The following is a 57,671-nucleotide window of genomic DNA, read 5'->3' as shown; positions in this document are numbered from 1 at the left end:
TCAGGAGCCTAAGGCTCTGGGTGGAGATGCAGGCGATTCGTTACTTCGAAGGGGACCGTTACCGTAAGCTGGAAATGGAGTCCCACTATTACCACCCTTATCGCGATCCCCATGTATTCGCCCGGGATTGCGAGGGCGTGTTCCGGCTGGAACAGACCCTTATGGAATGCGGCTACAGCGTACATTTCAACAACCCGGCAGAGACGAGTTACGTGGGGCCCAACCTGTCGCTGATGGAAGACGCCTTGCTGATGGCCATGTACCGCAAGCTGGATGCGGTGGTGCTTTTGACGACCCAGGGGGAGTATGCGCCGCTTCCGGACAGGCTGAGGCTCATGGGGGTGCCTACGCTGGTGCTGGGCTGGGATTTTGTCTACCCCAAGGCGAAGTACAAGGTCCGCTGGAAAACGGATTCGTGCCTGAGGCGCAGCTGCGCCCATTACGTGGCCATGGAAAAGATCGTGGACACGGACCCGAACGGGAGCGCTCCCCGTGGATTTTTCTTTCAGTGTGAACACCCTTTTGACAAAGGACGTAATCCTCGACCAAAGGTGGCGGTGGGGCGCGATCCTCAAGCGCCTCGCCGCCTTAATTAGATACAAAAAAGCCCCGCTTTGTGCGGGGCGTTTCACATTCTTGTTGATGCGATAGAGCCGAGCGGTCATTAAAGTTTATCGGCTTGTTTCTTTTCCCACTGAGACAGGAAGTACCAAGTCAAACGGAGACCCAGGAAGTAAGTATCGCCGACGTTGTCGGTTCCGTGGGGACCGTAATCCTTGCCGAAGTCTTCGATGGAGAGGTCGTTGTAGCGGATGAAGCGGTAGCCACCGTAGGCGCCGACGGCGAGACGACCCAGTTCGATGCGGAGTTCAAGTTCGGAGTTGACCGTGGTAGCGAGAGTGCTGTAGAAACGGTCGCGCATGATGTCGTTGTTCTCGATGTTGCCCTTTTCTGCAACGGAGAAGTTCGAGGCGAAGTGGAAGTTGATTAGGTTGAAACCGAAGCCCACGGCCGGAATCAGGTTGATGGGCGCGTTTTCGCCAAAGAGCTTCCAGCCGAACATCCAGTCTGCACCGTAAGCGAACCATTCCACGTCATAAAGGGCGTAGCTCTTGGGGCAGCGGTTGCCGTCGATGTCGGTGGGGGTGTAGTAGTCACGCGGGCGCTTGGATACCTGGGGCCACATGAAGTTAAAGTCGAACCAGGTCAGGAACTGCTTGTACTGGGCACCCACGTTGACATGCATGCCGAGGTAGTAGTCGTTGAATTTCTTGTAGCTGGGAGTGCCGTAGTATTCCACCAGCAGGGTGTCGTAGCCGCCTTCGCTATTCTGGACGGGGGTTTCGACCAGGTGGCCGTAGTCGGCGAGGGCTGTGCTGTTCACGTAGCGCTGGAATTCCTTGCGCATGCCGCGGTAGTCGGCGCCAATTGAAATGAACCCGCGGACGTGGTCCTTTTCGTAAAATCCTTCTTCTTCGTCAGCGAAAGAGCTGGTGGCGAAGGTGAGCAAGCTGAGAGCGACAATGCTCAAAAAAGAGGCTATCTTTGTTTTCATAAAAGATTCCGTTGCTAGTATACGGCATATAAAATACATTATGTTTTGGGTTTTTGGCATAAAAAATTTCATAAGATGTTAAAAATCAACGATTTACGCACTTTTTCAGGACTTAGAATGTTGAATTTTTGTGGAAAAATGGCCGTCAACGCCTCCTTGGGGGTTCTTTTGGCGTTTTCGGGGTTACTGTTGGGCGCCTGCCGGAATAATGGCGAACCTGAAAAGAAATCGGCCGATTGCGGGGAACTGCCGGCCCTGGAATACAGCAAGAATTTGAAGGTGGGGACGCTTTGCGGCGAGAAAGTCGCCGAAATCCGTTCCATTGTGGGTCGCGACACCCTGGTAAAGCGATTTACCTTGGGCGATGCGCCCCAGAAGGTGGTGGCCCTTTCGTCGGCGCAGATTGGCTATATGCTGCGCCTTGGCCTTGAAGGCCGCATTGTGGGCGTGGGCGAGGGTAAGTATATCGCGGATAGCGCCCTGTATGCCCGGGTTGCCGCAGGCCAGGTAGCCGAGGTGGGGAGCGGTTCTACGATTTCTCTCGAAAATCTGGTGGCGCTCCAGCCGGACTTGGTCATGAGCTTTGCCACGGGTGGCGGACATGACGACTACGAACGGATCGAGGCCTTGAAGCTTCCGCTGATGCTTACGTCCGAATGGCAGGAGGACGGTCCCCTGGCCAAGGCGGAATGGATTAAGTTGTACGGAACGATGTTCGGCGTGGATGCCTTGGCGGACTCAATTTTTGAACAAAGTAAGAATGCGTATTTGCAGGTTGCAAACGGGGGAGTTGCGGGGGTGTCCCCCGCTAGAGGGGGTAGCGAGCAACAAGGTGCGAGCGAGGGGGAGGCCTGCCCCCGTGTGTTGGTGGGCATGAGCTACGGCGGCGTGTGGTATGCTCCGGGCGGAAACAGCTATACGGCAAGGCTTATCAAGGATGCGGGCGGCTGCTACTTGTGGGCGGCGGATACCGGCCGGGAACTTCAGTTCACGTTGGAAGAAATCATGAAGGTGGCCGACAGCGCCGATGTGTGGGTGAATCCCGGCATGTTCGGGACTCCGGAGGAATTGCTTGCTGCGGAACCCCGCGTAAAGCATATCAAGGCCTTCAAGGACAGACGGGTGTGCCAGAATGACGGACGAAAGGGCCCCGGTGGCGGCAACGATTTTTACGAATCTGCGGTGGCGTACCCTGCCGAAATGCTCCAAAATCTGAAGGGGTGTATACAGAAGTCAACAAATGGGGCTGATTCTGGCCGAACGGGTTTTGATTGGTACCATAATATTTTTATCTTTTAGCCCATGAAAACTCATACAGGTATTGGTGACTGGATTGCAGCCAACTATGAACTTGGGACGCCCTTTTTGCAGCAGGTGCCCAGGGACTGTGCCGATTATTTGCTTTTGAATGCCCAGATTCGCGAATATGACTCGGGCGAAATCATTATCAATGGCGGGTCTATTGGCGATTCCTTCTGCGTGTTGCAGAGCGGTCGCGCTTTTATTTGCGGTGAACTTTTGGCCGACGGCCACTACAATACCCTTGCGACGTTAGAAGCGGGTACTTGTTTTGGCGAAATGTCCATTATCTGTAACGAGCCTACCAGCAATACTGTTGTCGCAGGTGAAGATGGCGCCACGGTGCTCCACATTCCTAGCGACGAGTTCGTGAAGTTCCTGGACAAGAACCCGAACATCATGGTGTACCTTTACAAGGTGGTGGCCGACCGCCTGCGTGCAAAGAACAAGGCCTTCGATGAATTCGAAAGGCTTTCGCTCCTTGCTTCTGCAAAGGTGCTCCCCTTTATCGATTTTGCGCAGACCATGGAAAAGAGCCGCGTTACGGGAACGGTGTTGTTCGAATGTAACGGCGAAAAGGGCTTTATTGCTTTCCAGGACGGTCGTATCTGCTGTGCCAAGTGTGGCAAACTGGCAGGCCCAGACGCATTGGAAAAGATGCTCTCTTGGGGCGACGAGACGCTGTTCAAGCTGGATACCCACTTGATGCCGGATATCGTGAACATCAACCAGATGTCCGATACCACCAGTCTCATTCTGGATGCGCTCAGAAATATTGATGAAAAACAAAATGCCCATTAAGGGCTAACACATGCCCAAGATATGGGCAAAGGATAAAAGATGAATTACGCAGACGCAGGAGTGTCCTTGGCACGTGCCGACGAAGCTATGGTCGGTGTCAAGAAATCCGTACGTACTACATTCAACCAGGGCGTTTTGGGCGACGTCGGTAACTTCGGCGGCCTCTTTACGCTGAACCACCTCGGCATGAAGGACCCGGTCCTCGTGAGCTCCGTGGATGGCGTGGGCACCAAGCTCAAGGTCGACATCGAAATGGGCACCCACGAACTTCCGGGCCAGGATATCGTGAACCACTGCTGCGATGACATCCTGGTGCAGGGCGCTCGTCCGCTGTTCTTCTTGGACTACGTGGCTACCGGCCGTTTGGAACCGGGTGTCATGGACAAGCTCGTTGCCGGTATGGCCAAGGCCTGCCGCGAAAACGACCTCGTTCTGATTGGCGGTGAAACTGCTGAAATGCCGGGCTTCTACGGTCCGGGCGACTACGATATTTCCGGCACCATCGTGGGTGTCGTGGAACGCGAAAACATCATCGACGGCAAGAAGATCAAGCCGGGTACCATCATTCTTGGCCTGCCTTCTACTGGCCTCCACACCAACGGCTACTCTCTCGCCCGTAAGGTGCTCTTCGACGTGGCCGGCTACAAGGTCGACTCCATGGTCGACGGTATGGACAAGTCCATCGGCGAAGCTCTCGCCATGCCGCACCGCAGCTACTACCCGAGCCTCATCGATCTCTGCAACAAGAAGATCATCCAGGGCCTCGCTCACATCACCGGTTCCGGCTACCAGGGCAACATCCCGCGTATCCTCCCGGACGATGTCGACGTGATTATCGACCGCACCACTTGGGATCCTCCCATGATCTTCAAGCTGATCCAGCAGGCCGGCTCTGTCGAAAAGGACGAAATGTACTCTACCTTCAACATGGGTATGGGCATGCTCATCTTCATCGACCCGGCAGACAAGGCTGAAGTTACCGCTCACCTCGAAGCCAAGGGCGAAAAGTGGGTGCAGATCGGCGAAGTCGTGAAGGGCACCAAGCAGGTGAAGTTCAGGGACTAATGTTCTGGCATGTGCTTGCAATAGCTACGATTACCTTCTGGGGTACTAGCTTTGTAAGCACTAAAGTTTTATTGCACCACGGATTTTCCGCGGTGCAAATTTTTACCCTCCGGTTTGTGGTAACCTACTTGTTGCTCTTGATATTGAGCCACGAGAGGTATCGTTGCGAAAGCAAGAGAGACGAACTGGTTCTTTTTCTTAGCGGTTTTACGGGATGCACGCTCTACTATTGGGCCGAAAATTCCGCGCTGACTATCGCTCCTTCCAGTAACGTATCGCTTATCGCCTGCGTGACCCCGCTGCTCATCATGATTTTTGGCGGGCTCCTGTACAAGAGTGAACGTCTTGCCAAGAAGCAGGTGCTGGGCTGCCTTGTCACTTTTGTGGGAATGGTGCTGGTGGTGTTGAACGGAAAATTTGTCCTGAAGCTTTCGCCCCTCGGCGATTTTCTGGCCTTCTGTTGCGCCATGATGTGGACCGCCTACTCGCTGGTGATCAAGCAGCTCCGGGGTTCCTATACTTCGCTCTTTATTACCCGCAAGATGTTTTTCTACGGCGTGATTACGTCGATTCCTGCGATGTTTATCAATATGGGCGAAGGCGCTCCGAGGAACTTCGATATTCCCTGGCAGAATTTCGCGGAGCCTGTGGTGATATTCAATTTCCTGTGCCTTACGGTGTTTTCGTCGCTGTTTGGTTACCTTATATGGAATAAGGTCATGAAACAGCTGGGCACCGTGCTGGCGAGCAATTACCTTTACGCCGTTCCCCTGGTGACCATCATTACGGCAGTCATTGCCTTAGGCGAGCGCATTACGCCGGTTGCCCTTGTGGGTGCGGGCGCCATTATCGCGGGAATGGTGATGGCCGAGCGTAAAAATAAAAGTCCGAAAAACTGACTAGTCTATTTCAGTAAAGCGGTCTACTATGGTACCGTCGGCGAGCGTGACCTTGCTTTCGAAATCTTCGCGGGCGCGCACCCATAAGGTTCCCTTGGGGTGGTCGGGCGTTTCGTATTCGCTGCGGTAAATCACCAGCGGCTTGACGGATTCACAGTCGAGAGCGTCGGCGGTGATGACCGTGTAGATCATGGTCTCTTTCTTGTAGTGTCGATAGCGGTGATTGGCGATTGCTTTCGACATTAGCGTTCCAGAAATTCAATGAGTTTCGGCAGCAGGGCGGTGGCGTCTTTTACGCCGAGGTCATAGAGCTTCACGAGCTTGGACTTGTCTTTTTCCAGGCGGTCTATTTTGAACGGCTCGCTCGGGCGGATTCTGAACGCCGTCCCGCGATTGCACCATTCGTCCAGCGTTTTCAGGCACTGGTTGTAGCGTATGTGGCGCGTCCTTACCGCCTCAACATATTTCGGGTATTTGCGGTAGATAAACTTGTACAACGGGAAGAGCGTGTACGGTTTCTTTACGTAGCCCGCGGGCCGCGTCACGATGACGACCTGCTTTGCAAATCCCTTCTTCGCCATGATTTCGAACGGGATGCTGTCGGCAATGTCGCCGTCCAGGAACTTCATGCCGTCGAGTTGCACGATATGGCTCAGCAGTGCAGGCGAAGACGATGCGCGAATTTTTTCCATGTCTTCGTGCTTGTCCAAGTCGCGAGTCAACAGATATTCTGCAAGGCCCGTTTCTAGGTTAGAGGCGGCGGCATAGAATTCGGACTGCATGGCGTTCTCGCGGAACTTCTCGAAATCGAATGGATCGATGATGCGCGGGATTTCGTTGTAGCAGTATTCAACTTCAAAAAAATCGCCAGTGCGAATCAGGTTGCTCCAACCCATGTAACGCTTGTTCGCCGAATGGACTACATCAATTCGCCTATTCCTTTCGCGCTGTTCCGAGAGGTAGTTGCAAAGGTGCGTCGCGCCGGCAGAAGTTCCTGCGTATCCGCCGAACTTGAGGCCGTTATCTAGCATCACGTCAAGTACGCCCGACCGGTAGGCACCGCGCATTCCGCCACCTTCCAACACGAGGGCTGCATCCTTGTACATTGCCATCAGGTGTTCTCCATGAGCCACTGGAAGTCTTTCGGATGTTCTACGAACTTTTCAGGGTGAATTTTGTGCTTTGCGAAAAATTCTTCGCGGGTCATCCACACGAATCCGTCGACTTCACCCGGCTGTGGCACCAAGGAATTCGCCTCTTCGTCAGAAAGCATTACCTTATAGACATCGTAGTATTCGTTGTCGAGGTATGCGCCGCCGTTAAGCACACTTTCGTGTGCTGCCTCGAATAGATATTCGAGGTCGCGCGAACTCTTGGTGATTCCCAGTTCTTCGCGCAGTTCGCGCACGGCGGCATTCAGGCTAGAATCGCCGGCAGAAATATGCCCTGCACAGCTCGTGTCCAGAAGCCCTGGGTTGCTTTCTTTTACGCGGGCCCGCAATTGGAACAGAATCTTTCCTTCGGAATTGAACGCCCAAATATGTACCGTGCGGTGCCAAAGGCCTTCGGCGTGAACCTTGGTGCGTCCGCAGGCATAGCCTGCCGGTGTTCCGTCGGCATTCAAGACGTCAATTTGTTCTTCCATGGGACATCCGTTCTTTAAGTTCGTTGACAACCAGCCTGTATTCGCGCATCAGGTCTTCGTGCCTGACTCGAATATAGTCGTAGTCTCCTTCGCTGCATGCAAATTCCATCAGCTTTGCGATACTTGCAATGTTTATCGCGCCAATAAACAGCGATGCGCTCTTTAGCGCCTGTACCATTAGACGGTAGCTTTCAAAGTCTTCTTCCTTGAACAGCTTGGTCAAGACAACGTCGAATTCCTTGTCGACGTAGATCATGATCTTTTTGCGGTAGAGGGCCTCGTTCCTTTCGCAGCAGTAAAGGCCTACCGACGTGTCCAGGATATCGTCCGGCAAATGTTCGGTTGTCTTTTTCGGCTCAACTTTTTTTACCGGCTTTTCTTCTGTTGCCACGACGACAGCCTCTTCTTTTTTGGGCAGTTCATCGTATTGGTTTACCAGATTCTTGGGCAGGTATTTCAATAGGATTGCGAACAGGGCGTCTTCGTGTACGGGCTTTGTCAAGAAGTCGGCAAAGCCCATGGTTTCGCAGATGGTTTTTGCCGAGGCATTGTCGTCTGCCGTAAGCATCACGATGGGGGTGTGCTTGTTGGGGTGATCGTCCAAAGTCTTCATGATGGTGAGAATGTTCAAACCATCGATAATCGGCATCGTATGATCCAAGAAGATAATGTCGTAGTGGTTGCGCCTGAAGTATTCGATGGCTTCCACACCGTTGGATACGGGGTCGAAGCGGGCGAGGGTCTCTTTCATGAGTCCGTTCATGACGCGCAAGTTCATGGGAACGTCATCAATGGCAAGGATCGATGCGTTGGGGGCGTAGAAATGAATGGACTTGTTTTCGGAGGCCTGAACAAACTCGTTGTAGCGAGTCTTGAAGTCGCCCATCAGTTCGTTCTTTACCACCTTTTGGGGAATGGTAATTTCTACCACCGGCAGGCCGTCGGCAATGAGGCTGTTCTTGATTTCGCCGCCCAGGGCGATCACGAGCATCTTCACCAGGGAAAGGGAGGGACCTGTCCAACTGACGCCTGCATCGGGAATGTCAATGACCAAATTGATATTCTGGATGGTGACGGCTTCATTCTCGTTTTCGATCCAGCGGTAGCCAATCTGGATAATGTTGGCCCCGTTTACCACAAGGTGTTCAGCGTTGAACAGGATGTTGCTTATAATCTGCTGCAAGCGGGATTCGTCGCCTTCGAGATGGGTCGGAATCGAAGAATCGACCAACAGCTCGAATTCTGCGGTTTTCTTGCGATGGCGCGCTGCGTTAAGACTGTCGCAGAGGACGGCAAACAGGTCGTATTCCTTGATAGAAACATCGAGACTGTTTGTACGGATCTTGTTCATGTCCAGGATATCGTTGGACAGCAAAAGCAGTTGCTGGCCGGAAGCACGCATGTCGGCGATATAATCCTTGAGCGAAGGATCTGTAGATTCCCTCAGCACGATGGCACCCATGTTCAAAACATTCATTGCGGGTTCGCGAATGTCCTGGCCAATGGATTCCATCATGCGCAAACGTTCCAGTTCGTCGCTTGCCAAAAGGCTTTTCAGGTTGTATTCGCGGTGCTTGCGGGTCAAGAAGAATCGGATGCCGAGACCGGTCAAGAACAGAAGCATCAGGAGTCCCACGACCCAGAATACCAGGAAGGACAAACGGTCCAGACCGTCGGATACATCTTCGGCGGCGACCATTCCTGCGAGCATAAAGTCGTTATGCTTCAGTTTTGCCATGTAGAAGTAATAGGTCTCGTTGCCGAGGACAATGTTTCTTGATGTTGCGAGGCCACGATCCAGGTCCTGACGGAGCTTTATGTAGATTTTGTCGATGTCGGTATTTTCCCAAATGGAATCCTTGCGCCATTCGCCGGTATTGTTCTGAATCAAAACCCTGCCGTCGTTGTCGATAATCTGGGCGAAGCATTTTCTGTCAAAACAGTCTACATCGAAGAAATCGTTAATTGGAATCTTGTTGTATTGCAGGTACAACACAAAGCGGACGTTGAGGCGGTTATAGACGGGGACGCCCAGCATGATTCCCATTTCTTCGCTATAGCAAATGGATTGCTTGCCACGGAAGGATTCCATGATGCAGCGGTAATTTTCATCGGGCAGGATAAAGGTTGAATCGCCTGTACGGACGGTTCCGTCTAAAGAGATAAGGCCGTAACTGGTATTTTCGCCTTTCAAATCCGAAAGGGTCAAGAAATCCTCGATGCGAGACCCGTCCGCTTCGATCTTGCGGGAAATCATCGAGAGCGTGTTCAGGCGCATGTGCATCTTTTCGTTTGCAAGGTCGGCAATCAACACGGCCTGCTGTGAAACTTGCCTGGAAACATAAACGTTCAGTAGGGTATCGAGCTTTACTCGGAGCAGTACGCAAACAAGGCATAGCACGCATACGATGGCGGCGAGCCATACCACCATCTTGATATTGATTTTTGTACTTCTAGGGCTTAATTCCATCGTTTACTCCCTTGACGTACCAATCAAATTGATTCAGCATGGCGTCGTCGGTCATGCTTTCTCCTTCGCCTACGCGAATGTTGCCCTGGTTGTCTTCGATCGGGCCGTAGAACACGTCGAACTTTCCTTGGGTGAGCCTGAGTTTCTCGACTTCCACGACTTGACGAATGGTGTCTTCTACATTCTTGGTCAAGTCAGATAATTCCATGATGCCGCTTTCGAGGCCGAGCCAGTAAGCTTTGCCCTCGAACTTGTCCTGCATGATTTCTCGAATCTTCGGGATATAGAAATTCTCCCATCGCCAGACGGGGGCTGTCAGGAAATGTTCCGGGAATCTTCTGGCGTTGTCCCTGTTGTAGCCGATAATCCAAATGCCCTTGTCGTCTGCAATTTCGTAGGGCGACAAGGCGTCTACATGGGTTGCCAGGACGTCGATGTTATGCTTGTCCAAAAGGTCGCGGGTGGCGTCTGCTGCCATGGATTCGTCGGTCCAGGAGCCGGTCCAGCTGATATATACTTTTGCGTTGGGGTTGACTTTCTGCACGCCCAGGGTAAAGGCGTTGATACCGCGATTGACTTCCGAAATGTTGAACCCTGCCACGTAACCGATTTCGTTGGTCTTTGTCTTGAATCCGGCAACGATGCCCGAGAGATAGCGCAGCTGGTACATGCGCCCAAAATAGGTGGACAGGTTTGTTGCCGTCTGGAGCCCTGTGGCATGCAGGAACTTGACTTCGGGGTGGTTCCTTGCGATAGCCAATTCGGGTTCGCCAAAACCGAAAGAGTTCGCAATGATGATCTTGGCCCCGTTTTGAATGGCCTGTTCCATAATGTTTTGGGCCGTCGAATCGATAGGCACGTTTTCGTAATAGGCGACTTCGAGATTCAACAGCTTTTCGGCTTTTTGGATTGCTTCGTAATGGGTCTCGTTCCAGCTGTGGTCATTACGGAGTCCGGCCATAATCATGGCTACCCGGAATTTTGTTTCGTCATCCTGGGGCTTGGTTTCAGGGCCGAACATGAATAACATTCCGATAATCATGGCGAGCGCGATTGTAGATGCAAGGATGGTCCATTTCATCGTTCTTCAAGCTCCCTTTGGATGTTTTCAATCAGCTCTGCATGCAGAGCCATTGCCAGGTCGTGATTTTCGTGAATGACCTTCAGTCGAGATTCCAGACTTGCATTCTCAAGATTGCGGAATTTTTCTGCCATGGAGGTGGCGCCGATTGCAATCGAAGAGTCGTACAGAACGTGCATGTAGAAGCGATAGTTGTCCCAGTCGGAATTCCTGTAGCACGCATCTACGTTTCTGCACAGCGGGGAAGCGACGTATTCCTGCAACATTTCCACATAGATTTCTTCGTCGTCGGCGCAGTAATTCAGGCCGGCCTTTATGTCCAGGAATTCTCCAAAGTTCTTGAATCGGTCCAGCGGAGTGGCGGCAGTGACCGGGCGCAGCTCGATCTCATCGTCATCGAATGTAGATTCGATCTGGTTGTTGGGCGCGTTGATTGCGTTTGCCGAAGGCGTTACCGGTTCACTCAGGTCTTCGGGGGTGAGCACCAGTTGTTTCGGTAGGTACCATTTCAGGGTACGGCGCAGGTCACGTTCCTTTAGGGGCTTTAGCAGGTAGTCGGCAAAACCTTCGGCCAGGAAGGAATCCTTTGTCAGGGATTCGCCTTCTGATACCAAAACGATAACGGGCGTGTCCTTGTTGGGGAACTTGTCCATCATCTTCATTTTCCTGAAGACGTCCACGCCGTCCATGACAGGCATCATGTGGTCCAGGAAAATCAGGTCGTAGTGTCTGGATTCGACCAATTGCAGGCACTGGTGGCCGCTAAGGGCTTCGTCGATCTTTACTTGGGAATTCTTCAAGAAGCCGCGGAACATCTTGAGGTTCAGTTCCACGTCGTCGACAATCAGGATTTTCGCTTCGGGTGCCAGGAAAACTTCCGCTTTTTCTTTGTTCTTGCGGGATGCGTTCCTGTAGCGCATGGCGAAGTCACCCATGGGTTCCGAATTTAACACCAGCTGCGGAATTTCGACCAGGAACGAAGACCCTTCGCCGTAGCGGCTGTTGATAGTCATGTGCCCGCCGCATTTTGCCAGGAGTTCTTGCGTTAGGCTTAGGCCAAGGCCCATTCCTTCGACATCGCTGTTTTCCGTTGAACCGTCCTGGATATATTTTTTGAAAATGGAATTGCGCTCTTCGTTGCGAATGCCGATGCCCGTATCCTTGACAGCGATCTTGAGCATGATATAATCGTCGGTCTGGAGCGTCCCTATGGGTGGAACGTTGTCGAATCCGACGAACAGCGATACGCCGCCAACTTCCGTAAACTTAATGGCGTTGGAAAGCAGGTTGTTGATAATCTGGATGATTCGGTTTTCGTCGCCCCACAGGCAAGAGGGAATGTCGGGGTCACAGTCTATGTGGAATGTCAGGCCCTTTGCTTTTGTCTTCGGCTCGTTCTCGTTGTAGCATTCCTGCAGAATGGTGAATACTTCGTATTCCATGGATTCGATGCTTAAACGGCCTGATTCAATTTTAGTGACGTCCAGGACATCGTTTACCAGCGAGAGGACGCTTTGGCCTGCACTCTGGATGTTGTTGGTATATTCCTTCATGTTGTCGTCGTGCAGGTCTTTTTGCACGATGGAATTCATGCCGAGAATGCCGTTGATGGCCGAACGAATTTCGCGGCTCATGCTTGTAAGGAATGCCGTTTTGGAATGATTGACTCGAACCAGTTGCACATGCTTTACGAATGCGGCTATGATTAAGACGACAAACAGTACGAGTGCGAGGAATACGATAATTGCGTCTCGCAAAAGGGCCTGGTTCAAGGGTCTCCAAAGCTGACGTTCTTCTACCAGGCGTACGACATACCATTCATTTTGTACGAGCGTTGAAAATACGCGATATTCCTTGCCTCTCAAATTAAAGACAAAGGGTTCGTTTCCTGCAAACGAAATGTTGCGTGCAAGTTTTTCTTCGTCTGAGCCCCAGAATTCTGCTGACAGATAGTTGCGGCCATTCTGGGTGATGTCGGTGTGAGAAATGACCGAGCCCTTCTTGTCGATAATGACCAGCATGTTTGACAAGTCGCTCTTTCGGACATTTGCAAGCAGGTCCTTCAAGTACAGGTCAATGGCAAGGACGCTTTTCTTATCCGAAAGGCGCAAACTGATGGTTACCACCTGTTCGCCACTATGGGGGTTCATGTGGGTCGGAATCAGGGCGATCTTGTCCTTTTCCATAGGGGCGTTCTGGTACCAGGGGCGATTCGAGGGCGCATAACCTACGGCAGGAGTCCAACGTCCGCCACTGAGGAATTCATCGCGGAGCAATCCGAATAAATTGCACAAGGTGAAATCGCTCGAATGCTTGTAATATTCCGCTTCGGAAACCAGCAACGATTCAATCTGTGCCAGCATGGCTCCATGTTCCAAGCTCTTTTCCGCTATGCGTGAGGTTACTCGCAGTATTGACTGGCCTCGCGTCAAGAACCCGTTGATTGCTTCGGCGTCCTTTTCGTTAGAATAGGATTCCGCTAGTAGTGTTTCTTGCTTGACGGTGTCGGTGTAATCTTTGAGCATGTATACGCTTACTGCGGAAAGGCCTATGCCCACCGCAATAAGGATTGCTCCGTAAAAAGCCCTTAAGCGATTTTCGCTTTCTATAGTCTTGAAGAACACAATCAAAATATAAGATATATTTCGGGAGAAAAGTCACTATGCTATATTTCAATACATGAAGTTTGAAAAAGATGTATTGATGGGGCTCTTAAAAAGGGCCGAATCCGAGGGAATTTTCAACAGGGCGGTCGCCGGGTTCATTTTACCCGACGGAAGTCGCGAGATTTTGACGCTCAACACCCCCGAAAACACGGTTTTCGACATTGCAAGCCTTACCAAGGTGTGTCCCACCTCCTCGCTCGCCCTGAGTTACATTCTCGAAGGCAAACTATCGGTTGACACCAAGGTCATCGACTACATCCCCGAACTACAAACAAACTACCGTGAAGATATTCGAGTTTTCCACCTGCTGACGCACAGTCTCGATTACCGCGTGCCCATGAAGACTCTGCGCACGCTGCCTGCCGAAGGAATCCTCGACGCCCTTTACACCTACCAATTCGAAAAGGCGCCCGGTGCAGACTTCAATTACGGCAACCCTGCCAGCGTTTTGCTCGGAATCATTTTGCAGCGCCTTATGGGCAAGGACTTGCAACAGCAAGGTCGCGAACGATTCTTTATTCCACTCTCCATGAGCCGTTCCGGCTGGGATCCCCTTGATCGCGACTGGAATCCGATCCCGAAGGCGGAAATCTCGCCGACGGAAATTTGTGCTTTTAGAGGTCGAGAAATCCAGGGTGAAATTCACGACGAAAGCGCCTGGGTTCTGCGAAAGCTGTTCCCCGTGGGTAGCGCCGGCATGTTCAGCTGCGTGCCGGACTTGCTGAATTTTGTACAAATGATTTTAAGTGACGGCGTCGGCGCGGACGGCAAACGGGTTGCCCCTGCTGGCATTTTGAATATGGTCAGCGAGAACGCCTTTGCCGGCAATTCCGCAGGCAAGTATTCCACCGCCAAGGACGCCTGCACCGCCCTCGGCTGGGAACTCAACAGTCAAAAGTTCATGGGCGTTAAAATCTCGCCGCGCACCTTCGGTAAAACCGGATTCACCGGGGCAAGCATCGTGGCGGACCCTGACAAGGGTGCCGCCGTCGTACTGCTCAGCAACTTCACCTACCCGCACCGCGAAGCGAATGCCGACCGCATCCACGCCTTCCGCGCCACGCTTAGCGACGCTTTCTTTGGGTAATCTCATTTTCTATATTTGTGCTCGATGAATTTCGAGCCTACAGCACTTGCCCTTTACGCCGCCTACTTCGTGTTAGGCGCAGTGGTAAGCCTTATCAACAGCATCGCAGGCGGCGGCTCCACCTTGAGCCTCCCCGTCATGATTTTCCTTGGCTTGCCTGCAACCGTTGCAAACGGCACGAACCGCATCGGGCTTATTATCGGAAACTTCAGCAGCGCCATCAACCTCATGCGCCACGGCTACCTGAACAAGAAGATTTTCTTGCAGCTCGCCCTCCCCACCTTATTTGGCGCTCTCGTCGGAGCATGCTTCTTGGTACGCATCGGTGACAAGCTATTCCAGGCCATTCTCGCCGTCGTCATCTGCCTTGTGGTGGTCATGAGTAACCTGCGCAAAGACATTTTGGGCAAGCCTCCTGCAAACCCGCCTGAAAAGCTCACGCTTAAAGGCGCCCTCGGATTTTTCGCCATCGCCATCTACGGCTGCATTGTGCAAGTGGGTGTCGGATTCGTGCAGATTTTTAGCCTTACGCGCTACACCGGCCTTTCGCCCATCAAAATCAACGCCCTCAAGAACTCGCTCACCAACGTGTTCCTGCTGGTCAGCACCATCGCCCTTGGAATCAACGGAAAAATCGACTGGCCTATCGCCATCATCATGGCAGCAGGCGCCTGGGTCGGCGGTTATTTCGGCAGTTTCTTGCAACGCAAGAAGGGCAACAAGTTCATTCAGCGCTTCATTAGCGTCTGCAGCATCGGCATGGCTATTGCGCTTGTCGTGGACTTAATCACTAAATAGAATGTCATGCCGGACTTGATCCGGCATCTCTTTTTTTATTCTTGCGCTTTTTAAGCCGTTCCCCGAGTCCTGCAATCAATTGCGCGGCCAAATCCTCGTTACCGGCAGCCAGCAGTTCCTTTTGCGGCCGCGGCAACCGCTTAATGCGTGCCTCCAGCCGCAAGGCCTCTTCGTGGCTATTCAATTCAAACTTTCTTAGAATACATTCCGGCGGGAACGCCTTGGTAAACTTCGCTCCCTTGCCGCACTTATGTTGCTCAAAACGAGCTTCTACATCTACGGCATACCCCGTATAGATGCGGTCACCCGCACAACGGAGCATGTAGACAAAATGAGGCATTACGATTCTTCGTGATGAGCCTTCGATACGAAGTTCATGTAAATCGTGCCAAGGATTGCGGCACAGAAGCTACCCAGCAGAATGCCGAGCTTGGCGGAATCCTGACGGTCGCCCACCTCAAAGGCGAGGTTAGCCACGAACAGGGCCATGGTAAAGCCGATACCGGCAAGCATACCACCACCCCACAAAACTTTCCAGCTGTAGCTCGGCTTCACCGATACGCCAATCTTCACGGCGAGCAAGCTGAACAAGAAAATACCGATCGGCTTACCCAGAATCAAGGCCAGGGCCACAGCGCCCATCACCGGCACTTCCACGCCGCCCAGCTTGATTTCGACACCCGCGTTGCTCAAGGCGAACAGCGGCATAATGAAGAAGTTTACCCACGGAACCAGCGGCTTGAAGAAGCGTTCCTGCATCGAAATACTTTCGCGGGCACCACGCTTCAGCAAGGTAAATACTTCGTACTGTTCGTTGCGGTCCTTGGCTTCGCCCGAAAGAGCTCCGCCCACGCTGCCAGCGAAATGAGCAAGCTTACCCTTTGCAAGCACAGGCTTTGCCGGCACCGAGAGTCCAAGCAGCACGCCCGCAATAGTCGGGTGCACGCCGCTCTTCACAAAGAACGCCCACACGGCAATTCCAATCACGCCATGCAACAGCAAGTTGCGCACGCCAATGCGGAACATCACGTTAATCAGCGCGAGCAGAGCAAAACCCACGCCAAGTGCAACAAAGTTCACGCCGTCGCCGCTGGGGTAACCGATTGCAATCACAAGGATTGCACCGATATCGTCTGCAATGGCCAAAGTCAAAATCATCACGCGCAGGGCATGGGGCACCTTCTTACCAAGGATCGCCATACAGCCCACCACAAAAGCAATATCAGTCGCTGTCGGGACACCCCAACCATGAGCCGCACTATGTTCGCCATGGGGGCAAAGCAGCAAGTAAATCAAAGCCGGGAACAGCATACCGCCAGCCGCCGCAATAATCGGCAAGCTCGCCGCCTTCGGGTTCCTCAATTCGCCATAGGTCATTTCACCCTTGACTTCGAGCCCGATATTAAAGAAGAAAATCGTCATCAAGGCATCGTTAATAAGCCAGTGCAAATCACCCGCACCAACCCAACTGCCAATCGTGAGCGCAAAAGGCATGTGCCAAACATGGTGGTAAGATTCAGGGCTAACATTTGCCCAAATCAAGGCCGCAATCGTCATTATGATCAAAACGATGCCACCGGTGGTCTCCACCTTCATCAACCGTTCCATCGGCGTGATGATCTTGCGGATAGGGGTCTCCGGGAACAAATCTTCAATCTTGTCGCTGCTCGTTACTTTTGCCGACATAGCTACCTGTAAATAGGGTTGAGTGATTCAGCCTTGCACCTTACAAAATAATCAATTTTTTTGCTGGCGACTGCTCTAATCAGTAATTATAAGCAATTTTTTATATATGAAAGGGGGAAGCCTCCCCCTGTTTCGCACTTCGTTGCTCTCCACCCCCACTGCGGGGGCACCCCGCAACGCCCCGATTAGTCTATAGGTAAAGACTTTTGTATATTCTTAGTGTCAAAGAGACTATAAGATGCTAGATAAAGAAGTTTTAAAGACCGTCAGCCGCATTGAACTTTCTGTTCGCGGCACGCTCGATACCGTGATGACCGGCGCTTACCACAGTTCCTTCAAGGGAAACGGTATGGAATTTAGCGAGGTTCGCGAGTACATGCCGGGCGATGATGTGCGTACCATTGACTGGAACGTGACCGCACGAACGGGCACGCCCTATGTGAAGAAGTTTATCGAAGAACGCGAAATGACCATGCTTTTGATGGTCGATGCGTCTAGCAGTTCGGAATTCGGTTCCGGCAAGCAGATGAAGGGCGAAGTCATGGCGACTTTGACCGCTTTGCTCGCTTTTGCCGCCATCAAGAACAACGACAAGGTCGGCTTGCTGATTTACACCGACCAGGTGGAACTCTTTATTCCGCCGGAGAAGGGGCGCAAGCACGTGCTGCGCCTTATCCGCGAAATCCTTTACTTCAAGCCGCAGCACCACGGCACGAACACGCAGGTGGCGCTGGAATACGCCGGCAAGATTTTGAATCGTCGTGCCGTCGTCGTGGTGATGAGTGACTTTTTGGACGAAGGCTTTGAAAACGCCTTCAAGATTCTGCGTAAACGCCACGACGTGCTTGCAGTCTCCGTCGTAGACCCCCGCGAAATGGAACTCCCGCCTGCAGGCCTAGTGGAACTGGAAGACCCCGAAACTGGCGAAACGCTCCTGATCGACACCGGCGATGCCACCTTCCGCGAAGCATTCGCCCGTGAAGCCAAGCGCCAGGGCAAGGCCACCAAGGAACTGTTCCAGCGCATGTCTATCGACTTCGTGCGCATCGAGACCCACGACGACTTCAAGGAAACCGTGGCCCCGCTTATCGAGCACTTCCGCCGCCGCGCGAAAGCCGCAAGAATGTAAAAACACGCAAAACCATTTAAAAACGAAGGTCGCCGGCATTCACGGCGACTTTTTTATATCCAGTATTTTTTATGGAGACACATTCCTTGGCCTTAGGTGTTATATTAAAAAATTAAACCAGGGATAGGAAATGACCTTAGTATTGAACACGCTGGAACCGGGTGATTACTCGGAGCAGATCAACGCCATTTTTTCGGGAGTGAATTCCGAAATAGAAATTATCAATACCACAGAAATGAATATCGCGCACTGCATCGGCTGCAACCAGTGCTGGCTCAAGACTCCGGGCGTATGCAGCATCAAGGACGATTACGAAAGCATTGTCAAGAAACTCGTGAACACGCGCAACCTGTGGATTGTCTCGGACACTCGCTTCGGATTCATCGATTACCGCGGCAAAAAAGTGTTGGACCGTATCATGCCCATGCTGAACATGTACCTCACATTCCGCGACGGATGGATGCGCCATGAGCTGCGTTACCATGCGCTGAATGTGGGTCTAATCTACAAAGGCAATGGCAACCATGAACTGCTCGAGGAATGGTGCCAACGAACCGCAGCAAATCTCGGCGGACGTTCGCTGGGCGTAATTGCGCTGGACAAAGATCCGCTTCCGATTGAAACATCGCGCGAAATCGTACCAACCGATGTCACGAGCGAAGTCACCCTAGAAAAACACGTGGTCATTATCAACGGAAGCCCTCGCGCCAAAAAGTTCAGCAACACGGACAAGATTCTGCAATCGTTCACCAAGGGCCTAGAAGAAGCGAAGACCACCTACGAACTCTATTCGCTTTCGAATCGTTCGGAATGGGCCAATGCCCGCGATGCATTCATGGCGCACAACCGCATCATCATCGCATTGCCGCTCTTTGTGGAATGTGCCCCCGGCACACTGCTTGAATTTCTGGAAACTCTCCCCACAAAGCGAGAACGGCCCGCTCAACTTTCGTTCATCCTTCATGGAGGCTTCCAAGAAGGCCACCAACTCCGTCTATGCGAAAAGTTCCTGGAATCGCTACCGGCACAATTTGGCTGCGTTTACGGCGGCAGCCTCGTCAGGGGCGGCACCTTCATGATCCGCGTCCTCAGCGAAAAACAGAACAAGGCGATTCTATTGCCTTATCGCGGCATGGGCGAATATTTTATCGAAGAAAACGGATTCCTTTCTCCGGAGGTAAAAAAGTTTTCCAAGCCGGAGCAAATCCCGTGGCATTTCCGCAAGTTCGTCACAATCCTTTTCAAGACTGTGCTCAAGAAAAAATTCAACGAATTCGCCAAGGAATGGGGCTGCACTGAACCGCTGAACAGCCAGCCGTACGCAACTAAGAAGCGAGCATCTCTTTTATCTTACACTTCACGAATTCTAGATCGCTGTTCGTAAGAATCGGAATTAATGCATTGATCTCTTCGATGGATTTGTCCCACCACTTGAGTTTCAACAAGAGTGAAGTCAGTTCGCCGTCAAAACGGTAGCGGATGGTTTCTGCAGGGTTCCCGATCACAACGGTATAAGGTTCCACGTCGCTACCGACCACACTGTTCGCGCCGATGATGGCGCCATCGCCAATGTGCACGCCCGGCAAGATTGTCGCGTTCTGCCCAATCCACACGTCGTTTCCGATAACGGTATCGCCCTTGAAGGGCATATCGCTTGCGGCAGGGGCTTTCATGTTCCAGCCTTCCAGCGTATAGAACGGGAATGTGGAAACCGCATTCATCTGGTGGTTCGCACCATTCATTACAAATTCAACGCCCGCGGCAATCTGGCAGAACTTTCCGATAATGAGCTTGTCGCCGATAAAGTCGTAGTGGTGAGTCACATGACTTTCGAATTCTGAATCCGCGATGTAGGTAAAATCCCCGACAATAATGTTCGGGTTCTTGATGGTAGGCTTGACATAAATTTCTTTGTCGTAGCCTGTAATCGGATGAATCGTATTTGGATTAGGGATTTTTTCGCTCATACCCTAAATATATATCAAATTGTCGCGGGGCGGTAGCCGAGCAGTTTCATGCTGTAAAGCGCAGTGCCCTTGCTGATGCTGCGAACGCCGGTAGCGTAACCGAAAATCTTGCGCAGCGGGACATCGGCCTTCAAAAAGTGGGTCTTGCCATCGCCACCGATTTCTTTCACCTTGCCATCGCGGGACTGAATATCGCCCGTCACAAGGCCAGCAAAATTTACAGGGCACTCCAGTGACAATTCCATAATGGGCTCGTAAAGTTGCACATCTGCGGGCTTAATAAGCTTAGTGACTGCGTCTGCGCAAGCCTTCTTGATCATAGGCGGCAAAGCGCCCTCGGTCCAGGTGAATTCATGGACTTCAAAGCATACGCCCACAAGCGCTCCCTTGCCCAGCACACCGATTTCAGTAGATTCCAAAAGTGCCGAGCGCACACCTGCCAAAATTTCGCGGGGAGCCGTTTCCAAGAATTCAGCGGACAGTCGAATATCATGGGCATCGCCATCGAGCGGCGAGGCCGAAAGCTTAATCGAAATCTTGTGGGGACCAAGCTGGAATGTATTTTCAACCGGGCCCACGTTACGGCACAAGCGTTCTTGCCAGCGAACCTCAGGACTACCGGCTCGCACTTCGCAACCGAATTCACGCTTCAAGCGGGCCAGTAAAACATCAAGCTGCACTTCGCCTACGGTATGCAAATACCAGAATCCGCCATCGTCTTTTTGTACGCGGAAACTGGGATCCATGCGGCCAAGCATATTCAGGCTTTTTTCCACATGATGGTAATCGTCGGAGCCCAAGCATTCTACGCGAGTCTGCAAGAGTGGTTGGTACTTGTCGCGAATCGAGGGTTTTGATTCATCTTCTTCGCAGGCGGGAATCGTGCCGTCCAGAGAAATCACTTGGCCGAGTTCCGTTTCAAAGGGGCTACGCATGGCGTAAATATCGCCGGAGCGGATTTCGTCGACGGGCTGTAGCAAGTTCGCCTTTAGTCGCGAGAATTCAAAACCCGCAGGCCATTCCTTGCGTTCCATATTCGTGTGACTGCGGAACAGCGAAATTTCACCCACGCCCTTAAAGTGACGTAAGCGAATCACTTGGCCTAATTCATTGTCGGCAAATTCCGGCACATCGGGCAAGAAGAATGATAGCGCCGTCGTGAGGCTACGCACGCCGAAGCCTTCCATGGCAGAGCCTGCATAGCACAATGCATAATCATTGCTCTTCGCCAGTTCCTTGAGCCCGCGCAAAAGTACCTTGGGCGGAACCGGCTTTCCTTCCAGCGCAAGCTGCAAGACTTCGTCATCGAAGTTGCTTGCAAATTCTACGGCCTCGGCATAATGCTTCTTGACTTTTTCGGTAGAATCGCTTACCTCTCCCGATTGTGGCCAGGAATCATCTACGACTTCTTCACCCGAATCAGAATGCACCAAGCGGCTCTTGCTGAGTACATCGAGTACGGCAGACATTTTGCCGCCCTTGTATTCGGGGAGAGTCATAAGCACTGGGCGCACGCCCAGAACTTCTTCGATGTTGATCAAGGTTTCGTCAAGGGAATAATCCGGATTGTCCAGCTTATTCACAAAGAGAATCGTTCGCACGCCCGCTTCGCGCAGTTTACGGAAGGCGGCCACCGTTTGCGTTTCAACTCCGCTCGCGGCACTCACCACAAGAACCGCGCCCTCGACGGCTGTCAGCGCCGTGTCGACTTCGGCTCCAAAATCCACATGTCCCGGCGTATCGATAAAATTGAACCAGGTGTTCTTCCATTCAAAATGCGCCACGCCGCTTTCAATGGTAATGCCGCGCTCTTTTTCTTCGGGCATGTAGTCCATGGTGGCAAGGCCTTCTTCCACCTTGCCCGGCCTGCGCACTTCTCCTGCCGCAAAAAGAATGCGCTCGGAAAGAGTCGTCTTTCCGGCATCTACGTGGGCAAGGATTGCAATGTTGCGAACAGGCTGACTCACGACACCCTACTTTTTCAATTGTTCTTCGAGAGCGGCTACGCGCTGCGACAATTCGGCACAAAGCTTTTCAAGAGCGTCCAATCGGGCGTCGTGTTCACGGTCCTTTTCCGATTGGCGGTGCAGTTCCGAATCCTGCATCTTGTTTACGCTGTCTACGGAATTCAGGCGGAAATCGTGTTCCGCATCTTTGGCCACCTGGGCCTTCAATCTAAAATCCTGTTCGCGTTCCTTGCTGTACAATGCGTCAATGCGAACGTCATGCTCGTCATCCTTTTCCTTTTGCATATCCAGGCGCGCATCATGTTCCTGGTCTTTACGCTGGAGCTCGCGGATACGTTCTTCATCAAGATTCATGGTAACCTCGGGTGAAAGGATTTACATAATTAATTTAGTAATTCTCGTCTAGCGTGAGTTCGTTTTCTACAGCTTCTTGTTTGCGTTCTGCAGTTGCATCAAGGGCCTCGGCATGCCCGCGCAATGCTGCAAAGGGGTGGAAAATCTTCGCGCGGTCTTCCATGCTCATGCGCGGGTGCTTTATCAAAAAATTCCAGTCGTTTTGCGGATAGGGCAAATCGATGATGTCGCTGTAATCAAAATTAGGCACGGTGACCTCCGATTTGTCCGTTGCGCTCGATGGTGGTGGCACCTTCTTGCAAGTCCATTCCCTTCACAATCGCATTCTTGCCGAAACGTTTTTTTATCAAGAGTTCCGCTTTCAGGCGTTTCTTTTCGCGCTCCTGCTTTTTCACGTCGGTAAACAAGTCGTATTGCTCGTGGACCGCATCCACAATATCGGCCGCCACAAGGTTCAACCGGCGCACGGTCAGCTTCGGGTCCACAATGCGGTCAAAAAGTTTCATCACCGCATCCGCCATCACTTTCTGCGAGCTGGTATAGTAACCAATATTCGCCGTTCCATGGGCGGGCTTTGGAATCCTTCGTCCGTAATAATCGATTACAGTCTCGCCGAGGTATATTCCCTTGTCTACGTTTTCGCGGTCGTAGCCCACCGTAAGTACCATGGCGTTTGTCACCAAGTCGTGCGCCACCAAAGTCATCGATACCGTATCCACCATTTCGCGTACCACAAGCCTCGCCTTGTCAAAGGGATACGGGTCTTGCAGTACCTGGCCTTCTCCTGTACTTCTGTTTCGCGGTTTCGCCTTCTTGATGTCTGCAATCGTGCAAGGTTCATAACCCCACGCATGGTCTATCAAGATTTCGGCATTCACGCCGAACAGCTTGTACAAAGCCTCCGGATTCTTGGCACTCACGCGGGCAATGTCGCCCATGGTATAAATGCCTCGGCCTGCATTCAACGTGCAATTTTCCAGGCGCTCTGCAATGCCGCGGCCCACTTGCCAAAAGCTGGTCAGCGGCCGGTGGGCCCAAAGCTGCTTGCGGTAACTCATCTCGTCCAGTTCCGCAATGCGCACGCCATCAGCATCTGCATCGACATGTTTCGCCATGATGTCCATAGCGATCTTGCAAAGGTACAAGTTCGTGCCGATGCCGCCTGTCGCCGTGATTCCCGTGGTATCGTACACGTCTTGAATGATTGTCTTCACTAGTTCCCGTGCGGACTTTTTGTACAACTTAAGATACTGCGTCAAGTCTAAAAAGCATTCGTCGATCGAATAGGCGTGAATGTCTTCTGCGCTTACGTACTTCAAATAAACATTGAAGACCTTCGTGGAATATTCCACGTACTTCGCCATCTGGGGCTTTGCGATTTTGAATTCAATCTTTTCGCCCGTACGCCGCTGTACTTCGCGCACCTTTTGATTCACCTCAAAAAGTCGTGCGCGGCCGGGAATTCCGTAAGCCTTTAACGCCGGCGTCACTGCCAGGCAAATCGTCTTTTCGGTACGGCTTTCGTCTGCCACGACCAATTTCGCCTTTAAAGGATCCAGTCCCCGGAGAATACATTCTACCGAAGCAAAGAACGATTTTAGGTCAATGGCGGCGTAAGTGCGTCCCACGTTTTTTACCTGTATTTTAATTCAGGATGCTCGGCGTAGAAAGAATTTTTATCGACATACATCCGTTCGTCTGCAATGTGCATTGCCCTGCGAACATCGGGTTCACCGTAACACGTACCAATAGAGAAGCGTACATTTTCGGACAGTTTTGCCATGGTGCGAATTTTGGCCACACGGGTGTTCAACTCGTCTTCAGTGACATTTGAAACGAGTATCATGAATTCGTCGCCACCGGCGCGGTACACGTCTTCATCCGGGAAAACGTATTGCAAAATTTCTGCCGCTGCGCGCAATACCTTGTCGCCAGAGATGTGTCCCTGGTCATCGTTCATGCGCTTCAGTCCGTTCAAGTCGGCAAAAACAACGGCTTCGGGCGTAGGCTTGCGGCCTGCCACAATTTGGTCGATGCGGTTGTTCATCACGTTACGGTTTTTTACGCCGGTAAGCGAGTCAATCGTACTCATCACTTCAAGCTTGTTCAAAAGCAAGTAGCTTGAAATTTCGGATGCAATAAGGAACGTCGTGACTTCGAGGGTTTCCTTGATTTTCAGCACATCGTCGACATTGAAATTGACAGCCCACAGGTAGCCAAGCAATTCGCCGCTATGCCGCAGCGGGAACAGCACAATCGTCTTTACGCCGGCAAGGTCAAGCATGGATCCCCAAATCGGGTTTGCCAAGCGTAGCTTTTCCATCTCGCGTTCGTCTTTTACGATGATGCAGGTACTGCCGGCAAGTGTTTCGGGCCATGTTTCTGCAATGGCGTAAAAACCTTCGATGTACCGCGACATGGGTCTAACTTTTACATCTTCGCGAATAGATTCTGCAAAAATGGAACACTCCCGATTTTCGGCGTCGGTGAGCAAAATACAGCAATGGTCGGAGCCGCAAGTTTTGCGGATGTCTTCAACAACCTCTTGGAAGGTCTGCTTGACATTGTCTGTACCGCGCAGCTTGATACAAGTGTTGAGCACGTAGGTGGCCGTTTCTGCAGAAAGGTCCGCCATGGTCGAAGAATCCGCCTTGGGAGCCACATCGTAACTATAGATACAGTAGCCGATGTTTTCGGTGTCAGATTCCAGCGGCAATAGGAACATGTTCAGCCAAAGACCCATCATGTAGAGGTCAACGTAGGCATGGAGCGGCTTATCCGACTGCACGCAGCGGAAGCAATGGTCCTCAAAGTTCTGGTTCTTCGGAAAGCATTCTTCGTAGGGGCAACCCGGTACAAACGGATGGTGTGTCAAGGCCTCCATATGATCGCAATGGGCCTTGTTTCCCGCCGCGACACGGATATTTCCATAAGATCCATCCGGGTAAAGTTCCACGGACATTACACAGGCTTTAGCCCTATAATGCGAAAGAATCTTATCAAAATCCATACCAGCTTGTCCTCCTACGGCATTTCTTTTTTACATAGATAATTTAAAAAGATTTTGTAGGTGCTAAATGTCACTTCAGTTATTCCCGGTGCTCGTACAGATACAAATTCGCTTCGGGAACGGCAAGGTCGGATCCCTTGATTTTCCATTCGTCGTCTTCGCTGGTACGGTACTTTACCACGACGCGGTAGCGATTATCCGTCTGTAACACAGCTTGGGGAACGGTCCAGAAATTCTCGGTGCCCACGACCATTTCAAGTTCATGAACATCGCGAGTATCTACGCCATAAATCGTAATGGATTTTACCATGTCCTTGGGGTTACGCACATGGATGATGCTCCAGAATTCACTGGCGCCTTCCTTGACCCAGATGGAGGTGGAATCACCCCAAACGCCTTCTACGCCTTCGCAACTCACGAATTCCCATTCGCCGGAATAACGGCCCACGTTGATTCCCATGATGTCGGAGGCCGGGGCGCCACCCAAGTCCACGCCGCAATTGGCGTCGGGGCAACGGTCGGTAATGCGCACGGTAACTTCTTTCCAGCCGTCAGGCGTTCTCGCTTTCACATGTACGCATCCGCCGCAAGCGGCTCCGCCATTCCACGGGCCTTTATCGTCACCGGGGGAAACATTCACGTGAATGGCTGCATAATATTGAATGTTGGTCTGTCCATAGTTACAGGCGCCACCCAAGCTCGTTTCTTTCGCAGTGATGCTGCCGTAAGTAGTCACTGAACCCTTGCCACCGTTTTCGGTGAGTTCGGGATCTGCCGCGGTAAAACTATCGCAAGATGTGCATTTGCCGTCATCGCCACTGCCGAGGGCGCTACTAGAGGATTTTTCCGTTTGCGTTTCGCTGGAGGCTGGCGTTACAGCGCTAGATAATTCGGGAGTTTCGGCTTCGGAACTCGAAGACTTGACCTCGGCGGAACTCGATGCCGGATTAGAACTTGAGGCAGGACCGGAGTTTGATGAAAGTTGTTCGTCTGAACTAGAAGAAGACTTTGATTCTGCTGATGAACTTTCTGTCGGAGTCGCGCTAGAGGCTGATTCGTCACCGCAACCTACTACAGCCGCCATAGACGCACATAAACAAAAGGCAAGGACAAGATTTCGCATATATTGGAATATACCTAATTATCCATGAAAAGCATGTAAAAAAAGTATATGTTAGCAGGAAGGAGCGGTCTTTGATGGGGTTTTGGCGGTGGCCTCTTTTTTTATATTAAGTATTGAATCGCCTAGGGAGGAATAGGGATATGCAGGACTCGACACCGAAAACAGATTCTCGTACCGAAGAGCAAAATGCCGATTTGCAGACAGAAGCCATGCAGGCTAAAAAAGCGAGGGCCGAACGCATCAAAAAAATGCGCGGCTGGCTTTCGCCCCGCGATTCCGTCGCAGACGATTTCACCGCCGAAGACGAAGCCCTCTATTACGGCAGCGGCCACTCCGGCTGGAACCGATAATTTTTGATGTATAGAAAAATCCCCCGGCAAGTGCCGAGGGATTTTTTTAAAGGTGATGCCGGCGGAATCCGGCATGAAACTCGCGATTAATAGCGGTAGTGATCAGCCTTGTACGGGCCTTCCACAGGCACGCCGATGTAGTCGGCCTGAGCCTTGGTGAGGGTCGTCAGGTGAACGCCGAGCTTTTCGAGGTGGAGGCGTGCGACCTTTTCGTCGAGGATCTTCGGGAGCGTGTACACGACGCCGCTTTCGTACTTGATGCCGGCGACAGTCTGCTTGCCCTGAGCGTTGAGCCAGAGGTCGATCTGAGCGATGGTCTGGTTCGTGAAGCTTGCGCTCATCACGAAGCTCGGGTGACCAGTAGCGCAGCCGAGGTTCAGCAAGCGGCCTTCAGCAAGAATAAGGATGCTGTGACCGTCGGCGAAAATCCATTCGTCGTACTGCGGCTTGATTTCGTTACGCTTGATGCCCGGAATCTTCTTGAGGCCGGCCATGTCAATTTCGTTGTCGAAGTGACCGATGTTACCCACGATAGCGCGGTTCTTCATCTTTTCCATCTGAGCGGCGCTAATGATGCCGGTGTTACCGGTGGTGGTCACGAAGATGTCGGCGTAGCTAACCACTTCGTCGAGGGTCTTGACTTCGTAGCCTTCCATAGCAGCCTGCAGAGCGCAAATCGGGTCGATTTCGGTGATAATCACGCGAGCACCCTGACCGCGCAGAGACTGGGCGCAGCCCTTACCCACGTCGCCGTAGCCGCACACGACTGCAATCTTACCGGCCATCATCACGTCGGTGGCGCGGTTGATGCCGTCGATCAAGGAGTGGCGGCAGCCGTAGAGGTTGTCGAACTTGGACTTGGTCACGGAATCGTTCACGTTGATTGCCGGGAACTTCAGACGGCCAGCCTGGGCCATCTGGTAAAGGCGATGCACGCCGGTAGTCGTTTCTTCGGAAACGCCCTTCAAGGCTTCGCGAGCGCGGGTCCACTGCTTCGGATCCTTTTCGAAAATCTTCTTGCAGGTGGCGAGGAACACGCCCCATTCTTCGCTGTCGGTGGCCGGGTTGAATTCAGGCACCTTGCCGGCGTCTTCGAATTCAGCACCGCAGGTCACGAGCATGGTAGCGTCGCCACCGTCGTCCACGATCAGGTCAGGGGTCTTGCCGTCGGGCCATACGAGGGCGCGGGCGGTGTTTTCCCAGTAGTCTTCCAAGGATTCACCCTTCCAGGCGAACACAGGCACGCCCTGCGGATTTTCCACAGTACCCTTCTTGCCCACTACCACGGCGGCGGCAGCGTTGTCCTGCGTACTAAAGATGTTGCAGGAGACCCAGCGCACATCGGCACCCAGGTCCACGAGCGTTTCAATCAAAATAGCGGTCTGCACCGTCATGTGGAGGCTGCCCATAATGCGGGCGCCAGCCAGCGGCTTCTTGCCGGCATATTCCTTGCGGAGAGCCATCAGGCCCGGCATTTCGGTTTCGGCGAGGTCGAGTTCCTTGCGGCCTTCAATCGCAAGGTTAATGTCCTTAATTTTGTATTCCATGCTAATATATCCTTTTCAAAAAATCTTATTTATGCATAAATATAGTTATATGCATAAAAAGCGTCAAGACCTTATTTTAGGAACAGAATTCCACGCATCTGGAGCGAACGGTTATTCTTGGACCATTCTTCGGTGGACAGGTATTCTAGCTCCAAGGTCGCTTCGCTGGACTCGATGGTCGTTTTTTCGGCCTTTTTCAGTTCTTCTCGGCTGATTTTGAAGCTGTAGACGATGGTATCGGCGTCTGCGTCCTCGTGTTCCGGCTTGTAACGGAAGAATAACGAGTCTTCATTGAATTCAAATTCATCATAATTATAATAATGGTCTACGATTAACGCCTTTTTGGCTCCCGTAGGTACCGTGAGCGGCGTATTGTCTGGCTGGCTGATGTAGGCCTTGAATGGGTCGAACGAATTGTCATCTTCAGTATCGGACACCAATCGGTAGGTGTGATCGAGGTCCCTTAGAGATTTTTTGGTTGTCGTAAAGAGTTTTGGCAATTCTTTACTTTTTGATTCCTCCATCGAGAACAGCTCTCCCAAGATTTGTTCCGATTCTTTGTCTTTGCGATCCTTGAGTTTATAAATGAAGTTTTTGGTGTCTTCTTCGCTTAGCGGGAACTTGTTGTAGCCTTGATTGGCAAGTTCTTTCTTGATGTCGTTTAACCAGACGTGGTGGGTAATCTTAAAAGCATTGATGGGCGAATTTGTTGAAATAAAGAACAGCGCGCAGAAAATGATTGCGATGAATCGGGACTTGCGCTTGATTTTGTCAACCAAGAAGACTACGATAATGGCGTAAAAGAAAATGTTGATGGCGATGGCGTAAACGTATTCAATTTCGATGCCGAATAGCTCTAGCATATTGTAGATGTCGATAGACATCAGGACAACAAGGGGAATGCAGGCTGCGGGGAATATTTTCAGGAGTCGCGTTTCAACGGTCGGCTTTGGGGCCAGTCGCGCCGGGTACATGACAGTGATGAGTACCAGCAGGTAAATCATGAAACCCGTGACGAAGTAGGATGCTGTCGTGAGCGGCAAGTCCCATAAAGCAATGAACTTGAAAATGTAGCCGTAAAAGAGTAGTGTGCCAATAGAAAGCTCCGGAATGAACAGGAATCGGATGGTGCTCGTTGCAAACTTGCTCAGCGTAGGCGGTGCTTCAAGGCATTCGTCGATAGAAGGTATTCCAGAAAAGAATAAGATGGGGGCAACAATGCTTGAACAGAAATAGAAGATGTAAAGGTATATATCTTCGTCAGGGTCTGCATCGAACAGTTCCGAAAATCCAAAGACAAGGCCTTCGATGGCGCCAAGCAAAATGGCCGATACGACAATGGCAGCTAGGGCGACTTTGATGTTCTTTTGCAAGAATACCCAGAATCCGTTTTCGTTTTTCTGTTTCCAGAAAGGGGCAAGTAAAAATCCAAAAGACGAGACTATATAGACAAGAGAAATGGTGCTTGCAAAAGTGATGGCGCTATTTGTATTTTCTTCTAAGTTGGCAAAAACGAGTATGATAGAAAGTGCAAACCATGAGCCGCTTGCAATGGCTTGGGGCGCCTGGCTTGTATTTTTTCGAGATTCCTGCACCAACGCTGTTGTGAGGGCAATGATTGTAGCGGCAATGGGGTAAATGCCCAGCCATAGGAACAGTCGAGCAAAACTGCTGCTAAAGAAATTCGCGAATTCGGTGTCAATAACGAGCGCAAGGAACGTGAGAACGGTGAATGACGAAGCCAGCGGAAACCGCTTGAACGCACTCGAAATTTGGCTCGGATATTTTTTGATTGCTGATAAATTCATTCCCTAAATATAATAAGGCTGCTTCGGACAATGAAAAAATCCCCGACCAGGGGTCGGGGGTAAGTCTTTCGGACGGTTGTCCTAATAAATATGTCGATTACTCGATGGTCAGAATATCGCAGAAACCGGTCACTTCGAAGATTTCCTTGATGGCGGAGCTTGCGTTCTTGACGACCATGGAACCTTGCTTGTTCATGATCTTCTGGGCCATGAGCAGAATACGCAGTCCTGCAGAAGAAATGTAGTCGAGCTTCTTGAAGTCAAACACCAGCGACTTCACGCCGTCGAGCTTGCCCTGGATTTCGGCATCGAGCTGCGGGGCGGTCAGAGTATCCAAGCGACCTTCAAGTGCGATGGTCAACTTATCGTTATCGTTTGTCTTGTTGATCTGCATAATTTTTCCCTCTTTCTCTTAAATTTATAAAAGTTTACAAGACCTTTACAAGGTCTTGGTGATTGCCAGCTCGTTGTTGTCTCCGTTTCTGCGGTAGCACACGCTGTCCATGGTCTTTTTCACTATGAATATCCCAAGTCCGCCGATTTCGCGTTCCTCGGCAGGGAGCGTTACGTCGGGGTCGGCCTGCTGAATCGGGTCATAGGGCTTGCCATTGTCAATGAAGGTGAGCCTTGCAGTAAGGGTTGCCTTTCGGACTTCCACAATCAAAGTCACACGGGTAGCGCCTGAGAATTTCACGATGTTGCTGTAGATTTCGTCGATAGCGATGTTGATTTGCATCTGCGACTTCATGGAACCTTCCATGGGGGCGAGAATTCCTTCAACGAATGCTGTCAGAATATCTTGGTTTTCCGGGATTACGTCAACGATTTTTTCGTAACGGTCCCATGCATCTTGCATTTGCACTTTCTTTGCTCCATCCATTGGTGTAAGGATATCCTGGACAAATGACTTCAGCTCGCCGCTCTTGCCGTTGTCCGAAACGTTGATTGTCTTTTCGTAGCGTTCCCAGACCGGTTCATCGCTTCCGTTGAACTTTATGGCAAGCATGGTGATGTCGTCGAATTGCGGGACATCCTGAACAAATTTATCAATTTCGTTTTTGACAAAAGTACAGGTGTTGGCTGTATTCAAGTCGGCGCACTTTCTAATGGCGTCCAGCAGTCTGTTGTCGCCAAAAAGCTGGTCTTCGCTATTGGTTGCTTCGGTTACGCCGTCGGTGTAAAGGAACAGCGTATCGCCATGTTGTAAGTTAAAATACTGGGGTTTGTAAATGGTTTCTTCCATGGCGGCCATCACGAGGCCGGCCTTGCTCGGAATGAATTCCACCGAGCCGTCTTCATGGCGAACCACAGGCGGGTTGTGGCCAGCCGAGGCAAATTCGATATGACCTGTGCGTAGGTCGATAATGCCCGCCCATACGGTCACGAACATATTCAACCTGTTGCGTTTGGCAAGTGCATAGTTGGTCTTGTTGAAAGCGTCAACGATAGACTTCAGGTTCTTCGTCATGGTGCGCAAGATGATTCTCGAAACCATCATGAACAGGGCTGCCGGCACGCCCTTGCCGGACACGTCCGCAATCACTACGCACAAATGATCATTGTCGATTTTGAAGAAGTCGTAGAAGTCGCCACCGACTTCCTTGGCGGGCAATAGGAACGGCGCGAGTTCGTGGCGGTCATCATCGGAATTTTCTTCCCGTTCTTCGCCGGGGAGCATCGAAAGCTGAATGTTTCTTGCAAGGTCCAGTTCGCGCTCGATACGCTTCATGTCCTTTTGCTTTTCGATGTTGTCCTTGAGTTCGGTGAGCATGTTCGAGAATGCCCACGCAAATTCTGCGACTTCGTCGCGGCCCGTCATTTTCGGGATGGCTACGTTGAAGTTTCCTTGTCCGAGCTTTCTTGCCGCAATGGCGAGTTCCTTGAGGGGCTTTGCCACACGGAAAGAAATAAATAGGATGATGATTAGAATAACGCCGTAGCCACCGAGTGCCATCAGCAAGAATTGGCTGCGCATGGCTCTTTGGTCTTCACGGTATTTCTGAATGGGCCATACCACCAAGAATGTCCAGTTGTTGGAATGAATCGTGGTGTAGTAAATGGCCGATTCTTCGCCGTCTGCTACCGTACCAATGAACAGTCCGCTGGAGTTTCTGACTCTGCGGTCAAAATCAAAGTCCTTATTGCCACGGCGTTCCTTGACAACCACGTCGCGATTTCTTTTTCCCTGGGCGATTCGTTTCGGGTAAGCGACGGCCGTATTTTTTGCTGTAGTAATCATGGCATAGCCGGAGTTCGAAACGGGAATCGATGTAACTTCGTCTTTAAGGAATTCGATGGACATGTCTACGGCGAGCACGCCTGCAAAAACCTTTTCGCCATTATTTTTAGTCTGGAAAATAGGTACGGTGTATATGGCAATCGGTTCAGTGACAAAATCACCAATGAAAGGCTCTTGCCAGCGGCTGGTCTTGCTGTTCTTTATGCTTGCGTACCATTCCTTGTCTTGGTAGTTGGCGCCGTCAATCAGTTTGGTTTCGCCTTCTCCGAATCGGGCGAGTCGCATGTATTCGCCTTTGGGGGTTTCGGGGCCCATGCCGGGTTCGTAGGCGACCACCACGGCTATAATCTGTGGAATGGTTCTGCGGGCATTGAACAGTGCTTGCAGCAAAAAGTCGTCAACATCGGCCTTGGTCATGGAGTGCGAATCGATTTTGACGGCAAGGTCTTCGCCAATGACTTTACTGGCATTGAACAGCTTGTCAATGTAGTTCACGTTGGCGCGGCTGATTTCTTCACCATTTTCGGTGGTCATCTGATTCAGCATCGCCTGAGTTTTGTGGTTCATGATTCCCAAAATCAGGCCGAATACGATCGTGATGGCGGCCAAAATCATCATGGACTGTTTAAAGGCAAGCCCGCGGAAATTGAATCCCATAAAATTCCTCTCTTCTTAATGTTCAAAATATATGTAAAAAAAAGAAAGCGCGAGGGTAAAATGTCGTTTTCCCTAATTTTTTGCCGTTTTTGGTTCATTTTCGCCTTATTTCATTTTTTGAAATCCGGTTTTTGAATATGGACTTATTATATTTATGTTCCCTAGACTTTACGGCGTGGAAATGCGGTACTTTCCGTAAAAGAAGCCCGTGGGTTCGGAAGCACTCCATACTTTTGGAAAGCTTCTTAGGGACGACCAACAAGTTTTGCTTACTTTTAGGAGCTTTAATGGCAAATAAGTGCAAGCGCGGAATCTTGATTAGTAAGACCCCTTACGAAAAACGTATCGCCATCATGGAAGACGGCGAACTCGTTGAACTTGTCGTAGAGGGCGTGTCTTCTAACCGAGTTCTGGGCAATATTTATAAGGGCGTGGTCCAGAAGGTGCTTCCGGCACTCAAGGCTGCGTTCATTGATATTGGCCTCGAAAAGGCAGGCTTTTTGCATCAAGAAGACGCCATGGACAGAAACGAACTTCTCCGTCGCGAATATGGTGATGACGATGACGAAGGTGGTTCTTCCAAGGAAGTCTCCATTGACGAAATTCTGCAAGAAGGTCAAGAAATTATGGTTCAGGTGGTCAAGGAACCGATTAGCACCAAGGGTGCTCGTCTGACCACTCACCTGAGTTTTGCAGGCCGTTTCCTGGTGTGCATGCCGGGCACCAACTTCATTGGTGTCTCCAAGCGTGAACGCGATCCGGCCAAGCGTCGCGAATTCAAGAAGGTGGTCCGCCGCCTCAAGGGTCGCGATGTGGGGTATATCGTCCGCACCAACGGCTTGAACGAATCCGAATTCGAAATCAACAAGCAGATGCGCGAACTCGAAAGCAAGTGGGAACAGACGAAGTACAACTTCGAAAACCAGCCTGCCGAAACCTGCATCTACGAAGAATCCGATTCCATTGAACAGACCGTTCGCGAATACTTCAGCGATAACACCGACTACGTGTATATCGACAACCGCGACGAATACTTCGCCCTGCGCGAATACCTCAAGGTGCTCTCGCCGGACAAGCTCGACAAGGTGAAGCTCTGGAGCTCCAACGAAAGCCTGTTCGAATACTTCAAGATTGAAAACGACTACGCTCGCTCCCTGCAGCGCCAGGTACCGCTCCCGCGCGGAGGAAACCTGGTGATCGAACAGACCGAAGCCCTCGTGTCCATCGACGTGAACACGGGTCCGAAGGTTCACGGCAAGGACCAGGCAAAGATCATTCTCGAAACGAATATCGATGCCTGCTATGAAATTGCCAAGCAGCTGCGCCTGCGTGACGTGGGCGGCCTTATCATTATCGACTTCATCGATATGGAATCCGAGGCCGACAACGAAACCGTCTACAACGAATTCCGCAAGGCAATCCGTCGCGACAAGGCCCCCATTAGCCCCGCTCCCATCAGCCAGTTTGGCCTCATGGAAGTCACCCGTAAGCGCGTCCGCGTGAACCTGATGACCGAAAAGACTGAACGCTGCCCGGTGTGCGATGGCGATGGCCGTATTGCAACGCTCGAATCCACCCTCGGCATGATTGACCGCTGGATGGCTCGCGCCAAGGCAAAGGGCAAGCTCCGCGAAGTGACCCTCGTGGTAAGCGCTCAGGTGATCGACGTGCTCTGCAAGGACCACAACCGTATGTTCAACTACTTGGAATACAAGCATGGCATGAGCATCAGTTTGGTGGAAGACGAACACGCCCACATCAACCAGTTCTGGTTCTACGACAAGAACAACGAAGACATTACTGACCTCTACAAGTTCGTGTAATCCATTCGTCATTCCGGGCTTGATCCGGAAACTACAATTAAACAAGACCGCTCAACCGAGCGGCCTTGTTTCTTTTATGTCAAATAGTTAATTTGTATGAAATTTACTCAGCAACTTGTTGAGCAAATAAAACGGGTCGTCTAATTTTTTTTGCGGTTGTGCCGAGCGGTCTTACCGTGAGCAAAAAGCGACCCGGTGTTAACGGGTCGCGATTGCGAGAGCGAGGCAATATCACATTTTTATGAATGCGATAGAGCCGAGCGGTCTTTATAGTTAACCGGCCTGCACAGCGGTGAGGGCAATCGTGTAGACGATGTCTTCCACAAGAGCGCCGCGGCTCAGGTCGTTCACCGGCTTGGCCAAACCCTGCAACATCGGGCCAATAGCGATTGTGCCATGGGCGCTGCGCTGCACTGCCTTGTAGCCGATGTTACCGGCAGAGAGGCTCGGGAACACGAACACGGTAGCCTTGCCAGCCACGGTGCTGCCCGGGGCCTTGAGGGAACCGACGCTCGGGGTAGTAGCGGCGTCGTACTGGAGCGGGCCATCAACGAGCATTTCGGGGCGGGCGGCCTTCACGAGGGCGGTCGCTTCGCGAACCAGGTCGGCGTCCGGGCCCTTGCCGCTGTTCATGGTGCTGTAGCTGAGCATGGCGACGCGGCTCGGCAGGCCGAAGGCCTTGGCGGTGTCGTCGCACTGCTGAGCGATGCCGGCGAGTTCTTCGGCGGTCGGGTTCAGGTTAATGGCGCAGTCGCCGTAGATGTAAGTCTTGTCCGGCATGCACATGAAGAACACGGAGCTTACGGACTTCACGCCCGGAGCGCACTTGATCACCTGGAGAGCCGGGCGGAGCGTGTCGGCGGTAGAATGTATTGCGCCAGAGACGAGGCCGTCCACTTCGCCCATCTTGAGCATCATGGTGCCAAGCATCACGTTGTCGGCGAGAGCGGCGCGAGCCTGGTCTTCGGTCATGCCCTTGGACTTGCGGAGTTCCACGAGAGTCGGCACGTACTTTTCGGCGAGTTCGGCGCTCGGTTCGATAATTTCAATGTCAGCCGGGAGAGCGACACCCTGTTCCTTGGCCACGGCGAAGATTTCGTCCTTCTTGCCGATGAGCACGGGCACTGCAATCTTGCGGTCAATCACCAGCTTGGCGGCCTGTACGGTACGCGGTTCAGAACCTTCGGGGAGCACGATACGCTTCTTGGCCTTGGAAGCCTTGAGCAAGAGGCCGGCGCGGAACATGGCCTGGCTGGTCTTGCGTTCTGCAGGGGCTTCAGCCAAATCCTTGGCGAGGCACTTGCAGCAGGCGAGCAGGCGCTTGGGGCAGAACAGGTCGGCGTCTTCGCTGTCGGAATAAATCTTGGCGTCGAGGGCGGTGGCCAAGGAATCGTTATACTTCTGGGCCATCACGTCGCTCATGCCCTGGGCGCCTTCGACTACCACGGCGTCGACGGAATCAAAGTCCTGGGAAAGGAAATCGGCTGCGATCTTTTCCATGAGCACGGCGGAATTGTGGGCCTTGAGTTCCTTGGCGGCTTCGGCACCGTTCACGCAGGGCTTGTAGGCGGCGGCAATCAAGCCGGCGGCGGCTACGGCGTCCATGACTTCCTTGACTTTGGCTTCCATATTGGCGGAGGCGACCAGATACACTCGATTCATAAAAAACTCCTGTTGATTTTAAATTTCGCTTTAAAAATTAGGATTTTGACACCCCGAAGGCCCCCTTTTTGCTACATAAAAAGGGGGAAAAAAGACTATTTTGCCTTGAATCCTTCAAAAACTTACAAAATGCCCACACAGTAAAGTAATATTTGCAGATGAAATTCGTAAAATAACCTATTTTTTACATCGGTTGTCTTGTGTGTGGGACTTTCATGGAGAGAGCGGATGAAGTGCAAAAACTTTTTCCGGGGTTTGGTTTTATTCCTTACCCTTTTAGTAGTAAACACCTTTGCGCAGGACTGTGTAGCCATAGCCCATGTAATTTACGATGGCAACAACCTTTACTACGCAGATAACGAAGCGAATTTCAAGTACAGGCAACTGAGCAAGGAAGACGATGGAACTTTCACCGTCTGTTTTACGCAGGAACGCCTTGAAGGTTCAGACCGACAGGGTAGAGAGGACGTTCGCCAGCTGCGATTCGGTTCTTTCTGCGTCGAAGGCAAGGATTCCTGTGCATCATACCTGAATGTAGGTCATGAGCCATTCCTTTCGGAACTTTTCCCCGAATACAAAAACGGTGTCGACAGCCAACAGGTTTTTGAAGTCTGGTTCCAAATCAATCCCGATGGAACGTTAAGCGATCCTTCCACGACAAAGCCGGTTATCGTAGAACCTGCTAAAAAGACAATCCGCTTCCTCGCACCCTGGAACAACACGGGTGTCGTCATTGCGTTGAACGGCAAAAACGACTACACGACTCCGGTAGGGAGCCCCTATTGCGGTTGGTTCGAATACCGTGCCGTACTGACCCCGAAGGATGCCTTTGTGTATTTCAAGCAAACCATCGGCGAAACCTACATCGGTGCCGAAGGTCTTTCCAAAGAACCAATTCCTGTGGAACAAGAAATCAGACTCGATTCTGTGCTTACCCTTTCCGACACGGTCTGGATTGTCGGTTCCAAGTATAGCGAACCTGAACTTTACACGGAATACCCAGGTGAACTGGGTGACTGTCCCATCAAGAAACTCCCGGTCATGATGTTCGACTGGCTGCATGGCACCGGTAGCGACGAAGAAAACATTACTGCTCAAGCCGGTACTACAAGCCAGGACTTCGGAACAGGCGGATGCAAAGGTAGCAACGCCCGTGCTGACAACAACACCGGCTACATGAAAGGCATGGTGGAAGAAGAACTGGGTCCCAATGGAGTGCCTGTTCCCGCTGCAGACTTCCCCAGCGCCTGTAAGACAACCGAACACCTAGGCAACTGGTTTGTGCCCGAAGTCATTGCCACCGATGCTGCCGGTAAGAGCTACACCAATGCCACTTGCCGCGACCTGGAACTGACTCTTACCGATGACGGTTTCTGGCTTGGTCAAAAGAATAAAGAGAGCCCGGAAAGAGGCCTGTTCTTCTTGGATGACTTCCAGTATCTGGATTCCGCCAAGACCGTTTTGAACCCCATGTTCGACAATATCAATGGTGGAAAGGTTGCTGTTAAGGATGGCAGCCAAGACAGTATCGAAATGGGTACGCACAATTACGGCTTCACCATGAAAATTCAGGCCCAGTTCGAATACGTGAAGGGCCAGTATTTCGAATTCCTGGGTGATGACGACGTGTGGGTGTTCATCAACAACAAGCTGGTGGTGGATATCGGTGGTCAGCACCATGCAGCCGAAGGCCATGTGGACCTGGACAAGTTGGGACTGACCGAAGGCGAAACTTATCCCTTCCACATCTTCTACGCCGAACGTCACAAGGTGGAATCGAACTTCAAGATGCGCACTTCCATGGACCTGAAGGCTGAAGCAAGCATGTTCTTGACCGACAGATCCGATGATCCGAAACTGATTATCAAGGACGTCTGGCAGATTGTTCGCGAAACGGCTCTTGCTTGCGATTTCTCTGCAAGCCCCGAAAAGCAGCACACCGAACCCGGTCCCTCCAACTTTACCCTTTACGGAAAGAGCCTCGACAAGAACGGCATCGCCCTCAGGACGCTGGATTCCGCCTATTATAGCGGCATTACCGTAACCAACGACTTTACTTCGGTGACCATTGATGTGAAGGCCATTACCAAGGCCCAGGCTCTGCCCCCCGGCAACTACTACATTCGCGTACGCCTCAAGAGCAACCCGGACGAATACAAGGATATTCCCTTTACCATCGATCCCTATGAATTGCCGAACCTGGCCTTTGCAAGTGTCAAGGATTCCACTTACTTTATCGTAGACTTCGAAACACAGGATACGCTGAACTTTACGGAATACTGGAGCGCCTTTGGCGATTCGTTGAGCCGCGACATTTCCAGCGACACCTTGCCCATTAACCTGGACAAGAGCGAAACCATGTGGGCCGGAAGGTCTTACCCCGTGTACGTCATGTACGCTGAAGAATGGGCTAGCATCTATAGTGGTATTTCCGTCAAGGTTACCACCTCTACGCCGAACCTGGTGGCCTGCGACTCCATGGGTAACCCCATTACCGATGTCATCTTGATGGAAGGCCGCGCAAGCTTCTTCATCAAGGCGACCGACGAAGTCATTAACGGAACGCTTACCCTTAGCACCGCTGGTGCCAAGAACAAGGATATCCATTGGACCAAAATCAATATCAAGGTTCCCCCTGTTCCGCAAATCGAAACCGCCTACATTTTTGACCATACGGGTGATGGCCGCGCCGACAGTATCTGGATTAAGCTAAACAAGCCCATTGACGCACGCAGTGTTGTCGATTCTGTCAAGTTCCTTTTTGAAGATACCTTCGACAAGAATTACAAAGCCAACAAGGTTGCCTATAGGGCCAACCCCTATAAAGTGGGCGATGACAGCATTTCTGTAACCGCAGCGGGTGACGGCTTTAGCACCGAAATCTTTACCGGCGGCGCCACGGAGCCTTACTCCGGCAATATCGCCATTTGGTACACCTATACTGATTCTACTGGAAAGACTTCCGTATTCCCTGTAGACGGTTCCCTCACGGACAAGGTGGGCCCCGTAATTGTCGCTGCCGAAGTCAAGTACCTCAAGGATGGAAACACCCAGCTGACGCTCGACTTTAGCGAAGGTATTAACGATACGGACGCCAACAGCGAACTGTTCCGATTCCATTGCTGGAAAAACAGTAGGCAGGATTCCATCATCAAGAGCGCAAGCGACTTCTCGACCTCTCCGGCAAACCAGTGGAAAATGATTTTCCCGAAGGCGCTGGAAACAGACGTTGTTCCTGCCGTAGGCGATTCCGTGCGCTTTATGCCGCCGTCACAGTTGGGAATGGCCCTCGACCTTGTTGATGTGGGCCCCCATGAAAACAACCCCTGGGTACGCATTACTGGCGAACAGAAGGTCACTGTCACGAGCCCGAAGGTCGTAAGCCTTTCTACCGAAGCAGATGCCTTTGACAGCGCACGCGTCATTATCCAAAGTAAGGACGCCACCGTTCCCAAGCTCGTTACAACCGAAACTTCCATGTCGGCAGACCAGGTGGCTGCAATATATGGCACCCAAGGCCATTACCTGGGTGATTTGGACATGGCCGAACTTGTGGAAAATGAAATTGCCGAAATCGTAAAGGCCGTACAGGATCCCACGAAGTCGACCTATAAAAAGAAGGATGAAGAAGAGGCCGAAGAAGAAACCGGTGTTCCGGCCAGATCCTACACTCTCGAAGAAATCCTCAAGTCTGTGGAAACAGGTGTGATGTCGATCAGTGAAGCCGAGGATATGTTCGGCTTAAGCGAAGTCATCGTGGACGCCTATGAAAACGGACTTTTGACTAGCGAAAACCTGCAATACTACCAGAGAGGAACTCCGGCAGATATCCAGAAGATTGTTAGCGCCGTTGCCGACAGGACCGAACTGCGTTACGAAGCGTTCTACTATTCCAGCCTGGGTCACTACGTCAACCGTCATTCGGGAACCATTACCTGTAACGACGACATCTTCAAGGAAGGCGGTAAGCAGAACTGTCTCGATAGTGATGGTCGTCTGTTCCTGGCATGGAATATGCGTACCAATAAGGGTCGATTGGCGTCGACTGGCGTATACATTGCCCGCCTCATATTCCGTGTCAAGGTCAACACCAAGGTCATTATCGACCGCACCCAGGACTTCTTGTGGGGCGTGCGTAGGGGCCAGATCAACGCTGTTGATTTAGGTCTGTAGTCCAAATTTTTGGGAGATTTTACCCCATACCTGGGGAAAATTCCCAAAAAAACACGAATTTTACACAATTGTTAATCATAATTAACGGCATTTTCATAGTGCCGTGTTGATTTTTTTTGAAAAAAAATTTATTTCTAATACGAAACATTATAAGTGCTTATATATATGGGCTTTTGCCCCTAGGAGATGTGGATGAGGTGCGATTTTTTTAAGAGAGCAACCAGTTTGCTCGCTTTGTTTGCGACTGCGGCGATGTCTGCGGTCTATTCTATCAATATTACAAACGAGACTGATAGGCCTCTTTACTATAGAATAAGAATTCAATCGCAAAGGCCGGGACAGCAGAACACGAATGTGGTTACCTGTACTGCAGTTCCCGAAGGTGGCATTTCTTTCGAAGCAGAAGATGTTACCAATTACCGCATCGATTTCTACACTAGTGATAGATGTGCTTCTACGAATCAAAATCCAACTACTTACGTAACTTCGGCAAATCTGTTCAAGGAAACAACGTCCGCAGACGTTACCATTTCTATTAATAATCAAAATAGGATGACCGCAGCTATCGCCGGTCAAAACGATGGTCCGGCAAATCCCTGGGGTCCGCAGAATCCGGGAGATGAACCTGGTGACAATCCCGGCGGACCGGGAGACAATCCAGGAAACCCCACCACAAACGGCAGAAAGTATATAGCCTTCTTCACTCCTTGGACAAACACCAACGCCCTTTTGTTCCTGGATGGCGATTCCACGAAAATGTCCGCTATGGAAAAATACTGCGGATGGTTTGTCACGAGCAGGGCCGTCAATGCTCCTAGCGAAGGGTTCACTGTTTTCTTCAAGCAGACTATTGGCGGCAACTATGTCGGTGCGACAGGACTTACCAAAGTTAAGCCGACCCTTTCTAGCGAAGAAATCAGTCTCGACTCTGTAGCTGCCCTTAGCGATACCATTTGGGTCAAGGGCAACCAGGAAGGCGCTCCCGAAGTTTATTCCCAGCGCCCTGCAGGCATTCTGGGCGATTGCCCCTTGAAAAAGCTCCCGGTTATGATGTTTGACTGGTTGCATGGTAACAAGGGCGATGGCGTAAATGGTAACGGTAGCCCCGAATATGGCACCAATGCGGACTTCGGTTCTGGCGGATGTGGCGGCAGCAACAATACCAGGGGATCCATGGACGGCATGGTGGAAGTGAACCTCGGCCCTAACGGGGTGCCTGTACGCTCTGCGACCTTCCCGGAAAACTGCAATATTACCGACCATTTGGATTACTGGTTCCTCCCGGAATCTCTGGGTGTGGATGCCCAGGGCAACAAGTTGACCAACATGACTTGCCGCGACCTTTACATTTCCATGGACGATGATGGATTCTGGCTGGCCGAAGTCTCCAACGACGCTATTTCCAAGGGTAACGAAGCCAACAAGGGCGGTATGTTCCTTCTGGACGATTTCAAATACCTTGACGAAGCAGGAACTGTTCCCAACCCGTATTACGACCAGTTAAGAGGCGGCAAGGACAACAGCAACCATAACTTCGGCTTTACCATGAAGATCCAGGCCACCTTCGAATACGTGCCGGGTCAATACTTCGACTTCTATGGCGACGATGACGTATGGGTGTTCATCAACAATAAACTGGTGGTGGACATTGGCGGTCAGCATAGACAGGTTGCCGGCTCGGTAGACTTGGATACAATTGGCCAGAACAACCCTGCCGATAAGCTTGTCGAAGGCCAGACCTACAACTTCCATATCTTCTACGCCGAACGTCATACCAGTTCCTCGAACTTCCGCATGCATACTTCCATCGACCTCAAGACCGAAGCAAGCATCTTGCTCAAGAATTCTTCGGATGATGCCAATGTGATTGGCAGAGAAATCTGGCAGAGAGTCCGCAAGAGCAAACTCGCCTGTGATTTCGGAAATGGAGAGACGGAACTTACTCTTGAACGCGGCGAATCCGTATTCACCCTCTTTGGCGGAAACCTGCCTGAAGACGGCGTGGAACTTGATTCTGCAGGCGTTTGGTTCGGTGGCATTATCATCAACAGCACTTTTGATGGCTTTGACGTGAACAAGGAAGACATCAAGAAAAATCGTGGCCTTGCTCCGGGAACCTACTTTATTCGCGTGACCCTCAAGTCCGACAATTCCCAGCACAAGGATGTCTACTTTGTGGTGGGCGACTATCCTGGTTCGAATCTTGTTTATACCAAGGAAAATGGAGAAGTCCTTGGTGAAACGGTCAAGAGCGATGTTTACCAGCTCAACATGAAAAAAGACACCATGTGGGTGGGACAGTCCTACAAGGTGTATGTGCAGTATAATGATGACTGGGCCAACAAGAGCGATATCGTTTATCCTTCCACGAATGACCCTGCCTTGATTCCTTGTGACTCTCTCGGAAATCCCATTACCGAAATTCAGCTTGTAAACGGAAAGACGTCTTTCTACGTGAAGGCTGTTGGCGAAGTGTGGGGTGGCATTCTCTATGTCAAGGGACAGACCTCTGCCAATACCGCCACTTGGAGCGGGATTGACTTTGCCCTGCCTCCCGTACCGCAAATCCTGGCAGCTTACATCTATGACCGCGATGGCGATGGCCGAGGCGACAGTATCTGGATCAATTTTGACGGAAAATTGGGCGGAAAGAATTCTCTGGACTCTGCCAAGTTCACCTTCGGTACGATGTTCAATACCGCCTACGAAACTGTTTACCGTGAAGGTTCTACCGAGGCGTCTATTGTCGCTAAGGGTAGCGGCTTTGGAACCTCGATCTTTACAGGTGGTATCGACAAGCCCTATACTGGACAAATCAAGGTCTGGTACACCTACATCGATAACGGCCACAAGTCCTTCTTCCCGGCCGAAGGCCAGCTCCAGGATCGAATCGGCCCTGTCGTTACCGAAGCAGAAGTATCTTACATGCGCGACGGTAACACGCAGCTCCTTTTGACTTTCAGCGAAGGAATTCTTGACGACGAGAAGATTTCCGACCTGTTCAGTTTCCATGTGTGGAAAAACGGAATCATGAGCACTGCAGTAAAGGCAGCCAGCGATATTTCTATCGAAGAACCTAACCAGTGGAAGCTGATTTTCCCGAAGGGTTCCGACCAAGACTTTATTCCGGCTGTGGGTGACTCCGTTCGCTTTACTCCGCCCCCGATGGTTACTATCGCCTATGACCTGTTGAATGTGCCTGCCCACGTGAACAACCCCTGGGTGCGCATCACCGGTGAACAGAAGGTGAATGTCACAAGTCCTGGTGTCGTAACCCTGGATCCGTCTTCTCCGGGATTCAATAACGCAAGGGAAATTGTCCGCAGCGAAGAAGCTACCGTTCCTAGAATTATCCAGGATCCCTCGGTTCTTACCGCGGAACAGGCCGCAGCAGTCTATGGAACGCAGGGCCACTTCTTGGGCGACCTGAATATGGCAGAACTGGTGGAAAACGAGATTACGGAAATTTCGAAGGCGCTGCAGGGCACCTACACCGATGCTGACGATTCCACGCGCAAGGTCACCATCGAACAGATCTTTGCCGAAATCCAAGCCGGCATGTCCATTGGCGATGCGGAAGATAAATACGGCCTAGACCCGATTGTCGTCGATGCCTACAAGAACGGGATATTGACGCAAGAAAATCTCCGCAAGTTTAAGAGCGGTCAGGAATCGGACATCAAGCAGATTGTGCAAGAACTTGCTGAAACCACGCAGCTCTACTACCAGGCTACGTACTACTCTAGCCTTGGCGAGTTCGTCAACAGCAATTCCAATACCATTACTTGTAACGACGCCGTATTTAAGAACAACGGCCAGGGCACCTGCCTCGATAACAACGGCAAGCTGTTCCTCGCCTGGAACATGCGCGCCAAGAACGGCAGACTTGCATCTACCGGCGTGTACATCGCAAGACTTGAATACCGCATCAAGGTTGGAAGCAAGACCATTGTCAACCGCACCCAGGACTTCCTGTGGGGCGTGCGTCGCGGCAAGGCCAACGCGATCGACCTCGGTCTGTAAAGCCTAGTTCTAAACCGTTTATCTCTCTCTCGGCAAAAAGAAGGCCGCACCTTGGGTGGTGCGGCCTTCTTGCATTAAGGGCTTTTTTTATTTGCCTATTTCTTGTCGAGCTTGGCGTTGATTTTTTTCTGCAGTTCCTTGAGCTGCCAGCGGCCGCGCTTGTCTTCTAGGAAGAAGTTGGTGCGCACTCCTCGGGAAAGGCCACGGTCGATGATGTTTAGTGCGTCTGCGTAGCGTTTTTGGTCAAAGCGTAGTTCTGCCAAAAAATAATAGTTGTACAAATCTCTCGGGTTCTTTTCGAGAGCGAGGCTCAGGTACTTGTCGGCTAGTTTCTTGTCTGGCCATGAGAGTACCAGCGGCACGTAGGGCAGCACAAAGTGGGCTCGCCCTAGCACCTGGTAGTCTTCGGCCATAATGGCTACGTCGCGTACGGTTGTCGCCACCCCTTCTTTAACAGAGGTAAGGGCGCCGCGCTCGTTGCCCCACATGGAAAGGGCGCTAGCGTACACATGAGCGATTTCCCTATTCTTTGGGAATTTCTGGTAGGCGGCTTCGCTTATAGTTTTCAGACTGTCCAGTTTTGCCTTGCGCTGGTGCTTTTCGAAGTGCACAAACCGGAACGAGAAAAACAAGCTTTTGACATAGCCTTCGGTGGCTCGTTCTTCGACAGCGGGGTCGCTCATGGCCTTGTGATAGCTTTCGATCATGAGCTTTGCATTCTTGGCATTAGCCTTGTCGCCAACGGCACGTTCCGCTCGGGCGGCGTAGCAGGAATCCGCGGTGCGAAGATCCTCGTTCGCAGGGCTTATTCCGCATAATGCAAGCGTCAGCAATGTTGTCAAGAACTTTTTCATTTTCCCCTTCAGTTGAAACTACACTTTCCAGCTTTGCAGGACCTTGTTCACCTGGGCAATCCGGGTTTTCTCGTCGTCGGTGCCGTGGTAGGTCTTGAATAAAAGATAGCGATATTCCATAAGTGCAGTGCGAATTAACACCTTGTCTTCTTGCTTGAGCATTGCTTTTTGTTTCCTCTTTGTTTGTCCAGACAGTTGATTCCTCGACTTTGGCGCAATACGCCAAAGTCCAGAATGCTGCTAAGGGTTACTTCCCCTTCCCCTTACCGGAGAAGTAATCCTGCTGACGTGTGATTCCGAGAACGGCGTGCCACAGCGCACCGTTCGGGTTAATCTTCTTGCGTTCGCTGACGGCATATTCAATAGGCACGTGCGAGAAGGCGTTGTTCATGCTGCCCACGACCATGTCGGTCTTGCCAGCCATGCCGGCGTGTACGGCGGCTTCAGCAAGCTGGAAGCAGAAAATAGCGTCGGTTCCTTGAGCCGGAATGCTACGCACCATGTAGCTCGGGTCGAAGTACTTGATGTTCACTTCTTTGCCAATCTTGTCGAAGTGTTCCTTGATTTTGCGCGTCAGGAATTCACCAATGTCGTTTTTCAAGATGTTACCGCTGGCGTCCCTGCGTTCGGGCTGGTCCTTGAACAGTTCCTGTCCGGCGCCTTCGGCCACAGTCACCACGGCATGGGTCTTGCCGCTGCTATAGCGGCTTTCGAGGGCCTTGAAAAGACCGTCCAAGGTAAAGGGCACTTCGGGTACCAGGCAAATGTTTACCACCGTGGTAGCGAGTGCTGCGTAAGCGGCAATAAAGCCGGAATCGCGACCCATCAGCTTTACGAGGCCGAGTCCGTTAAAGGCTCCGTTAGCCTCGTTGTGGGCGCTGGTAATGACGTCGGTAGCGGAGAGCACTGCGGTTTCGAAACCGAAGGTGCGGTCAATCAAATTTAAGTCGTTGTCGATGGTCTTCGGAATGCCGATCACCGAAATGGGCTGGTGGCGCTTCTTGATTTCTTCGGCGATATCGTGGGCGCCACGGAGCGTGCCGTCACCGCCGATGCAGAACAGCACGTTGATGTTGAGGCGCATCAGGGTGTCGACCATGACCTTGGCATCCTGGTTTCCGCGAGAGCTACCCAGAATGGTGCCGCCGTCTTCCTGAATGGCGTCAACTACATCGGGGTTCAAGATCATCGGGGAATAACCGTAGGCCGGGTTCAGACCGCGATAGCCGTAGGGAATGCCGAAAATGTTTCGTACGCCGTAGTCGAACCACAGCACCTGAACAAGACCCTTGATCACGTTGTTAAGACCGGGGCAGAGGCCGCCGCAGGTCACGATGCCTGCACGTGTCCAGGCGGGGTCGTGGAAAATCGTTTCGCGAGGGCCGGCCGCTTCCAGCGACGGGATTGCCATGCCGCGTTCGCAAAAATCCTTGATACGGGCGACGTCCGCTGTAAGGCTTACTCGATCAGACTCCGACACAAACGGAACTCCCTTCATGGGAGATTTCAATGTTCCTTTACCAACAGTCTCGATGGAAAGGTCATATTTTTCCGGATTATTTAGAATGTCTTCTTGAGTCATGGCATGCTCCTCGTATTGCCTTTAGAATACATCTAGGCGTCCTAAAAATACTAAAAAATAGGAGGGGTAGAAGTATAATTTAGTTTAGATAATTGTTACTTAAAACAATTAAAGATGCTTGATTGTACGAAAAACAAATAGTGTAAAATAAAATGCCGGATTTGTAAATCCGGCATTCGAAAAAAGCTGATAACTGTCGATTAAGACGCTAGAATATCGAGCGGCGGGAAGTGAATTTTTGTTCTAAGACCCGGACCAGCATTCTCGATTTCGATTTTCATGTTGGTGAGCGTACAAAGTTTTTTCACCATGGAAAGACCGATACCCGTACCGCTTGTAGAACGAGTCATTTCGTTTTCTACGCGGTAGAATTCCTGGAACACCTTCTTCATTTCAGATGCCGGAATACCGGGGCCGTAGTCGCGAACGGCAAGGTACATGTCGCCGTTGTTCACGCGCAGCTCGATGCTGATCATCTTGTAGCTTGCGTTCTTTGAGAACTTGAGGGAGTTGTCTACCAGGTTCATCAGAATTTGCATCACGGCGTCGCGGTCGATCAGGAGCGCCACGTTGTCTGCATCGGTGTCTGTAGAAACCGTAAGTTCGAATCCCTGCTTTTCGATGTTCTTGCTGTAAGTAGCGATGAAGTCGTCAAGGACGGCCTTCGGACGTTCCTTGCGGAGCTGCACGTTCCAGCGGTTGCCATCGAGTTTAGACAAGTTAAGAACGTTCTGGATCAGGCGAGAGAGTCGGTCAGCTTCGCTTGCAATTTGTCCGTAATAACGTTGCTTCTTTTCTTCGCTTGCCACCCAGGAATTCTGCAAGAGTTCCGCGTACATCTTGATGGCTGTCAGCGGGGTCTTGAGTTCGTGGGTAATGGCAGAAACAAAGTCCTGACGCTTGGCGGCGAGGGCCACCTTGCTTTGGGTGAAGCGGTAAATGGTAATCAGGCAGACTGCAACAACGATCAGGAGAATCAGGCCACTAAACAGAATGGTCAAGTCTGCAGATCCGCTGATTTCGCTGGAGTACATCTTGAAGACAATCTTGTCGTAGGGCGGCGGCAACGGCCGCTTGGTTCTCAGTTCGTATTCGGCGTTGTTCTTGCCGATGGTCAGGAGAATAGTATCTTCGTAGACCAGCTCGATGGCGTAGGGCAGCTTGGCGTAGGCCAGCTGTTCTTCCTGGGTCATGTAGTTCAGGTAAATCGACTTGTCTACCACGAAACCCTGCACAATCGGAAGCATGCCGATATAAATCGTACGGAAGAACACGATGTAGTCCGACGTCATCCGAATCTTCAGGTCGGTAATGTTAACGTTGGTGTTGCTACCGGTAAATACGGGAATGTCCGGGGCGATGGTGGTATCGTTCTTGGCGGTTTCCGCCATGTAGGTCAGGGCTTCTTCTTCAGAAGTGAGCTCTACGCGGGTAGGAATCTGCAAGTCCGGAATTTCGTCATAAAGCTGGTCGATGGCTTCGGTAGAGTCTACGGTCTGCACCGTGCGCTTGGGAAGTCCGTTTCGAATGTCCAGCTTTATAAGCAGGTACTGGATCAGGTCGCGGGTTTTCTTGCGCTGTTCCTGGTCGTCGAAGGAGAAGTTGTCCCACATGGACTTTCCGATACCGGTGCTGGTGTCGGGGTAGAAGGGCGTCAAGAGTTCTCCGCTATGGGAAATCTGGAAATGCCCGAGCAAGCCCTTGCGGCACTGCCGATACAGCGAGTCGAAGTCGCAGTAAGGGCCGCTGGAATCCGGGAACGAGAAGAACTCCGAGAAGAGTCGGCTGTTGCCGCCAATCACCGTAATGGAGTTCAAGATACCGTAGTCCTTGTAGGAACGGCTGTTTTCAATATTAAAGTCCGACGATAGGCGCAGACGAAGACTTTCGTAAGCGGCGTCGATCCGTTCTTCTATTTTCTTTTCTTCCAGGGCAGCGGACTGCTCGTAAGTCTTGATGAACAAGATGGTCAGGGGAATTGCGATGACCAAGAAAATGGAAACAAACACCAGGCGTTCGGTGATGATTGCCTGGTGCTTCTTAATGTACGAAAGTGCTTCTTTAAGCTTTACTTGTCGCATTCGGGTGCAGAACGCATCTGGTAGCCTTCACCGCGGAAAGTCACCAAGAGTTTCGGATGCGAGGGATCGTCTTCGATTTTCTTGCGGAGCTTGGTAATGTGGATATCCACGGTGCGGGTGTCCACGGAGTCTGCATTTTCGTAACCCCAGACCTTGCGGAGCAGTTCGGAACGGGGAACGGCGTGGTCGCGGTTGCGCCACAGGTATTCGAGGATTTCGATTTCCTTGCGGGTAAAGGCCAGTTCTTCGGTACCACGGGTGCCGGTGTATTCGCGGAAGTTCACGCGCAGGCTGCCGGCAACGAGCTTGCCTTCGTTTTCCATAGTCTGACGGCTACGGCGGAGCACTGCATCGATACGAGCCAAAAGCATCGGGACAGAGAACGGCTTCGGGATGTAGTCGTCGGCGCCGTACTTGAGTCCGTTGATGATGTCGTCATCGGCATTCTTAGCAGAAAGGATGATAATCGGGAGGCTCTTGTCCTGTTCGCGGATCTTGTCGCAAACGGTGAAACCGTCCATGCCCGGGAGCATCAAGTCCAGAAGAACCAGGTTGTACTGCTTGGTGAGGGCTTCGGCAAGGCCGCTTTCGCCATCGGCGCAGTGCTTGACGTTGTATCCGTTCAGCTTGCAGAGGTCAATCAAGCCTTCTGCAATGGCAATTTCATCTTCGATGATAAGAATTTTTGTAGTGCTAGTATTTTCAGTCGTCATTTATTTTACCTAGAGTTGTTATTAAATAGCAAGTCCGACACCGAGTTCAACGGTCATGTTGCCGGCGTCGATTTCGCTCGGATAGTCACCACCGATGTAGTACTTGAAGTTGCCGTAGGCGGCAATCGGAATAATGGGAAGCTTGGCGCGGAGACCCACCAGGATGTGGCCACCGATGCTGGTGTTCAGGCCTTCGTCAAGAGCTGCCTTTTGCACCTTTTCCTTCATGGTTTCGCCGAGCTGCTGGCTCTTTTCCTTGGCTGCCTGGACAGAGGCCGGATCGTTCGGATCGACGTTTGCAAGAACGTTGATCATTTCCTGCGTGGTGCCGTCAATGATGCTGGAGGTAAACTTCTGGTTCAGGATGAAAGAGTTCAGGTGGTAAGAAAGACCGCCACCGATGTAGGGGCGAATAATCGGCAAGAACGTAATGGGGTAGGTAATGGAAAGGTCGCCGGTCATGGCAACGAATTTCGGATTTGCCTTGCCGAAGGGAGTGCCACCCAGTTCAATTTCGAGGGGGACTTCGTTAACGACGTCCGGTTCCGCGGGGTTTACGACGAACAGGGAGGCATCGTAGGAGCCGAACTGGATGTTCAAGGTGGCTTCAATGTCGATAATCGGGAGCAGGTCGACCCATGCCTTAAAACCGAAACCCTGCATCGTGCCGCTAAAGCCGTCGTGTTGCAGCAATACGGTACCGTCTTCTGTTACGGGAGCGGGTGCGTCCATGCCCTTCATCTTGGTGCCAAAACCGGGGGCATAGTGGAAGCCTAAGCCAACAATGGCGAAAGACTGTGTGGCGAGCAGTGCGCCAGCAGCGATTAAAGCTTTAAAGTTCATGAGTACTCCTTAAAACGTTTGCTCTTGAAATTACATTAATATTTCAAAAAGCGGATACTATTATTTTCATAAAATACTTAAAATCACTCTATCGCAGGAACGACAACCAGTTTTTTCTGCCCTTTTTTGACCACTACATTGTCCAGTTTGTATTCCCCGACGACCTGTCCGTGGGCCCCCAAGGCAGAAACATTGACTTGGTGTTTACCTTCTGTTACCGGGATGCGGGTCACGTTGATGGAATTGGGCATGAACAGGCCAATGCGCAGGTCTGCCTGCTCCAGCTGGCTCTGGCCCACGTCCACAGCGATGTTTTTCACCAGGTCTAGGATACCGTTGCCGGTGTTTGTTGCCGATTTGGCCTTTTGGGCGGCGATGGTGCGGAGTATCACGCGGGTCGCCGTGCGTACCATGGTGGTGGCGTTTTCGTCCTTCATGTTCTGTTCGAGTTCAGAATCGATGTCGGCCACTTTTTCTGGTGAAACGCGCATTTTCCCGTCCAGGTTCACGCTAAAAAGACTTGTACGCTGAGGGAGTTCTTTCTTTTCAGGGAGGGCAAAACCAACATGGAACGTGTTGCTTCCGGCTCCTGCAACGGGAGGTACGAATACGGTAAATGAGCCAATGTTTCCGGTCTTGCCGTCCTTATAGGTAAGGTTCATGGCGGTACCGCTCACGTAAGTTCCCGACAGGTACATTTCGCCCAAGATGGGGCTGTGGCCGGCATAACCCACCACGATGATTTCCTGGCCTTTTTCGCGGGCTTCGGTGGCCTTGGGAGTCTGGGCCAGGGTTTCGTTCTTGAGACCCTTCAGGTCGTCGGCACGGTCCATCTTGGTAAGGCTTTCGTTGATGTATTCCCAGACTTCCTTGGGCATTTTAACGTTGCCCTCTTCGAAGGCCTTGGCTGCTTTCAGGTAGGCGATGGCGGCATCATCTTCTTCGCCGGCCATTTCATAGACGATGGCGCTCAGGTAACGCAGCCAACCGTTGTCGTTCACCTTTTCCTTGTCTTTCTGGTAAAGGGCTTCCGAGGCGATTTGCGCCCTGCGGACTTCCACCAGCGCCCCGTCCAAGTCACCGATGGCGAGGTAGTTCAAAATTTGGTACTGGTACATCATCAGCACTTCAAAGGGGCGGGCCCTATAGGGGCGGATGTTGTCGTTGGTAGCAATGGCTGCGGCTTCGTTGGTGACAGACTTGGTGTACAGGTCTTCGTAGATCTTTTCGGCCTGTTCAAAATGCTGGATGCTTTCCTTGTTCTTGCCGGCATAATGGTAAAGCATGCCTTCGTCAAAGTGGTAAAGGAAGGCGCTCTTTTCGCCGTAAAGGTCGTCTTTTTTCTTTTCGATTTTTGCAATTGTGCCTTCAAATCCTTCTTTTTTAAGGACGGGGGCCAGGGTTTCGTAACGGGTCATGGCCTTGTTTGCGCAAGAACAAAGAATTAGGGAAAGTATTGCAAAAAGAACTAGGCGTTTCATGTTTTCTCCAAAAAAGACGCTGCGTTAAATATAAATAAAACGCCCCTCCGGTCTTGCCGGGGAGCGTAAGCTTAGCCTTCGAGAGAGAGTGCTTTCGCTAGATTATTTCTTCTTCTTGCCTGAAGCGTCAAGGGTAACTTCAACAGTTTCTTCGCCCTTCACGGTCACGAGTGCTTCAGCAGACTTGCGGTTGGAGCATTCGGCGCGAACCACGTGGTCACCGGCGTCGAGGTTGTTGATGGTGAGTGCTGCACCGTCGGTCTTGTCGGCATTGTCGCCGTCAATGTAGATGATGCACTTGCCCGGAATGGTGGTCACCTTGATGTTGCCCTTAGGAATCTTGGTGCCGAAGTCGAACACGTTGCGCTTGTCGTTACCCGGCCAAATGTTCACGCGCTGGTTCACCAGTTCGTAACCCTGGTCGATCACCACGAGGGTCTGGCGGCCAGACTTGACGCTTGCGTTTTCGATCGGGCTCTTGCCGAGGGGTTCGCCACCGAGGAACACATCGCTGTTAGGCGGGTTGGTGATGATGGTGATGGTTGCTGCCTTGCCGCGCGGAGGTGGATCGTCGTCAGCGACAGCGGCGGTAAAGAGGAATGCGACCAAAAGCGCGAAAATGTAAAGCTTTTTCATGGATTTCTCCTGTTTGTTTGTTCTAAAAATATAAAGTTTTTATGGAATTTAAATTTTTTTTATGAAAAAGTTTGGATACCTTATTTATTAACCTGTATTAAAAACTACTTTTCATTATGTATGAAAGCCCTTTACCAGAAAATTCGCACTTTAAATGGCAAAAATTACGGTCTTTACAAGTCTCTTGCTGATAAACCATGGGATTTTGGCGATTTTGCGCTAGAATTTTTGCATGTGCAGGGCGACCCCTATGCACCGGCTTCTAGAGTTGTCATCAAGGCGAATCTTTCGATGCTTGGCTATGCTGGCGAATGGGGCGGCGAGTTTGAACGTCGCCTGGCGTTGAGTGATTTCCTGCATCGCAAGCTTTCTCGACTGGTCAAGGAAAAGTATCCGGAAAAGGATGCAGCCATTGTTTTCGATACGGCTGGACCCGAGATGCTGGTGCGAAATTCCCTGTGGATTGACAACGGGGAGCTCAGGGCGTGCCTGCAGGTGAGGCTTCCGGGCGAGGGCCGCAAGATTCAGGCCGAAGTCGCTGCCGAAATTTTGACCATGGTTTTGCCGGACCTAGTGTCGGCCGGTCTTTATTACAACAAGTCCGATGAATCGGCTTTGCAAGATTATTACCGCGTGCTCGCCGAACGCAAGGCGATTCTTGCGGAGCTAGAGGCTCGCGGGCTGTGTGCCTTTGTGCCCGATGGGGCGGTGCTTCCGCGTGCATCGGGCTTGAGTGAAATGCCTTTAGAGGGCGCGGTGCCGTTTACCGCTCCCGAACAGATGGCGGTGTCTTTGAACGTGTGCGGTCGCGAAATTCGCGGCATGGGAATTCCGAAGGGAATCACCGTGATTACGGGCGGAGCCTTCCACGGAAAGTCGACTTTGTTGCAGGCCTTGATCCGCTCGGTCTACCCGCATATTCCGGGAGATGGCCGCGAAGGAATCGTTATCGATGAATCTGCACTTCGTGTAGGAGTCGAAGACGGCCGCAGCGTGCGCGGGACAGATTTGTCCATGTTCGTGCGCGACTTGCCGGGCGGAGTTTCCACCAAGGATTTCAATACCCTTTCGGCTTCGGGTTCTACCAGCGAAGCGGCGAATTTGTTGGAGGCTATGGAAGCGGGTTCCCGCACCTTCCTCATTGACGAAGACTCTTCGGCAGTGAACTTCTTGATTCGCGACATTCGTGTGCGCAAGCTCCTGGGTGATGACCGCGAACCGTTAATTCCTTTGACTGACCGCATCCGCGAAATCTCGGCTCAAGGTTACAGCTTTATTCTGGTGGCAGGTGCCTGCGGCGACTACCTGGATATCGCTGACAATATCGTGATTATGGCCAACTACAAGGCCGAATGCGCTAAAACAAGCGGCTTCGCAGTGAGAAACGCCGAAGTCGCGACGAAGCAATCCATTGTTGCGCAGCGCGCCTTTACCGCCTACATGCAGCCTCTGCAAAAATCAGTGCGCCCCACCTCTGCGGTCGAGCGCCAGGTCAAGGTGAAATTGGCTGGAGATACTTTGTTGCAAATCGGATTCCTGGTGTCCGATACTTCGCGTCTCAATACGCTTGTGGACAAGCAGCAGCGTTTTGGTGCCGGATTCCTGCTGTTGAATCTTTTGCAGAATGCGGCCAGCAATGCCGAATTGTCTGATTCTTCAAGCGCAGATTCTATTGCTGCGACCATTCAAAAGCTTTATGAAAAAATCCAGAACGTGGGCTTCCGCAACCTGCCTCAGGGTATGAGCCGCGAAATGAGCCTGCCGCGAGTGGTAGACATTGCCTGCGTGGCATTCCGCCTGCGCGAAGGTCGATAATTTTAAAAGGAGCAAACAATGCGTAAAGATCTCGGAGTGAAAGCTTATCTGTATCCGCAACCCACCTTGGTGATTGCGACTTATAACGAAGATGGTTCCACAAATGCGATGGTCGCTGCGTGGGGCTCCATCAGCGACACGAACCAGGTAGCTATTTATGTGGCTCATAGTCACAAGACCATGCCGAATATTTTGGCCCGCAAGGCTTTTACCGTGAGCATGGCGACGGAAAAGAACATTAAGGCCATTGACTACCTGGGTGTCACCTCGGGCAATAAGGTGGCCGACAAGTTTGCTCATTCCGGCTTGACCTCTGTCAAGAGTGCTCACGTTGATGCTCCGCTGATTGCAGAACTCCCGCTGGCATTGGAATGCAAGTTCGTCAGCTATAACGAAGAATCTGAACTTTTGCTCGGCGAAATCGTGAACGTATCTGTCGACGATTCCGCACTGGATGAATCTGGTAAGCTCTCTGTAGAAAAGCTCGCGCCCGTGTGCTACGATTCTGCGGGCCATGGTTACTACGTCATGGAACGCCGTGTGGGTAATGCCTTCAGTGATGGAAAGTTACTGGGTAACGCTTAATTTGAGGGAGGGTTCTATGAAGAGTCTTAAAGGTATTTTGTGTGTCGCGACGGTTGCCTTGCTGAGCGCTTGTGGTGGTACTTCCAGCACATCAAGCGACCCGGTAGAACCGAGTAGTTCTTCTACAATGGTTACTGAATCTAGCTCGGCTGTTGCAACGAACCCTGCTGAATCCAGCAGCTCTGTAGACGTGGTGGAATCCAGCAGTTCCGAAGTGGCTGTTCTGGAGTCAAGTTCTGCTGCTGAAACCGCAGCCGACACGGTATGGAACAAGGCGAACTTGACATGGTACATTTCTTGGCCGGATCCGGGCAGCGAAGAATGCGTGGTGTACAACGGCTGCGAATGGGCGGGCTATTTTGCAGGCTTACCGGACCAGCAGACCGAAGAATGGGTCAGTCAACACAACATTATTTCCATTCACGAAAAAGATTGGGGCAAGTACAAGCTTAAAACCTTTAGGCTGCGCCAGAATGGCCGCTCCATAGACGCTACTGTTTACGACAAGTGCGCTGACAGCGATTGCGAAGGATGCTGCACCAAGAATGCAGGTGAACTCGGATTCCTGATTGACATCGAAAGCTATACCTGCGAACGCCTTTCCGGCACAAAAGACGGCTGCGATGGCGTCATTGAATGGACTTGCCTGGACTGCGAATAATCCGGCTTTTGCAATATGAAAATTCAGGTCCTTATTGACAACATTGAAAGTTTTGATGCAAACAGCAGGCGCAAGCTCTTTGGCGAATGGGGCTTGTCGGTGTACACCGAATTCGAAGGCAAGCGTTACTTGCTTGATACGGGAGCCTCGCACCTGTTTTCAAAAAATGCTGCGGTTGTCGGAGTGGATCTTTCTAAAGTCGATGTGGGCGTTTTAAGTCACGCTCATTATGACCATAGCGATGGCATGGCTAGGTTCTTTGCGCTTAATAAGACCGCACCTTTCTATTTGCGCAAGGGTGCTGGCGAAAACTGCTACCACGCTGGGAAATTATTCGGACGAATTCCGTATCACTATTACATCGGTATTCATAAGGGTTATCTCAAGCGCTTTGCAGACCGCATCCGCTTTGCCGAAGGCGATATGCAGATTGCTCCCAACGTGTACCTAGTGCCCCACAAGACTCCGGGCCTTGAACGCATTGGTGAGGCCGCACACCTTTCGGTCAAAGAAAACGGTGTGTACCGCTATGATAGTTTTGATCACGAACAGAGTCTCGTGTTCAATACGTCCAAGGGTCTGTTTGTCATGAACAGCTGCAGCCACGGCGGTGCGGACAATATCGTGAAGGAAATCGAAACCACGTTCCCGGGCAAAAAGATTTATGCGATTCTCGGCGGATTCCACTTGTTCCGCTACAAAGACGATGTGGTGCGAGCCTTTGCCGAACGCTTGCATGCGTTAGATGTTCAAAAGATTTATACCGGACATTGCACCGGAAACCGCGCCTACGAAATCTTGCACGAAGTCCTTGGCGACCGTGCAGAACAAATGCGCTGTGGCATGACCATAGAACTTTAATGCGTTAAAATAATTTGTCTACAATTAGTGCGCCTTTAGTGCGTCACATGCTGCGTGAGGTTGCAGTTGGCAGATCCGTTGAGTATGGATGTCGTTATGCATAGCCCCAGTTGGACGGCGGAAACTTCGTGCTCATTGAGGTGAATTTTAGATTCCGTGCTCTGGGGTGGAATTTCGCTGTCTTTGTGTGCTTCGCGAGATTCCTGAATCTGGGCGTCGGCTTTTGTGCCCCTATAAATTAAGAATTCTTTATTGATAACGGGAATATTCTCGTTTTGGCTCTTTTTTAGGGCCATTTGTGCTTGACAACAGGCTGCGGCGAGCAAAACCGCTGCTATAGAGAGTTGAATCTTCCTAACCATAAACCTTTCTCCTCCGTCGTTTAAATATATAAAAAGTTTTTTCTTCGGGGCGTGGGTTGATAATATGTTGATAGAATGGAGAGAAGTCGGGCGGAATCCCGTTATTTCAAAAAAAGTTAAAATTTTTCGCCTTAACCCCTTGACGGACACGGCGTAAAGTTCTATAATTGGCCTCACCCGCGAACGAGAGGCGAAAGTCAAACGAGAGCGGCAACAATCCGAGAGATTGTTGAGTAGATTGAAGGAATCGGAGATGTGCTTAGTGACGGGTCCAAGAGATTTCTTGGAAAGTCAATTATACGAACGTGATTAA

At 51.4% G+C, this 57,671-nt stretch carries 47 protein-coding genes (1 of these 47 running past the window's edge); 17 read left to right on the top strand and 30 right to left on the bottom strand.

Annotation, left to right across the window (positions count from 1 at the left end):
* On the top strand, positions 1 to 596 hold the 3' portion of the coding sequence (locus ACJMNB_RS13690; protein WP_405343433.1) for an NYN domain-containing protein. It extends 103 nt beyond the left edge of the window; the window shows 596 of its 699 coding nt (coding positions 104–699); the start codon falls outside the window, past its left edge; it ends in the stop codon at positions 594 to 596.
* Positions 597 to 664: 68 nt separating this feature from the next.
* Here ACJMNB_RS13690 and ACJMNB_RS13685 read toward each other — a convergent pair whose 3' ends face one another.
* Entirely contained in the window at positions 665 to 1,555 is an 891-nt protein-coding gene (locus ACJMNB_RS13685; protein ID WP_405343431.1) for a hypothetical protein, read from the bottom strand.
* 138 nt (positions 1,556 to 1,693) lie between these two features.
* Between ACJMNB_RS13685 and ACJMNB_RS13680 the strand changes: the two genes are divergently transcribed.
* From ACJMNB_RS13680 to ACJMNB_RS13665, 4 genes are read left to right on the top strand one after another with little or no spacing between them, the layout of a single operon-like run.
* Complete coding sequence (locus ACJMNB_RS13680) at positions 1,694 to 2,854, top strand: ABC transporter substrate-binding protein (RefSeq protein WP_405343429.1); 1,161 nt, start codon at positions 1,694 to 1,696, stop codon at positions 2,852 to 2,854.
* A 3-nt stretch (positions 2,855 to 2,857) separates the two neighbouring features.
* The gene (locus ACJMNB_RS13675) at positions 2,858 to 3,655 is read left to right on the top strand and encodes a cyclic nucleotide-binding domain-containing protein (protein WP_405343427.1); all 798 of its coding nucleotides are present in this window, start codon (positions 2,858 to 2,860) and stop codon (positions 3,653 to 3,655) included.
* Between the two features lie 39 nt (positions 3,656 to 3,694).
* The gene (gene purM, locus ACJMNB_RS13670; RefSeq protein WP_405343425.1) at positions 3,695 to 4,720 is read left to right on the top strand and encodes a phosphoribosylformylglycinamidine cyclo-ligase; all 1,026 of its coding nucleotides are present in this window, start codon (positions 3,695 to 3,697) and stop codon (positions 4,718 to 4,720) included.
* Entirely contained in the window at positions 4,720 to 5,619 is a 900-nt protein-coding gene (locus ACJMNB_RS13665) for a DMT family transporter (protein WP_405343423.1), read from the top strand. Before purM ends, ACJMNB_RS13665 begins: the two co-directional genes overlap by 1 nt.
* Here ACJMNB_RS13665 and ACJMNB_RS13660 read toward each other — a convergent pair whose 3' ends face one another.
* Genes ACJMNB_RS13660 through ACJMNB_RS13635 form a run of 6 tightly spaced genes read right to left on the bottom strand, consistent with a single transcriptional unit; the run spans position 5,620 to position 13,439 of the window.
* Positions 5,620 to 5,862 carry a DUF1653 domain-containing protein gene (locus tag ACJMNB_RS13660; RefSeq protein ID WP_405343421.1) on the bottom strand — a complete coding sequence of 81 codons (243 nt, stop codon included), beginning with the start codon at positions 5,860 to 5,862 and terminating at the stop codon, positions 5,620 to 5,622.
* Entirely contained in the window at positions 5,862 to 6,731 is an 870-nt protein-coding gene (locus ACJMNB_RS13655) for a patatin family protein (protein WP_405343419.1), read from the bottom strand. Before ACJMNB_RS13655 ends, ACJMNB_RS13660 begins: the two co-directional genes overlap by 1 nt.
* The gene (locus ACJMNB_RS13650; RefSeq protein WP_405343417.1) at positions 6,731 to 7,264 is read right to left on the bottom strand and encodes an NUDIX domain-containing protein; all 534 of its coding nucleotides are present in this window, start codon (positions 7,262 to 7,264) and stop codon (positions 6,731 to 6,733) included. Before ACJMNB_RS13650 ends, ACJMNB_RS13655 begins: the two co-directional genes overlap by 1 nt.
* Complete coding sequence (locus ACJMNB_RS13645; RefSeq protein WP_405343415.1) at positions 7,248 to 9,734, bottom strand: hybrid sensor histidine kinase/response regulator; 2,487 nt, start codon at positions 9,732 to 9,734, stop codon at positions 7,248 to 7,250. Before ACJMNB_RS13645 ends, ACJMNB_RS13650 begins: the two co-directional genes overlap by 17 nt.
* Positions 9,718 to 10,815 (bottom strand): BMP family ABC transporter substrate-binding protein, encoded by a 1,098-nt coding sequence (locus tag ACJMNB_RS13640; RefSeq protein WP_405343413.1) that lies wholly within the window; start codon positions 10,813 to 10,815, stop codon positions 9,718 to 9,720. The genes ACJMNB_RS13645 and ACJMNB_RS13640 overlap by 17 nt, the downstream gene beginning before the upstream one ends.
* Positions 10,812 to 13,439, bottom strand: a complete 2,628-nt coding sequence (locus ACJMNB_RS13635) for a response regulator (protein ID WP_405343411.1) — start codon at positions 13,437 to 13,439, stop codon at positions 10,812 to 10,814. Before ACJMNB_RS13635 ends, ACJMNB_RS13640 begins: the two co-directional genes overlap by 4 nt.
* Before the next feature lie 55 nt (positions 13,440 to 13,494).
* On the opposite strand from ACJMNB_RS13635, the gene ACJMNB_RS13630 reads away from it, so the two are divergent.
* Positions 13,495 to 14,568 carry a serine hydrolase domain-containing protein gene (locus ACJMNB_RS13630; RefSeq protein ID WP_405343409.1) on the top strand — a complete coding sequence of 358 codons (1,074 nt, stop codon included), beginning with the start codon at positions 13,495 to 13,497 and terminating at the stop codon, positions 14,566 to 14,568.
* Between the two features lie 24 nt (positions 14,569 to 14,592).
* Entirely contained in the window at positions 14,593 to 15,366 is a 774-nt protein-coding gene (locus ACJMNB_RS13625) for a sulfite exporter TauE/SafE family protein (protein ID WP_405343407.1), read from the top strand.
* Between the two features lie 4 nt (positions 15,367 to 15,370).
* Here ACJMNB_RS13625 and ACJMNB_RS13620 read toward each other — a convergent pair whose 3' ends face one another.
* Both ACJMNB_RS13620 and nhaA read right to left on the bottom strand, forming a co-directional pair.
* Positions 15,371 to 15,706 carry a GIY-YIG nuclease family protein gene (locus ACJMNB_RS13620; protein ID WP_405343405.1) on the bottom strand — a complete coding sequence of 112 codons (336 nt, stop codon included), beginning with the start codon at positions 15,704 to 15,706 and terminating at the stop codon, positions 15,371 to 15,373.
* A complete protein-coding gene (gene nhaA, locus ACJMNB_RS13615) occupies positions 15,706 to 17,052 on the bottom strand; it encodes a Na+/H+ antiporter NhaA (RefSeq protein WP_405343403.1) in 1,347 nt (448 codons plus the stop codon). The genes ACJMNB_RS13620 and nhaA overlap by 1 nt, the downstream gene beginning before the upstream one ends.
* 238 nt (positions 17,053 to 17,290) lie before the next feature.
* Between nhaA and ACJMNB_RS13610 the strand changes: the two genes are divergently transcribed.
* Together ACJMNB_RS13610 and ACJMNB_RS13605 are read left to right on the top strand one after the other, a co-directional pair.
* Complete coding sequence (locus ACJMNB_RS13610; protein ID WP_405343401.1) at positions 17,291 to 18,181, top strand: DUF58 domain-containing protein; 891 nt, start codon at positions 17,291 to 17,293, stop codon at positions 18,179 to 18,181.
* A 130-nt stretch (positions 18,182 to 18,311) separates the two neighbouring features.
* Complete coding sequence (locus ACJMNB_RS13605; RefSeq protein WP_405343399.1) at positions 18,312 to 19,565, top strand: hypothetical protein; 1,254 nt, start codon at positions 18,312 to 18,314, stop codon at positions 19,563 to 19,565.
* Here ACJMNB_RS13605 and ACJMNB_RS13600 read toward each other — a convergent pair.
* The 7 genes from ACJMNB_RS13600 to ACJMNB_RS13570 form a co-directional block, all read right to left on the bottom strand.
* Positions 19,507 to 20,148, bottom strand: a complete 642-nt coding sequence (locus ACJMNB_RS13600) for a CatB-related O-acetyltransferase (protein WP_405343397.1) — start codon at positions 20,146 to 20,148, stop codon at positions 19,507 to 19,509. The genes ACJMNB_RS13605 and ACJMNB_RS13600 overlap by 59 nt on opposite strands.
* 14 nt (positions 20,149 to 20,162) lie before the next feature.
* Complete coding sequence (locus ACJMNB_RS13595) at positions 20,163 to 22,115, bottom strand: GTP-binding protein (RefSeq protein ID WP_405343395.1); 1,953 nt, start codon at positions 22,113 to 22,115, stop codon at positions 20,163 to 20,165.
* Positions 22,116 to 22,121: 6 nt separating this feature from the next.
* The gene (locus ACJMNB_RS13590) at positions 22,122 to 22,469 is read right to left on the bottom strand and encodes a hypothetical protein (RefSeq protein WP_405343393.1); all 348 of its coding nucleotides are present in this window, start codon (positions 22,467 to 22,469) and stop codon (positions 22,122 to 22,124) included.
* A gap of 34 nt (positions 22,470 to 22,503) precedes the next feature.
* Positions 22,504 to 22,719, bottom strand: a complete 216-nt coding sequence (locus tag ACJMNB_RS13585) for a hypothetical protein (RefSeq protein WP_405343391.1) — start codon at positions 22,717 to 22,719, stop codon at positions 22,504 to 22,506.
* The gene (locus ACJMNB_RS13580) at positions 22,712 to 24,097 is read right to left on the bottom strand and encodes a DNA methylase (RefSeq protein WP_405343389.1); all 1,386 of its coding nucleotides are present in this window, start codon (positions 24,095 to 24,097) and stop codon (positions 22,712 to 22,714) included. Before ACJMNB_RS13580 ends, ACJMNB_RS13585 begins: the two co-directional genes overlap by 8 nt.
* A 5-nt stretch (positions 24,098 to 24,102) precedes the next feature.
* Positions 24,103 to 25,479 carry a diguanylate cyclase domain-containing protein gene (locus tag ACJMNB_RS13575; protein WP_405343387.1) on the bottom strand — a complete coding sequence of 459 codons (1,377 nt, stop codon included), beginning with the start codon at positions 25,477 to 25,479 and terminating at the stop codon, positions 24,103 to 24,105.
* 79 nt (positions 25,480 to 25,558) lie between these two features.
* Positions 25,559 to 26,602, bottom strand: a complete 1,044-nt coding sequence (locus ACJMNB_RS13570) for a hypothetical protein (protein ID WP_405343385.1) — start codon at positions 26,600 to 26,602, stop codon at positions 25,559 to 25,561.
* Positions 26,603 to 26,742: 140 nt separating this feature from the next.
* On the opposite strand from ACJMNB_RS13570, the gene ACJMNB_RS13565 reads away from it, so the two are divergent.
* Entirely contained in the window at positions 26,743 to 26,952 is a 210-nt protein-coding gene (locus tag ACJMNB_RS13565; RefSeq protein ID WP_405343383.1) for a hypothetical protein, read from the top strand.
* A gap of 86 nt (positions 26,953 to 27,038) precedes the next feature.
* Here the strand turns inward: ACJMNB_RS13565 and ahcY are convergent, their stop codons facing one another.
* The 4 genes from ahcY to ACJMNB_RS13545 all read right to left on the bottom strand — a co-directional run bounded on the left by ahcY (position 27,039) and on the right by ACJMNB_RS13545 (position 33,203).
* Positions 27,039 to 28,499 (bottom strand): adenosylhomocysteinase, encoded by a 1,461-nt coding sequence (gene ahcY, locus ACJMNB_RS13560; protein WP_088629006.1) that lies wholly within the window; start codon positions 28,497 to 28,499, stop codon positions 27,039 to 27,041.
* Between the two features lie 71 nt (positions 28,500 to 28,570).
* The gene (locus ACJMNB_RS13555) at positions 28,571 to 30,307 is read right to left on the bottom strand and encodes a hypothetical protein (protein ID WP_405343381.1); all 1,737 of its coding nucleotides are present in this window, start codon (positions 30,305 to 30,307) and stop codon (positions 28,571 to 28,573) included.
* 97 nt (positions 30,308 to 30,404) lie between these two features.
* On the bottom strand, positions 30,405 to 30,701 hold the full coding sequence (locus ACJMNB_RS13550) for an STAS domain-containing protein (protein WP_173821753.1): 297 nt from the start codon (positions 30,699 to 30,701) through the stop codon (positions 30,405 to 30,407).
* Positions 30,702 to 30,746: 45 nt separating this feature from the next.
* Positions 30,747 to 33,203, bottom strand: a complete 2,457-nt coding sequence (locus ACJMNB_RS13545; RefSeq protein ID WP_405343379.1) for a SpoIIE family protein phosphatase — start codon at positions 33,201 to 33,203, stop codon at positions 30,747 to 30,749.
* 287 nt (positions 33,204 to 33,490) lie between these two features.
* Here ACJMNB_RS13545 and ACJMNB_RS13540 point away from each other — a divergent pair, with 287 nt between their 5' ends.
* Positions 33,491 to 35,026, top strand: a complete 1,536-nt coding sequence (locus ACJMNB_RS13540; protein ID WP_405343377.1) for an Rne/Rng family ribonuclease — start codon at positions 33,491 to 33,493, stop codon at positions 35,024 to 35,026.
* A 273-nt stretch (positions 35,027 to 35,299) separates the two neighbouring features.
* Here the strand turns inward: ACJMNB_RS13540 and pta are convergent, their stop codons facing one another.
* Positions 35,300 to 36,688 (bottom strand): phosphate acetyltransferase, encoded by a 1,389-nt coding sequence (gene pta / locus ACJMNB_RS13535; protein WP_405343375.1) that lies wholly within the window; start codon positions 36,686 to 36,688, stop codon positions 35,300 to 35,302.
* Between the two features lie 255 nt (positions 36,689 to 36,943).
* Here pta and ACJMNB_RS13530 point away from each other — a divergent pair, with 255 nt between their 5' ends.
* Together ACJMNB_RS13530 and ACJMNB_RS13525 are read left to right on the top strand one after the other, a co-directional pair.
* Positions 36,944 to 40,861, top strand: coding sequence for a fibro-slime domain-containing protein (locus ACJMNB_RS13530; protein ID WP_405343373.1), 3,918 nt, complete (start codon positions 36,944 to 36,946; stop codon positions 40,859 to 40,861).
* A gap of 225 nt (positions 40,862 to 41,086) precedes the next feature.
* A complete protein-coding gene (locus ACJMNB_RS13525; protein WP_405343371.1) occupies positions 41,087 to 44,884 on the top strand; it encodes a fibro-slime domain-containing protein in 3,798 nt (1,265 codons plus the stop codon).
* 95 nt (positions 44,885 to 44,979) lie between these two features.
* Here the strand turns inward: ACJMNB_RS13525 and ACJMNB_RS13520 are convergent, their stop codons facing one another.
* The 8 genes from ACJMNB_RS13520 to ACJMNB_RS13485 form a co-directional block, all read right to left on the bottom strand.
* Positions 44,980 to 45,738 (bottom strand): hypothetical protein, encoded by a 759-nt coding sequence (locus ACJMNB_RS13520; RefSeq protein ID WP_405343369.1) that lies wholly within the window; start codon positions 45,736 to 45,738, stop codon positions 44,980 to 44,982.
* A gap of 18 nt (positions 45,739 to 45,756) precedes the next feature.
* Positions 45,757 to 45,900 carry a hypothetical protein gene (locus ACJMNB_RS13515; RefSeq protein WP_405343367.1) on the bottom strand — a complete coding sequence of 48 codons (144 nt, stop codon included), beginning with the start codon at positions 45,898 to 45,900 and terminating at the stop codon, positions 45,757 to 45,759.
* A gap of 85 nt (positions 45,901 to 45,985) precedes the next feature.
* Positions 45,986 to 47,320 carry an ATP-dependent 6-phosphofructokinase gene (locus ACJMNB_RS13510; protein WP_405343365.1) on the bottom strand — a complete coding sequence of 445 codons (1,335 nt, stop codon included), beginning with the start codon at positions 47,318 to 47,320 and terminating at the stop codon, positions 45,986 to 45,988.
* A 200-nt stretch (positions 47,321 to 47,520) separates the two neighbouring features.
* The gene (locus ACJMNB_RS13505) at positions 47,521 to 49,401 is read right to left on the bottom strand and encodes a sensor histidine kinase (protein ID WP_405343363.1); all 1,881 of its coding nucleotides are present in this window, start codon (positions 49,399 to 49,401) and stop codon (positions 47,521 to 47,523) included.
* Positions 49,389 to 50,114 (bottom strand): response regulator transcription factor, encoded by a 726-nt coding sequence (locus tag ACJMNB_RS13500; protein ID WP_088629015.1) that lies wholly within the window; start codon positions 50,112 to 50,114, stop codon positions 49,389 to 49,391. Before ACJMNB_RS13500 ends, ACJMNB_RS13505 begins: the two co-directional genes overlap by 13 nt.
* 21 nt (positions 50,115 to 50,135) lie before the next feature.
* The gene (locus tag ACJMNB_RS13495; protein ID WP_405343361.1) at positions 50,136 to 50,957 is read right to left on the bottom strand and encodes a hypothetical protein; all 822 of its coding nucleotides are present in this window, start codon (positions 50,955 to 50,957) and stop codon (positions 50,136 to 50,138) included.
* 83 nt (positions 50,958 to 51,040) lie between these two features.
* Positions 51,041 to 52,438, bottom strand: coding sequence for a hypothetical protein (locus tag ACJMNB_RS13490; RefSeq protein WP_405343359.1), 1,398 nt, complete (start codon positions 52,436 to 52,438; stop codon positions 51,041 to 51,043).
* Between the two features lie 102 nt (positions 52,439 to 52,540).
* A complete protein-coding gene (locus tag ACJMNB_RS13485) occupies positions 52,541 to 53,074 on the bottom strand; it encodes a PEGA domain-containing protein (protein ID WP_405343357.1) in 534 nt (177 codons plus the stop codon).
* Positions 53,075 to 53,194: 120 nt separating this feature from the next.
* Here ACJMNB_RS13485 and ACJMNB_RS13480 point away from each other — a divergent pair, with 120 nt between their 5' ends.
* From ACJMNB_RS13480 to ACJMNB_RS13465, 4 genes are read left to right on the top strand one after another with little or no spacing between them, the layout of a single operon-like run.
* Positions 53,195 to 54,889, top strand: a complete 1,695-nt coding sequence (locus ACJMNB_RS13480; RefSeq protein WP_405343355.1) for a P-loop domain-containing protein — start codon at positions 53,195 to 53,197, stop codon at positions 54,887 to 54,889.
* An 18-nt stretch (positions 54,890 to 54,907) separates the two neighbouring features.
* Positions 54,908 to 55,474, top strand: coding sequence for a flavin reductase family protein (locus tag ACJMNB_RS13475; protein ID WP_405343353.1), 567 nt, complete (start codon positions 54,908 to 54,910; stop codon positions 55,472 to 55,474).
* Between the two features lie 16 nt (positions 55,475 to 55,490).
* Entirely contained in the window at positions 55,491 to 56,135 is a 645-nt protein-coding gene (locus ACJMNB_RS13470) for a hypothetical protein (protein ID WP_405343351.1), read from the top strand.
* A 15-nt stretch (positions 56,136 to 56,150) separates the two neighbouring features.
* Positions 56,151 to 56,996, top strand: coding sequence for an MBL fold metallo-hydrolase (locus ACJMNB_RS13465; RefSeq protein ID WP_405343349.1), 846 nt, complete (start codon positions 56,151 to 56,153; stop codon positions 56,994 to 56,996).
* A 35-nt stretch (positions 56,997 to 57,031) separates the two neighbouring features.
* Here ACJMNB_RS13465 and ACJMNB_RS13460 read toward each other — a convergent pair whose 3' ends face one another.
* Positions 57,032 to 57,358, bottom strand: coding sequence for a hypothetical protein (locus ACJMNB_RS13460; protein ID WP_405343347.1), 327 nt, complete (start codon positions 57,356 to 57,358; stop codon positions 57,032 to 57,034).
* Positions 57,359 to 57,671: the final 313 nt, after the last annotated feature.

The organism is Fibrobacter sp. (assembly GCF_045131395.1).
In the GTDB taxonomy this organism is placed as follows: domain Bacteria; phylum Fibrobacterota; class Fibrobacteria; order Fibrobacterales; family Fibrobacteraceae; genus Fibrobacter.
The sequence above is the reverse complement of the archived record's forward strand: the minus strand, read 5'-3'. Positions and strand labels throughout refer to the sequence as shown.

Coding starts and splice junctions, on each gene's coding strand:
- ACJMNB_RS13685 (WP_405343431.1), bottom strand. CDS start 1,555: ATGAAAACAAAGATAGCCTCTTTTTTGAGCATTGTCGCTCTCAGCTTG.
- ACJMNB_RS13680 (WP_405343429.1), top strand. CDS start 1,694: ATGGCCGTCAACGCCTCCTTGGGGGTTCTTTTGGCGTTTTCGGGGTTA.
- ACJMNB_RS13675 (WP_405343427.1), top strand. CDS start 2,858: ATGAAAACTCATACAGGTATTGGTGACTGGATTGCAGCCAACTATGAA.
- purM (WP_405343425.1), top strand. CDS start 3,695: ATGAATTACGCAGACGCAGGAGTGTCCTTGGCACGTGCCGACGAAGCT.
- ACJMNB_RS13665 (WP_405343423.1), top strand. CDS start 4,720: ATGTTCTGGCATGTGCTTGCAATAGCTACGATTACCTTCTGGGGTACT.
- ACJMNB_RS13660 (WP_405343421.1), bottom strand. CDS start 5,862: ATGTCGAAAGCAATCGCCAATCACCGCTATCGACACTACAAGAAAGAG.
- ACJMNB_RS13655 (WP_405343419.1), bottom strand. CDS start 6,731: ATGGCAATGTACAAGGATGCAGCCCTCGTGTTGGAAGGTGGCGGAATG.
- ACJMNB_RS13650 (WP_405343417.1), bottom strand. CDS start 7,264: ATGGAAGAACAAATTGACGTCTTGAATGCCGACGGAACACCGGCAGGC.
- ACJMNB_RS13645 (WP_405343415.1), bottom strand. CDS start 9,734: ATGGAATTAAGCCCTAGAAGTACAAAAATCAATATCAAGATGGTGGTA.
- ACJMNB_RS13640 (WP_405343413.1), bottom strand. CDS start 10,815: ATGAAATGGACCATCCTTGCATCTACAATCGCGCTCGCCATGATTATC.
- ACJMNB_RS13630 (WP_405343409.1), top strand. CDS start 13,495: ATGAAGTTTGAAAAAGATGTATTGATGGGGCTCTTAAAAAGGGCCGAA.
- ACJMNB_RS13625 (WP_405343407.1), top strand. CDS start 14,593: ATGAATTTCGAGCCTACAGCACTTGCCCTTTACGCCGCCTACTTCGTG.
- ACJMNB_RS13620 (WP_405343405.1), bottom strand. CDS start 15,706: ATGCCTCATTTTGTCTACATGCTCCGTTGTGCGGGTGACCGCATCTAT.
- nhaA (WP_405343403.1), bottom strand. CDS start 17,052: ATGTCGGCAAAAGTAACGAGCAGCGACAAGATTGAAGATTTGTTCCCG.
- ACJMNB_RS13610 (WP_405343401.1), top strand. CDS start 17,291: ATGCTAGATAAAGAAGTTTTAAAGACCGTCAGCCGCATTGAACTTTCT.
- ACJMNB_RS13605 (WP_405343399.1), top strand. CDS start 18,312: ATGACCTTAGTATTGAACACGCTGGAACCGGGTGATTACTCGGAGCAG.
- ACJMNB_RS13600 (WP_405343397.1), bottom strand. CDS start 20,148: ATGAGCGAAAAAATCCCTAATCCAAATACGATTCATCCGATTACAGGC.
- ACJMNB_RS13590 (WP_405343393.1), bottom strand. CDS start 22,469: ATGAATCTTGATGAAGAACGTATCCGCGAGCTCCAGCGTAAAGACCAG.
- ACJMNB_RS13575 (WP_405343387.1), bottom strand. CDS start 25,479: ATGGATTTTGATAAGATTCTTTCGCATTATAGGGCTAAAGCCTGTGTA.
- ACJMNB_RS13570 (WP_405343385.1), bottom strand. CDS start 26,602: ATGCGAAATCTTGTCCTTGCCTTTTGTTTATGTGCGTCTATGGCGGCT.
- ACJMNB_RS13565 (WP_405343383.1), top strand. CDS start 26,743: ATGCAGGACTCGACACCGAAAACAGATTCTCGTACCGAAGAGCAAAAT.
- ahcY (WP_088629006.1), bottom strand. CDS start 28,499: ATGGAATACAAAATTAAGGACATTAACCTTGCGATTGAAGGCCGCAAG.
- ACJMNB_RS13555 (WP_405343381.1), bottom strand. CDS start 30,307: ATGAATTTATCAGCAATCAAAAAATATCCGAGCCAAATTTCGAGTGCG.
- ACJMNB_RS13550 (WP_173821753.1), bottom strand. CDS start 30,701: ATGCAGATCAACAAGACAAACGATAACGATAAGTTGACCATCGCACTT.
- ACJMNB_RS13545 (WP_405343379.1), bottom strand. CDS start 33,203: ATGGGATTCAATTTCCGCGGGCTTGCCTTTAAACAGTCCATGATGATT.
- ACJMNB_RS13540 (WP_405343377.1), top strand. CDS start 33,491: ATGGCAAATAAGTGCAAGCGCGGAATCTTGATTAGTAAGACCCCTTAC.
- pta (WP_405343375.1), bottom strand. CDS start 36,688: ATGAATCGAGTGTATCTGGTCGCCTCCGCCAATATGGAAGCCAAAGTC.
- ACJMNB_RS13520 (WP_405343369.1), bottom strand. CDS start 45,738: ATGAAAAAGTTCTTGACAACATTGCTGACGCTTGCATTATGCGGAATA.
- ACJMNB_RS13515 (WP_405343367.1), bottom strand. CDS start 45,900: ATGCTCAAGCAAGAAGACAAGGTGTTAATTCGCACTGCACTTATGGAA.
- ACJMNB_RS13510 (WP_405343365.1), bottom strand. CDS start 47,320: ATGACTCAAGAAGACATTCTAAATAATCCGGAAAAATATGACCTTTCC.
- ACJMNB_RS13505 (WP_405343363.1), bottom strand. CDS start 49,401: ATGCGACAAGTAAAGCTTAAAGAAGCACTTTCGTACATTAAGAAGCAC.
- ACJMNB_RS13500 (WP_088629015.1), bottom strand. CDS start 50,114: ATGACGACTGAAAATACTAGCACTACAAAAATTCTTATCATCGAAGAT.
- ACJMNB_RS13495 (WP_405343361.1), bottom strand. CDS start 50,957: ATGAACTTTAAAGCTTTAATCGCTGCTGGCGCACTGCTCGCCACACAG.
- ACJMNB_RS13490 (WP_405343359.1), bottom strand. CDS start 52,438: ATGAAACGCCTAGTTCTTTTTGCAATACTTTCCCTAATTCTTTGTTCT.
- ACJMNB_RS13485 (WP_405343357.1), bottom strand. CDS start 53,074: ATGAAAAAGCTTTACATTTTCGCGCTTTTGGTCGCATTCCTCTTTACC.
- ACJMNB_RS13480 (WP_405343355.1), top strand. CDS start 53,195: ATGAAAGCCCTTTACCAGAAAATTCGCACTTTAAATGGCAAAAATTAC.
- ACJMNB_RS13475 (WP_405343353.1), top strand. CDS start 54,908: ATGCGTAAAGATCTCGGAGTGAAAGCTTATCTGTATCCGCAACCCACC.
- ACJMNB_RS13470 (WP_405343351.1), top strand. CDS start 55,491: ATGAAGAGTCTTAAAGGTATTTTGTGTGTCGCGACGGTTGCCTTGCTG.
- ACJMNB_RS13465 (WP_405343349.1), top strand. CDS start 56,151: ATGAAAATTCAGGTCCTTATTGACAACATTGAAAGTTTTGATGCAAAC.
- ACJMNB_RS13460 (WP_405343347.1), bottom strand. CDS start 57,358: ATGGTTAGGAAGATTCAACTCTCTATAGCAGCGGTTTTGCTCGCCGCA.